The organism is Amycolatopsis sp. NBC_00438 (assembly GCF_036026695.1).
Lineage (GTDB): Bacteria > Actinomycetota > Actinomycetes > Mycobacteriales > Pseudonocardiaceae > Amycolatopsis.
The window spans coordinates 10,349,105-10,405,161 of record NZ_CP107923.1; the positions used below are offsets into that span (position 1 = coordinate 10,349,105).

Here is a 56,057-nt window from a genome sequence, read left to right on the forward strand (position 1 = left end):
GTGGTGCCCCTTTCCGGCGGCACTCCGTCCGTCCTGGCGACCTCGGCGCTGGGCCTGGACTTCGTGTTCTGCAACAACGCCGCGGTGGCCGCGGACGGCACGATCTACTTCACGGACTCGTCACGCCGCTTCGGCATCGACAACTGGCGCGACGACCTGATCGAGCAGACCGCGGGCGGCCGCCTGCTGCGCCGCACCCCGGACGGCGCGATCGACCTGGTCCTGGACGGCCTCCAGTTCGCCAACGGCGTCGCGCTGGCGCCGGACGAGTCGTTCGTGGCGGTCGCGGAGACGGGGGCCTGCCGGGTTTCCCGTGTCCGGCTGGCCGACGGCCGCGCCGACGTCCTCGTCGACGACCTGCCGGGCTTCCCGGACAACATCTCGACGGGCACGGACGGCCTGATCTGGATCACGCAGGCGTCCCCGAAGGTGGCGGCGTTGGACGTGGTCCGCCGGCTGCCGGCGTTCGTGCGCGCGGGCGTCCGGCGGTTGCCGACGTCGCTGCAGCCGAGCCCCGGGCGCGAGGTGGGCGTCCTGGGCGTCGCGGCGGACGGCACGGTGGTGCACGAGTTCCGGGGCGAGATCGACGGCTTCCACATGCTGGTGGGCGTCCGCGAGTGGCGCGGCCGGCTGTACTTCGGCTCCCTGGAAGAGTCGAAGATCGCGATCACCCGGCTCTGACCCGTACCCGAAGGGTCGGCTCACGTACCTGAACAGTCGGCTCGCGTACCTGGAGGGTCGGCTCACGAACCGACTGTCTGGGTACGCGGGCCGACTGTCTGGGCACGTGAGCCGACTGTCTGGGTACGTGAGCCGACCGTCAGCGGCCGGTCCAGCGGGGTTCGCGGCCCGCCGACCAGGCCGCGTAGAACTCCTTGTGGTCCTTCGCCGTCATCAACAGCGCCTGGGTCATCGCTTCCAGCTCGATCGCGCTGCCCAGGTCCATGTCCAGCTCGCGGGTCAGCAGCACCTTGGTCGTCGCGTACGCCAACGCCGGGCCGTCCGCGAGGCGGCGGGCCAACGCCGTCGCGGCGGCGGGCAGCTCGTCGTCCTCGACCACCTGGGTGGCCAAGCCGATCTCGGCGGCACGGGAGGACGACACCTTGTCACCCAGGATCAGCAGTTCCGTCGCGCGGCCCAAGCCCACTAGGCGCGGCAGCAGGTACGCCGAGCCCATGTCCGCGCCGGCCAGGCCGACCTTGGTGAACAGGAACGCGAACTTCGCCGACCGCGCCAGCAGCCGGAAGTCGCTGGCCAGCGCGATCACCGAACCCGCGCCCGCCGCGACGCCGTTGACCGCCGCGATCACCGGCAGCGGGCACTCGCGCAGGGCCTTCACGACCGCGCCCGTCATGCGCGTGAACTCCAGCAGTTCCGCCGTCTCGAACTTCTGCAGCTCGCCGATGATCTCCTCGACGTCGCCGCCGGAGCAGAACCCGCGCCCGCGCCCGGTGATCACCAGCACCCGGACGTCTTCGTGCTGCGGCAGCTCGATGATCAGGTCACGCAGGTCGGCGTAGACGTCGAACGTCAGCGCGTTCAGCTTCTCCGGCCGGTCGAGCGTCACGGTGGCGACGCCGTCGGCCACCGTGAACTCGAAGTGCTCCCACTCCTTCGTGAGCGGTGCGGTCGCGCGGAACGGGCTCATGACTGGATTCCTCCGCCGTCGAGTACGAGGGTCTGGCCGTTGATCGCGGCGGCCTCGGGGGCCGCCAGGAAGGACACCGCGAACGCCACTTCGCCCGGTTCCAGCAGCCGGCCCAGCGGGGACGCCGCCGCCAACGCCGCCTCGGCCTCCTCGGACGCACGCCCGGTGCGCTCCTGGATCCGCGCCACCGACGTCGCCGTCATGTCGGTGCGGACGAACGCCGGGCACACCGCGTTCGCCGTGACGCCGGTGCCCGCCAGCTCCGCCGCGACCGCCCGCATCAGGCCGGCCGCCGCGTGCTTCGACGCCGTGTAGCCGGCGGTGTAGCGGTAGCCGACGTGCGACGCCGTCGACGCCACCGTGACGATCCGGCCGCGGTCGCGCTCGCGCATCCCCGGCAGCACCGCGCGGGTGCACAGGAAAGCCCCGGTCGCGTTGACGTCGATCTGCCGGCGCCAATCGTCCAAAGTGGTCCGGGAAACCGGGGCGCTGGAAGAGATCCCGGCGTTGTTCACCAGCACGTCCACCGGGCCCGCCGCCGCGAAGTACTCCGAGACGGCGTTCTCGTCGGTGACGTCGCAGTCCGCGCGGCCGGGCGCCAGCACGGTGTCACCCGCGGCGCGGAACCGCGCGGCGATCGCGGCGCCGATGCCGCGGGTGCCGCCGGTGACCACGACCAGCCGGCTCACGGGCGGGCCGCCAGCGCGCGCCGGTCGAGCTTGCCGTTGGCGGTGCGGGGGAGTTCGGTCACGAAGACCACCTCACGAGGGTATTTGTGCTTGGCCAAATGTGCCTTGGCGTGGTCCTTCAGCTCGTCCGCGGCCACCGACGCGCCCGGCGCCAGCACGACGTACGCGCGCGGCAGCACCAGGCCGCCAACCTCGTGGCCGACGACCGCGCAGTCCATCACCGCCCCGTGGCCGAGCAGGCAGTCCTCGATCTCGCCGGGCGCGACGAACACCCCGCCGACCTTGAGCAGCGCGTCCGCGCGGCCGTGGTGCTTGAAGAACCCGCCGGACCGGCTGAACAGGTCACCGGAGGTCAGGGTGTCGCCGTCGAACGTCTTCGCGGACTTCTCCGCGTCGCCGAAGTACTCCAGCGCGATCGTCGGCCCGGTGACCCGCAGCGGCCCGATTTCGCCGTCCGGCAAGGGATTCCCGAGTTCGTCGACGACCTGTGCGGTGTAGCCGGGGACCTCGGTCCCGAGCGTGCCGACCCGAATCGAGCCGGGCCGGTTCGACAGGTAGATGTGGTACGCCTCCGACGATCCGATGCCGTCCACCACCGGCACGCCGAACGCCGCGTCCCACTTCCGGTGCAGCTCCGCGGGCAGCGCCTCGCCCGCCGACGTCGTCATCCGCAGGCAGCTCAGGTCCTGTGACGCCGCGGCCGGGTGCGCGATCATCGCGCTCATCATGGTCGGCACGTTCACCAGCACGCTCGGCCGGTACCGCGCGATCAGCTCGAACATCAGGTCCGCCGTGCTGCGTTCGGGGAACGCGATCCCGGCCGCGCCGACGCCGAACGGGAACAGTGCCACCAGATCGCGTGCGTAGCCGAAGAACAGCTTGGGCACAGCCAAAATCCGGTCGTCCTCACGCAGCCCGAGCACCTGCACGGCGTACCGCTCGAAGCTCTCTCTCGCGCTCCGCAAGGGATGCACGCACGCCTTGGGTGCGCCCGTGCTGCCGGTGGTGAACTTCCAGATCCCGACGTCGTCCAGCGTGGTCGGCGCGGCTTCGAGTTCGTCGGACGCGGCGTCGAGCAGTGTCCGGAATGGACGCTCGCCCGGCCGTAGCTCGCTCTCGGGAACGCCGGTGACCAGCAGGTTCCGCGCACCCGCCTCGCGGAGTGCGGGCAGCGTGACGGCGTCCGCGATGACCGCGACGGCCTCGGTGTACCCCAGGTAGTACGCGTAGTCCTTGGGTTGCAGGAAGGGATAGACCTCCGCGGTGACCGCGCCGATCTTCTGGGCGCCGTACCAGGTGGCGACGAACTCCTCGCCGTCGCTCAGGGCGAGCAGCACCCGCTGTCCACTTCGGACACCCGCGTCGCGCAGCACGTTCCCGGCGCGGTTGACCAGCTTCGCCAGCGCCGCGTAACCGACCTCCCGCGAGCCGACGAACAACGCGGTCCGGTCCGTTGACGCGTGCCGGTCGACGAAGTAGGACGCGAGGTTGAACGGCTCAGGCACGGGCCAGCTCCCGGATCGCTTCCACCAGCAGATCGGTCAGGACCGAGAAGGTCTCTTCGCCTTCCGAAGCCGTCGCCTCGGCGGGTTTGCCGCAGTAGGCGTCGGACATCCCCATCGCGACGAAGCCACCGTCGGGAGGTGCCGACGCCAGGCTGACCGGCACATGCGGCAGCTCCCGCATGACGACCTGGTCGACCAGTTCGGGCCGGTCGGCCAGCACCAGCGACGTCTCGTACCGCCCGGCGTGGCATTCGCCCGACTGGAACTCCTCGGTGAGGCGCTGCGCGTGCCGCCGCCGGACCAGGTCGAGCAGCGCGACGTGCCCGTCGTAGGCGAAGTTGAGCGTCTCCACCGCGCGCCGCAGGGTGACCAGGTGCGCGGGCTCGAAGTGGTTGTTGACCAGCAGGATCCGCGGCAGTCGCTGGCCGATCAGCGCGGCGCCGACGTCCACCAGCAGCGCGTGCAGCGTCTCCTCGCCGATGTGGATGCCGCCGGCGAACCCGGCCGCGAACCGCGTCACGCCGTACGGGATCTCCGGGAGGATCAGCACCTGGACGTCGTCGTCGGCGGCCAGCCGGGACGCCGCGCGCTCGCACATCCCGCGCGAGATCAGCGGGTCGGTGCCCAGCGGCGCGTGCGGGCCGTGCGGCTCGATCGCGCCCAGCGGGAGCAGCAGCACGGGGACGCGGTCACCCGAAACCAGGGCGTCGACCTGCCGCGAGCTGAGGTCCGCGAAGTACGTCACGCAAATCAAGCTACACCGCAGCGGCCTGAGGTGTATAGAGTTGCGCCCGTGCCCGTCGATGCCTTCGAAGCCAGCCCCCAGGAGCTGGTCGTGACGTTGCTGGGCAGCTACGTGCACCCGCGCGAGACGCGCCGGGTGTGGTCGGGCGGCCTGGTCGCGGTGCTCGCCGAGCTGGGCTTTTCCGACGGCGCGGCCCGGATCGCGCTCACCCGCCTGGTGCGGCGCGGCCTGCTCACGCGCCACCGCGAAGGCCGCACGGTGCACTACTCGCTGACCCGCCGCGCGGTCGCCCTGCTCGCCGACGGCGACCACCGGATCTTCTCCCTCGGCCGCCGCGAGCGCGCCGCGGGCGAGTGGACGGTGCTGTGGCAGAGCATCCCCGAGACCCGCCGCCAGGCGCGCGAACGGCTGGTGCGGCGGCTGCGGTTCCTCGGCTTCGGGCCGTACGCGGACGGCACCTGGATCGCCCCGCACGACCGCGAGGCCGAGGTGCTCGCGCTGCTCGGCGAGCTGGACGTCACCGAGCACGCCGGGCTGCTGCTCGGCCGGCCGTCCGCCGCGCTCGACGTCCGCCGGTTCGCCGGCCGGGCCTGGGACCTCGACGAGCTGGCCGCGCGCTACACGGCGTTCGTCGGGCAGTTCGGCCGCTACCCCGGCGAAGACCTGGCCGACCGGACCGCCTTCGACGTCCGCACGCGGCTGGTGCACACCTTCCGCGCGTTCCCGTCGCTCGACCCGGAACTGCCCGCCGAACTGGTGCCCGCACCGGATCACCGGGCGGCCGCGGTCGAGTTGTTCCACGATCTGTACACCGCGCTGGCCCCCGCGGCCCAGCGCCACTTCGACGAGGTGACCCGAGGATGACCGACATCGACGCCAAGACGCAGGAAGCCCTGAGCTACACCTCGTACCTGGCCCTGGACGAGGTGCTGGGTGCCCAGCGGCCGCGTTCGGAGGAGCACGACGAGCTGCTGTTCATCGTGATCCACCAGGTGTACGAACTGTGGTTCAAGCAGATGCTGCACGAAGCGACGTACCTGCAGGAGTGCCTCGAAGCGGGCACGACCGCGCACGCGATCCGCACCGTGCGGCGGATCCTGTCGATCCTCAAGGTCGCCGTCGCGCAGATCGACGTCCTGGAGACCATGACGCCCAGCCAGTTCACCAGCTTCCGCGCCCGGCTGGACGCCTCCAGCGGCTTCCAGTCGGCCCAGTTCCGGGAGCTGGAAGCGGTGCTCGGGCGTCGCGACGAGCGGGTGTTCGCGCACTACCCCGAGGGCGGCGAGCAGCGCAAGGGCATCGCCGACGCGATGGCGCGGCCGTCGTTGTTCGACTCTTTTCTCGCGTACCTCAAGACTTCTGGCTACCCGGTCGAGTGTGATCGAGACGTCACTCGACCGGTGGAGCCCTCCCCGGCCCTGCAGGAGATATTGCTGGACATGTACCGCGACGACGGCGGCCCGTCGGTCGTCGCCGAATGTCTGGTGGATCTCGATGAAGGGATGCAGGAGTGGCGCTACCGGCACGTGAAGATGGTCGAACGCACCATCGGCGACAAGACCGGGACAGGAGGATCGTCCGGCGCGACTTACCTGCGTACCACGCTTTTCCAGCCGATGTTCCCGGATCTCTGGGCAGTACGGAGCCGATTGTGACCTCGCTCGACGACATCCGCGCGGACTCGAACGCCCTGGCCGCGCACTACACGCGGTTCTCGGTGCGGGAACGCCTTCTGCTCTCCGGGCATTCGCACCAGGCCTGGCCCGACGTCGCCGAGGAAGGGCTCCTCGAGTCCTTCGCCGACGCCGCCCGGGACGTCGACCTGAAGTGGGAGCGCGCGTTCGCGAAGGCCGACGAGCTGCGCGCGGGCTTCCGCCTGCTGCTCGGCGACCCGCACGGCGAGTACGCGCTCGGCGCGAGCACCCACGACCTGGTGCTGCGGTTCCTGTCCGCGATGGAGCTGCCGCGAAGACCACGGCTGGTCACCACCGAAGGCGAGTTCCACACGCTGCGCCGTCAGCTCGCGCGCCTCGAAGAGGAGGGCGTCGAGGTCGTGCGGGTGCCGGTCGAGCCGGTGACGACGCTGGCCGAGCGCGTCGCCGCCGAGGTCGACGACCACACGGCCGCGGTGCTCGTGTCGGCCGTGCTGTTCGAGACGTCCCGGCTGGTCCCGGGCCTCGCGCACCTCGCCGACGTCTGCCGCGACCGCTCGATCGAGCTGGTCGTCGACGCCTACCACGCGCTCGGCGTGGTGCCGTTCCCGTTGCACGACCTGGGCCTGACCAACGCCTGGGTGCTCGGCGGCGGTTACAAGTACCTGCAGCTGGGCGAGGGCAACTGCTTCCTGCGGCTGCCCGCGCACGCCCAGGAGCTGCGGCCGGTGATCACCGGCTGGTACGCCGAGTTCGGCGCGCTCGCCGACGAACGGCGGCCCGGCGGCGTCGCCTACGCCATGGGCGGCGACCGCTTCGCCGGCGCCACCTACGACCCGGCGAGCCACTACCGCGGCGCCCGCGTCCAGCGGTTCTTCGCCGAGCAGGGCCTCACGCCGGAGTTCCTCCGCGAGGTGTCGCAGCACCAGGTGGGGCTGCTCGCCGACGTCTTCGACAAGCTCTCGCTGCCCGAGGACGTCGTCACCCGCGACCGCGAGACGCCGCTCGGCATGCTCGGCGGCTTCCTCTCGCTGCGCTGCGCCGACGCCGGCGCGCTGCAGGCCGCGCTCGCCGCGCAAGGCGTCCGCACCGACAGCCGCGGGCCGTACCTGCGCTTCGGCCCGGCGCCCTACCTGTCGGACACGCAGCTGGAGACGGCGATGGGCGCGCTCGGCGCGGTGGTGCGCGGCTGATCTCCGGGTTACCAGTCCGTATCGCGGGACCTGTACTGGTCCGGCGCGCGGCGGCGATCTAGGTTGGTGCCGGGAACCCGTGGGCGGACGACCTCCGCGCTCGGTCCCGCCAACCATCGAAGCGCGTCCCGGCCACGAACCGGGCGCGGGAGACAAAGGAGTCACCACCGTGACCGAAGGAGTGTTCGCCCGGAGCTCCGGGCACGAACAGGTCGTGTACTGCCACGACGAAGCCAGTGGCCTGAAGGCCATCATCGGCATCTACTCCACGGCGCTCGGCCCCGCCTTGGGCGGGACGCGCTTCCACCCCTACGCCACCGAAACCGACGCGCTCGACGACGTGCTCGCGCTGTCCAAGGGCATGGCGTACAAGAACGCGCTGGCCGGGCTCGACCTCGGCGGCGGCAAGGCCGTCATCATCGGCGACCCGAAGACGCTCAAGTCCGAAGCGCTGCTGCGCGCGTACGGGCGTTTCGTGCAGTCCCTGGGCGGCCGCTACATCACCGCTTGCGACGTGGGCACGTTCGTGCACGACATGGACGTCGTGGCCCGCGAATCCCGCTTCGTCACCGGCCGTTCGCCCGAGGACGGCGGCGCCGGCGACTCGTCCGTGCTGACCGCGTTCGGCGTCTTCCAGGGCATGCGCGCCTCGGCCGAGCACCTCTGGGGCAGCCCGGACCTGGCCGGCAAGCGCGTCGGCGTGGCCGGCGTCGGCAAGGTCGGGCACATCCTCGTCGGGCACCTGGTCGAGGCCGGGGCGCAGGTGACCATCACCGACGTCTACGCGCCGGCGATCGAGCGCACCCTTTCGCTGTACCCGGACGTCAAGGCGGTGTCCGATGTGGACACTCTGCTGCGCGCCGAGCTGGACGTCTTCGCGCCGTGTGCGCTGGGTGGCGTGCTGAACGACGACACCGTGCCGGTGCTGGGCGCGCGCATCGTGTGCGGCGCGGCGAACAACCAGCTCGCGCACGCGGGCGTCGACAAGCAGCTCGCCGACCGCGGTGTGCTCTACGCGCCGGACTACCTGGTCAACGCGGGCGGCGTGATCCAGGTCGACGACGAGCGCCACGGGTTCGACTTCGCCCGCGCCAAGCGCAAGACCACGGCGATCTTCGACACGACGAAGGCCGTGTTCGCGCTGGCCGACGCCGACGGCGTGCCCCCGGCGACGGCGGCCGACCGGCTCGCCGAGCGGCGGATGGCGGAGGTCGGCCGGCTGCGGTCCATCATGACCGTGTGAGCCTTTCCTCTCTGTTCGAAGCGGTGGGCGTGCGGGGTTTCCTGCACGCCCACCGGCTCGGTTCCGCCTCCGAGGTCTGCCATGACGCCGACGCGCCGGTCGTCCTGGCGTCCGTGGTGAAGGTGGCGCTGGCGTACGAGTTCGCCCGCCAGGTCGCGGCGGGCCTGCTCGACCCGGCGGACCGCGTCCGGGCCACCGCCGCCGATCGCCTGGGCGGCAGCGGGACATCGGGCTTCGCCGACGACGTCGAGTACAGCCTGCGCGACGCGGCCCTGCTGGCCCTGTCGGTGTCCGACAACACGGCGGCGGACCTGCTGTTCGACCGCGTCGGCGTGGAGAATGTCCGGTCGCTGCTGGCGGAGCTGGGCCTGACCCGCACGACGATCATCGGCGCCCCGCGCGACCTGCTGCGCACGATCATCGAGGACACCGACGCGGGACGTCCGTTGCGTGCCCTGGACCCGCTTTCCACGACCGCGAGCACGCCCCGGGAGATGACCGCGTTGCTGGCGGCGATCTGGAGCGATCCCGGCGCCGGCGCCCAGGTCCTCGAGCGGATGACCGCGCAGGTCAGCTGGCACCGCCTGACCGCGGGCTTCCCGGCCGACGTCGCGGTGGCGGCCAAGACGGGCACGATGCCGGGCATCCGCAACGAGATCGGCATCGCGACGTACCCGGACGGGACGGCGTACGCGATCGCGGTGTTCACGGTGGGCGGCGCGGAAACGCTGCGGCGCCCGGACATCGACCGCGCGATCGGCGACGCGGCCCGCGCGGCGGTGGATCAGCTGCGCTCGTGAGTGTTTAGGGCGGTTAGAACCGCCCTAACCACTCACGACGTGGTTGGTCAGCTGCGCTCGTAGAAGACGTCCCACGGCCGGGCCCCGCTCGGATCCGGGGGCACGATCCGCGAAACGCCGTCGTCCCGCAGCACTCCCGCGGCGATCTCGGCCAGCGTCGCGGCCTGGGGGTGCGGGCTCGACGACGGCCACGCGAACGCCATCCGCGCGTCCAGCCGGTCCTTCAGCGGCCGCCACACCACCCGCGGCTCCTTGCGCGCGCCCGGTTCGAACGCGACGCCGTGGCCGGCCAGGACCAGGCCCAGCGCGAACTCCGGGTTGCGCGCGTGCCGGACGGCCGCCGGGCGGAAGCCGTGCTCCCAGCACGTGCGCAGCAGGGCGTCGTAACTTCCCGGCGCCGCCGCGCGCGGGGCGTGCACCAGTCCCTCGCCCGCCAGGTCGGCCAGTGCCAGAGACGAAGAGCGGGCCAGCGGCGAGTCGCGGGGGAGGACCACGCCCAGCGGCGTGTCGATCGCGGGGCCGAGGTCGAGCCCGACGACGTCGACCGGCAGCTGCAGCAACCCCGCGTCGAGTTCGCGGTCGGCCAGCAGCCGGGCCTGCTCGGCCGTGGTCAGCTCCTGCAGATCCAGCCGGATGCCGGGGCACCGCTCGGCGAACGCCGTGAGGATCGCCGCCAGCACCCGGCCGGGCAGCTCGGGTGGCACGCCCGCGCGCAGGGCGTCCATCTCGCCGCGCTCGGCCTTCGCGACCAGCGCCGTCATCCGGTCCCAGCGGGCGAGGAGGTCCCGGGCCTCGGTCCGCAGCACCTCGCCGGCCTCGGTCAGCGTGACGCGGCGGCCGCGGTCGAACAGGTTCGCGCCCAGCTCGGCTTCGAGGCGTTTGATCCGCTGGCTCAGCGGCGGCTGCGCGATGCCGAGCCGGTCGGCGGCGTGGCCGAAGTGCAGTTCCTCGGCGACGACGAGGAAGTACCGCAGCGAACGGAGGTGGTCCACGCTGCGATGATAGCTGTTTACATATCGACATGCCGACGGATCGATCTTGGACAGCCACGCCGGATCCGTGATCGGCTGGCCGTCATGGACAAAGGACTCAGCAGACGCGGGCTGTTCGGCGCGGGCGCGGCGGCGGCCACGATCCTCGCCGGGGTCTCGGCGGCTTCGGCGGCCACCGAGAGGACGTCGCAGATGACGGTGCGGTGGTGGGGGAACAACAGCTGGGAGATCCGCGTGCCGGGCTCGACCGGCACGAAGACGATCCTGATCGACCCGTGGCTGACCCGGTTCAAGACCGGCACGTACACCCCGGCGGGCGCGGACCCGAAGACCCCGCTGTCGGTGGACAAGGCGCTGATCGACGGCTACCTCGACCGCGGCGAGCTGCGCGCGGACCACATCCTCGTCACCCACGGCCACTACGACCACCTCACCGACGTTCCCTACCTGGCGAAACGCACCGGAGCGACGGTCTTCGGCACCGAGACCCATTTGAGTCTCATGGCCGCCCTCGGCGCCCCGGAGGACCAACTTGCGATCGCGTACGGCGGCGAGGACCTGACCTTCGACGGCTACTCGATCCGGATCCTGCGCTCCCTGCACTCGGCGACGGGCGAGCGGGCGCGGGTGCCGTTCCCCGGCTCGCGCCCGCTGTCCCGGCGTGACAAGCCGAAGGTCATCGAAGACCTGTACGAGGGCGGCACACTGGCCTACCAGGTGACCGGCGGCGGGGCGAGCGTCCTGGACTTCGGCGGCTCGAACTACGTCGAGTCCGAACTGGCCGGCCTGCGCCCGGACGTCGTCCTGGTGCCGGTGGGCGGCGCGAAGGTGACGCAGTACGTGCCCCGCCTGCTGCGCACCCTGGGCAATCCGCGCTACGTCGCCGCCACGCACTGGGACGACTTCGACCTCCCGCTGGGCCAGGCGAAAGACCCCAACGGCGGCCTGGAGATCCTGCGCAAGGCGGTGACGGCGGCGAGTCCGGCCAGCGAGTTCGTCGTGCTGGACCACCTGGGCTCGTTCACGCCGTGAGCCGGTCCCCGAAGACGTGCCGCCGGAGGTACGGGTTGCGGAAGGCGCCCCGCGGGTCGAGCTCGTCGGCCAGCGCGCGGAACCGGGGCAGCTCCGGGTAGTGCTCGGCGGGCCACCGGTCGCCGGGGAACAGCTTGGCCCAGTGCGGCCGGGCGCCGAACGGGGCCAGCCGTTCCCGGATCAGCGGCAGCACCGCCGCGACGGCGTCCGGCTTCGGCTGCCAGGTGAAGTGGATGCCGACGCGGTCGCCGCCGTGGCACGGGCTCAGCCACAGGTCGTCGCCGGCGACCGTGCGGATTTCGGACACGTGCAGGGCCGTGGCCAGCTGCTCGCCGAGCGCGCGGATCTCGGTCAGCGCGGCGACGGCGTCCGCGCGGGGCACGAAGAACTCCGACTGCAGCTCTTCACCGACGCTGGGCACGGAGTCCAGCCGGAAGTGCGGCAGCCGGTGGTGCCAGGGGCCCGGCACACCCCAGCCGGTGAAGTTCCCGCCCGGCGGTGACGGCACCGGCGTCGCGCCGGGGAAGCCGGGCGGCGCGAGCGCGTTCGCGCCCGGTTCGACGCGGCGTTTGAGCAGGACCAGGCCCGCGGTATCCCCGACCCAGGGCGTGAACAGGCTGACGCTGTACCCGGCGGCCTGCAGTTCGTCGAAGCCGTCGAGCACCGAGGACCACGGGATCGTGAACCCGTCCTGCCGCACCGAGAAGGACGGCACGAGGTCGAGGGTCACCCGGGTGACGACGCCGAGCGCGCCGAGGTTGACGACCAGGCCGGAGAAGACTTCCGGGTCCCGTTCCCGGGTGTAGTGGCGCAGCGTGCCGTCGGCGGTGACCAGCTCGAGGCCGGAGACCGCCGCCGAGAGGTTCCGGACCCGTTCGCCGGAACCGTGGGTGGCGGTGGCGACGCTGCCGGCGACCGTGCAGTGCGGCAGCGACGCGAGGTTCTCCAGGGCGAACCCGGCCTCGTCCACGGCTCCGGCGAAATCGCCGTACCGGGCCGCCGCGCCGACGGTCACCGTGGCCGCGCCGGCGTCGATTTCGGTGGGGATGTCGAGGCCCGCCGGATCGACCAGGACGCCGCCGGGGAAGTCGGCGATGTCGGTGAAGGAGTGCCGGGTCCCCAGCGCCTTGACCCGCGGCGCGTCCGCCACCAGCTGCCGGAGCTCCGCGACGCTCGACGGCCGGGCGATCCGGTCCGCGGCGAAGACGTGGTTGCCCGCCCAGTTCTTCATTTCCGCACGGTAGCGAGGGCGCGTGCGGGCCGGTGCCGCTCGAGCCGAAGACACGGGAAAACCCCTGAACACGACGAAGGCCCCCACCGCGGGCGATGGGGGCCTTGGACCGGGAGATCAGGGGAGATCTCAGCCGCTCTTGCGGCGGAACGTCCGCTTGTTCGCCGCCGGGCCGTGGGCGTGCTGGTTCTTGCCGCCGCCGCTCTCGTTCGACGCCCCGGAGCGCGCGTGCGCCTGCTTGCGCTCCAGTGCCTCGCGGAACTTGCGCTTGACGTCGTCCTCCTCCTCGCCGCCGGGCGAGGGACTCGGTTCACTCATGCTTACCTCCGGAACTGACGACGTGTGACCACTCCAGCCTGGCAGTGGCGGAGGCCCTTGGCGAGTCGATTACGTCACGCCGTCACCGTTTGGGCGTCGGTACTCCGCCGAACTGCACCGACTTGCGGGTCAGGGGACGGCCGCAATGGTCGCACAGGAGCATCGGCCGCAGCCGGTTGCCGCATTCGACGTGGTGCAGCGTGATGTCCGGCTCCTGGCCGGTGACCTCGAACCCGCGCGACCACTCGGCGATGAACGCCAGCGCCGGGAAGAACGCCAGGCCCTTCGCCGTCATCCGGTAGTCACGCGCGTCCGTGCGGGTCTTCGCGACGCCCGTCCGCAGCACCCCGACCTCGACGAGCTTGCTCAGCCGGCCCGAGAGCACGCTCGGCCCGATGCCCAGCTCGCGCTCGAACTCCGAGAAGTGCCGCGCGCCGAGCAGCGCCGACACCAGGAGCCCGGTCGACCAGCGGTCCCCGAGCAGCTCCATCGTGTCCGGGAAAAACATCAGCGGGTCGCCGGCCAGGCCTTCGGCGTCCTTGCGGCGGAAGCGCTTGGACGCCGTCGCGGCGGCGACGCCGGTGCTGTCGAGGCGTTCGGCGCGGACGTCGCGGGCGTCGACCCGGCGGCCGCAGGCGCCGCAGCCGAGGGGCGCTGATGTAGCCAGCTCGCAGTCGAGGTGGATCAGCGTCGGCAGCACCTCGCGGCGGCCGTCGACCCACTCGCGTTCCCAGGCCCAGATCGAAATCAGCAGCGGCCACAGCTCCAGGCCGCGCTCGGTGAGCCGGTACTCGTGCCGGGTCCGGCGGGCGTCCCGGTACGGCACGCGCACGAGCATGCCCGCGTCCACCATGTCCCGCAGGCGCCCGGAAAGCGCGGTCGGGGAGATGCCCAGGCGCAGGCGCAGCTCTTCGTAGCGGCGGAAGCGCAGGAAGAGGCTCTGCAGGATGAGCAGCGTCCACTGGTCACCGACCAGCTCTAGTGCCCTGCGGAGCGGATCGCCCGCGGGCCTGACGCGTTGTGACAACTGAGGCTCCGCCTCAGGCCGGGGGCTCCGCCACCCGGAACCCCCCAAAGACGGGTGTGCAGTCGCTTCCGTCACGCGATCCCCCTTGTTACATCGGCGCCCAGCGTACACCTGGCTACAGGAAAAGAAGCCTATTGACACCTGGCTACACAAATCATAGTCTCGTCCTCATCAGCCAGCGCGGTGAGCCCGACAGCCAGGGAGAAGCCCGATGACCAGCACCTCCGAACAGCCGCTGATGGTGGCCCGGACGGCGGACGGCGACGAGGCCAACCCCTACCTGCTGGGCGTCTACGCCCCGGTCGGCACCGAGATCGACGCGGAAGACCTGCAGGTCATCGGCGAGATCCCGAAGGACCTCAACGGCGTCTACCTGCGCAACGGCCCCAACCCGCGGTTCGCCCCGGAAGGCCGCTACCACTGGTTCGACGGCGACGGCATGATCCACGCCGTCCACCTGGAGAACGGCAAGGCCCGCTACCGCAACCGCTGGGTCCGCACCAAGGCCTTCGAGGCCGAGTCCGAGGCCGGCAAGGGCCTCTGGACCGGCGTCATGGAGAACCCGAAGGGCAACCCGTTCGGCAACGGCCACGGCCTGGGGCTGAAGGACAACGCCAACACCGACGTCGTCTTCCACCGCGGCCGCATCCTCGCCACCTGGTACCTGTGCGGCTCGCCGTACGGCGTCGACCCGCTCTCCCTGGAGACGCTGGGCGCCGAGGACTTCCTCGGCACGCTGGTCGGCGACATGATGGCCCACCCCAAGGTGGACGAGGCCACCGGCGAGCTGTTCTGGTTCGACTACGGCCCGCGCCCGCCCTACCTGCGCTACGGCGTCATCAGCGCGGACGGCCAGGTCGTCAAGACCACCGAGATCGAGCTGCCGGGCCCGCGGCTGCCGCACGACATGGCCATCACCGAGCACTACGCGGTGCTGATGGACCTGCCGCTGGTGCAGGACCTCCAGGCCGCGAAGCAGGGCCGCCACAAACTGCACTTCGACCGCTCGATGCCGAGCCGGTTCGGAGTGATGCCACGCTACGGGGAAGGTAGCCAGATCCGCTGGTTCGAAGCCGGCCCGTGCTACATCTACCACGTCGTCAACGCCTGGGAAGAAGGCGACGAAGTCGTCCTCGACGTCTGCCGCGTGAGCAAGCCGCAGCCCCGGGCCGACGCGCACACGCCGCTGGCGAAGATGCTCTCCTACCTGCGGCTCGACGCCCAGCTGCACCGCTACCGGTTCGACATGCGGACCGGCGCGTGCTCCGAGACGCCGCTCGACGACGCCAACACCGAGTTCCCGACCGTCGACGCCCGGGGTGTCGGCGCGCGGAACCGGTACTCCTACACGGTGCACATCTCGCCCGAGTCGACGCTGAAGTTCGACGGGCTCGTGCGCTATGACAATCTTGCCGGCTCCAAGACCGAATACCGGTTCGGTCCCGGTCGGTGGGGCAGTGAGGCGCCCTTCGCACCCCGCGATGGCGCATCCGTCGATTCGGCGGACGGTTATCTGGTGACGTTCGTGCAGGACGAGCGTGAGGGACGCTCCGAACTGGACATCTTCGACGCCGCCGATCTCGCTGCCGGACCCGTGGCCAGGGTCCTGCTTCCCCAGCGGGTGCCACTCGGATTCCACGCGACGTGGGTCCGGGCGGACCAGCTGGACAGCCTCCGCGCATGAGGTGCCATCGAGAGGGTCGTGCCCGGGATCTCCGGGCACGGGGATGGTGGAGCGCGGAGACGATCGACCGGCTCGTGAAGGAGCGGGTCAGTGCCGACCCGGAGGGTCTCGCGCTGGTCGATCCACCGAACACCACCGCACTGGTCGGACGCGACCCGGTGCGGTGGACCTGGAACCGGCTCGACGAACGTGTCGACGTCCTGGCCGCGTTCCTGCTCGCCAGAGGGGTGCGAGCAGGAGACGTCGTGGCCGTGCAGCTGCCGAACTGCTCGGCCCTGGTCCAGGCGTTCCTCGCGATCGTGCGGATCGGCGCGATCGTCACCCCGTTCCCGGTGTCCTACCGGGAGCACGAGATGGGCCCGATGTGCCGGCGCACCGGGGCCGTCGGGGTGATCACCGCATCCAGATACGGCGAGCACGAGCTCGCCGGGGCGGCCCTTGGGCTGGGCGTTGCGGCGCCGTCGGTCCGGTTCGTCGTCGCCCGGGGGGGACGACGAACCGGCCGGCGCGCTGGCCTGGCCCGAGGAACCACTGTCCACAGCGGACAAGTCCGCTGTGGACGAATATCTGTCCACCCTGGACACCGACGTGAACGACTGCGTGACGATCTGCTGGACGTCCGGTACCGAAGCCGAGCCCAAGGCGGTCCCGCGCTGTCACGGCGACTGGCTCGCCACCGCGGGCGGCTGCGCGCAGGCCGCCGGCCTCACGAGCGACGACGTCCTGCTGTCGCCGTTCCCGATGACGAACATGGCCGGCATCGGCGGGATGTTCCTGCCGTGGCTGCAGACCGGCGCGGTGTTCGTGCCGCACCACCCGTTCGACCTGCCCGTGTTCCTGGGGCAGCTCGCGGCCGAGCGCGTCACGTACACGCTCGCGCCGCCCGCGTTGCTGACCATTTTGCTGCACAACGAGAAGATCCTGTCCGGAGTGGACATCTCCGCCCTGCGGAAGATCGGTTCCGGTTCGGCGCCGCTCTCGCCGTGGCTGGTCCGCACCTGGGCCGAGCGGTACGGGATCGACATCATCAACTTCTTCGGCTCCAACGAGGGCACCGCGCTGCTGTCCGGCCCGATCGACCTGCCGGACCCGGACCAGCGCGCGAGCTTCTTCCCGAACTACGCCTCCGACGTCACCTGGTCGACTCCGGTCGCCGGCCGGACGTCGGTGCGGCTGCACGACCCGGTGACCGGTGCGCACGTGACCGGACCCGGGCGCCCCGGCGTGCTGCACATCGCCGGGCCGACGGTGTTTGCTGGCTACCTGACGTCGATGGGGGAACCGCTCGACACGTCGGCCTTCGACGACGACGGGCACTTCCGCACCGGTGACGTCTTCGAGATCGCCGGTGAACGCGGCGAGTTCCTGCGCTACGTCGACCGTGCGAAGGACCTGGTCATCCGGGGCGGGATGAACATCTCGCCCGCCGAGGTCGAGGGCCTGCTGGCCGGGCACCCGGACGTCGCCGACGTCGGCGTGGTCGGCGTGCCCGACGAGGTGATGGGCGAACGCGTCTGCGCGGTCGTCGTGCCGGGGGAGCGCAAGCCGTCGCTCGAGGACCTGGTGGCCTACCTGCGCGAGCGGAAGGTCGCCGCGTTCAAGCTGCCGGAACGCCTGGAGTACGCGGACGCCTTGCCCCGCAACCCGGTGGGGAAGATCCTGAAACGGCAGCTGCGGGAGAGTCTGGAGTGAGGCCATGACGGTGTTCGTGCTGGGCGGGGCGCAGACCGACTTCGCGCGCAACTTCGCGAAGGAGGGGCGCGGGATCCTCGAGATGTTCGCCGAAGTCGTGCCCGCGGCTCTCGCGGACGCGGGGGTGTCGGCGGCGGACGTCGGTGTCGCGCACGTCGGCAACCTCGCCGCGGAGCTGTTCACCGGGCAGGCCCAGCTCGGCGGCCTGCTGGTGGCGGCCGTCCCGGAGCTGGACGGCGTGCCCAGCACCCGGCACGAAGCCGCGTGCGCGTCCGGCAGCACGGCGGTGCTCGCCGCCTGCGCGGACCTCGAATCCGGCCGGTACGACCTCGCGCTGGTCGTCGGCGTCGAGCTGATGCGCAACACCGACGGGCAGCGCGCGGCCGAGTACCTCGGGTCCGCCGCGTGGGCCGGGCACGAAGCCGTCAACGCGAAGTTCCCGTGGCCCGCGCTGTTCGCCGACGTCGCCACCGCGTACGACGCACGCTACGGCCTCGACTCGGCGCACCTCGGGCAGTTCGCCGAACACGCTTTCGCCCGTGCGGCGAAGAATTCGCTCGCCCAGGCCCGCGACTGGCAGTTCCCGGCCGGCGCGTTCGGGCCGGACGACGAGCTGAACCCGGTCATCGAAGGCAGCTTGCGCAAGCAGGACTGCGGCCGGATCACCGACGGCGCCGCGGCGGTCCTGCTGGCCTCCCCGGCGTTCGCCCAGCGCCTGGGCGGCGACTTCCCGCGCATCGCCGGGTTCGGCCACCGCACGGCGCACATCGGGCTCACCGAGAAGCTCGCCACCGGCGGCGAGTACCTGTTCCCGCAGCTGCGCGGCGCCGTCGTCGACGCCTACCGGCGCGCGGACGTGCCCGGCCCGGACGCGCTCGACGTCGTCGAACTGCACGACTGCTTCACGATCACCGGGCTCGTCGCGCTGGAGCACCTCGGCGTCGCCCCGCCGGGCGGCGGCGGCCGGTTCATCGCCGACGGCGGCCTCGACACGGCCGGGATCAACCCGAGCGGCGGCCTGCTCGGGCTCGGCCACCCGGTCGGCGCCACCGGCGTCCGGATGCTGCACGACGCGGCGCGCCAGGTGACCGGAACCGCGGGCGAGACCCAGGTCGACGGCGCGCGGACGGCGTTGACGCTCAACGTCGGCGGGTCGTTCACCACGGTCGTCACGACCATCGTGACCCGATGACGGCTTCGGTGCTGCTGACCGTGCGGACACCGCGCGGCAAGGCGTCCCCACGCGGCGGCCTGGCTTCGGTGCCGCCGCTGGAACTGGTCACCACGCTTCTGGACGCCCTGGTCGCGCGCGGTCTCGATCCCTCGGTCGTCGGCCAGGTGATCCTGGGCTGCGCGTCCCAGACCGGCGAGCAGGGCGCGAACCTGGCGCGCACGGCGGTGCTGGCGGCGGACTGGCCGGTGTCGGTAGCCGGGATGACGGTCAACCGGTTCTGCTCGTCCGGGCTCGACGCCGTCGCTCTGGGCGCCGCGCTGATCCGCGCGGGCGAGGCGGAAGTCGTGGTGGCGGGCGGGGTCGAGTCCGTCTCGCGGGTCCCGATGTTCACCGACGGAGGTCCACTGTGGACCGAAGAACGGTTCGGCGCGGGCAACATGGGTATCGCGGCCGACCTGGTGGCGGCCGACGAAGGCTTCAGCCGCGACGAACTCGACGCCTACGGCCTGCGGACGCAGCAGCTCGCCGCGGCGGCCTGGAAAGACGGCCGGTACGACGCGTCGCTCGTCCCGGTCGCCGGGCTGGCGCACGACGAGCACGTCCGGCCCGCGACGTCCGCCGAAGCCCTGGCCGAGCTGCCGTCGTCGTTCGGCGGGCTGCACACGCGCGGGACGTCGCCCTCGCTGGCCGACGCCGCCGGGCTGGTCCTGCTGGCTTCACCCGCGGCCGCGTCGCGGCTGGGGCTCGCGCCGCGAGCGAACGTCCTGGGTGCGGTGACCGCGGGCAGCGACCCGATCCGGATGCTGCTGTCCGGGCAGCTGGCCGTCTCGCGGCTGCTGGAGCGGCACGGCGTGCGTCCGTCCGAAGTGGACGTCGTCGAGTTCGCCGAGGCGTTCGCCGCGCTGTGCATGAAGATCCGGCGCGACCTCGGTTTCGGGAACGACGTCTTCAACGTCAATGGCGGCACGATCGCGATGGGCCACGCTTTCGGGGCCACCGGGGCGATCCTGCTGGCCGGCTGCGTCGACGAGCTGACCCGACGCGGCGGGCGCTACGGTGTCACGGCGGTCAGTGGAGCCGCGGGATCGGGAACGGCGGTACTCGTGGAGCGTGCGGCATGAGGCTTTCGGTGTCACTGGGGCTCTGGCAGGACCGCCCGCCGGTGGAGGCCCTGGAGACCGCACGCGCGGCGGAGGCCGCCGGGTACGCCGAAATCTGGATCGGCGAGATGGCGACGTGGGACGCGTTCGCCCTCGGCATCGCGATCGGCGCCGGTACCTCCCTTGCGCTGACCTTCGGCCCGCTCGCCGTGACGGTGCGGGACCCGGCGACGATCGCGATGGGCGTCGCGTCGGTCGCGACCCTGACCGGCCGCGAGACCCGCGTCGCGCTCGGGACGTCCAGCGACGTCGTGGTGCGCGGCTGGCACGGCCGCTCCCGCGACCACGCGGCGACGGCCCTCGAAGAGTCCGCGGTGGCCGTCCGGCAGCTCCTCGACGGCGACAAGTCCACTGTGGACGGGAAGATCGTCGGCTCCCGGGGCTACCGGCTGCGGCTGCCCGCGCCGAAGTCGCCGTTGACGATCGCGGCGTTCGGCCCGCGCGCGCTGGACGTCGCGGCGCGGCACGCCGACCGGATGGTGATCAACCTGGTCAGCCCGGCGGCCGCGGCGTCGCTGGTGCAAGGCCTGCGCTCGGCGTGCGAGCGCGCGGGGACCACGCCGCCGCCGGTGGCCGCGTGGGTGGTCGGCGCGGTGGATCCGTCGGAGGCCGCGATCGAGCAGCTTCGCCGCGGGGTCGTGGGGTACCTCGCCGCGCCGGGTTACGCGGACATGTTCCGCGCGGAGGGCTTCGGCGACCTGGTCGAGTTCGCGCGGACCCGCCCGCACCCGCGTGAGCTGCTCGCGGCGGTGCCGGTCGAGGCGATCGCGGCGGTCGGCCTGCTCGGCTCGCGCGACGACATCACGCGGAAGATCGCCGACTTCGCCGCGGCGGGCGTCGACGAACTGGCGATCGTCCCGGCGACGTCGGACGACGATCCCGGCGGCGCCCGGACCCTCGCCGGCATCTTTTCGGCCGCCGGTGTCGATCCGGCGTGACGCCGTTCGACGCGTAGTCATGACCGAGCCGACGAACACCAAGAACCTCGACCGGTACGGGTCCGCGCCGCTGGAGTGGAGCCGGGCCCGCGACATCCTCGTCGCCGACACCCCGACCGCGGACCTGACCTTTTTCGTGTCGACCGTGCGCCCCGACGGGCGGCCGCACTCCGCCGGCGTCGGCGCCGTGTGGGTCGAGGACGCCCTGTACTTCAAGGCCGGGCCGGGCACCCGCCGGGCGCGGAACCTGGCGGAGAACCCGGCGTGCACCGTTGCGGTGCGCCTGCGCGGCATGGACCTCATCCTGGAAGGCGAGGCCGGCCGCGTGACCGACTCCGCCACCGTCGAGCGTGTGGCGGTGGTCTACCGCGAGGGCGGCTGGCCCGCCACGGCGGAAGGCGCCACCCTCACCGCGCCGTACAGCGCGCCCAGCGCGGGAGCCCCGCCTTGGCACCTGTACCGGCTCGCCCTGCACCGGGCCATCGGCGTGGCCTCCGCCGAACCGCACGGCGCCACCCGCTGGGACTTCGCAACCTGACCATTCGCCCACCCGCCGAGTTCGCACTTTCTCTATGAAAGTGCGAACTCCTCACGTGGATTTCACATCGCGGGGGCGCGGGAGGGCCGGTGCTCGGCCACGGCCTCCGGGCGGCGGGGTACCGGGATCCGCACCAGCATCCGGGTGCGCCGGGCCGTGAGCAGGCCCAGGGCGAGAGAGCCGGCCAGGACCAGGGCCGACCGGGCCGAAGCCGCGTCGAAGACCAAAGCCCCGAAGTGGCTCAGGACGAAACCCGCGTCCAGCGCCCAGGCGACCACGAGCACGCCGAGGGCGGCCGGGAACGTCGTCCAGCGGGCCGTCGCCAGCACCACCAGACCCAGCGTGACCAGCGCGAACCACGGACTCGGCCCGGCCAGGTGCGCCGCGATCACGGCCGCCACCGCGGCCACGCACCCGAACGGGAACCCGAAACCACCTGTCATGCCGTCAGTGCACCGCCGCCGGTGGCCGACGACCGGGCTCAGGACGCGTTCCCTACGCCCCGGCCACCCGTTCTTGACGCCTTATTGACCCGTCACGCGCACGATCGCGTCGGCGACCTCCGGCCAGACCGCGCGCGGCAGGTTGTGGCCCATGCCCGGGATGACCACCAGCTCCGCGCCCGGGATCGCCTCCGCCGTCGCCTTGCCGCCGCTCACGTCGATCAGCGGGTCGGCGTCGCCGTGGATGACCAGCGCCGGCAGCTCGACAGAACGCAGCCCGGACGTCCGGTCGCCCGACGCCATCACCGCCGCCGCGTGGCGCAGGGTGCCCTCCGGGTGGCGGGCGCGGTCGAACTGCATCGTCGCCTTGGCCAGCAGGAACGCCTCGTCGTCCGGGTACCCGGGGGAGCCGAGCCGCCGGTAGCCCTCGACGCTGTCGGAGAGGGCCTGCTCGCGGGTCGTGGCCGGCGGCCGCGTCAGTACCGCCAGCGCCCACGGCTCGGCCTGCCCGACCGCCGGATCGCCGGTGGTCGACATGATCGACGTGACGCTCAGCAGCCGGTCCGGGTGGTCGATCGCCAGCTGCTGCACGATCATCCCGCCCATCGACGCGCCGACGACGTGGGCTCGCGCGATGCCGAGCGCGTCGAACAGCCCGACGGCGTCGTCGGCCAGGTCGGCCAGCAGGTACGGCGCCGTCGAGGGATCACCGGCGAAGAGCGCGCCCAGGTCCGGCGGCGGCAGCTGGTCGAAGTACGTCGAGAGCCCGACGTCCCGGTTGTCGTAGCGCACCACGAAAAACCCGCGGTTCGCGAGGAGTTCGCAGAAAGCGTCTTCCCAGGTGATCATCTGGGCACCCAGGCCCATCACCAGGACCAGGGGCGGAGCCGCCGGATCGCCGAAGGTGTCGTACTCGAGCTCGAGACCGTTGGCCTGTGCGCGTGCCATGCCCCGATCTTGCCCCAGACTTGCGTCGCTGGCACCGGGCCGGTCCGTGCGGTTACCGTAACGCCCCATGCCGACCTCATCCTCGGGCACCGGAGAGCGTCCCCGGTCGCGGGCCGCAGCCGGACTGCCGGCGATCACGGCCGAAAAGGTCGTCGACGCGGCCACGCGGCTGACCGCCGACGTCGGTCTCGACAACTGGACGCTGCGGCAGCTTGCCCGCGCCGTCGACGCCTACCCGGCGGTGATCTACCACCACGTCGGCGACCGGGACGCGGTGGTCAACGCCGTCGTCGACCGGGTCGTCGGCCTGCTGGTGCTGCCGGATCCGCAGCTGCCGTGGCAGCAGTGGTTCACCGACCTGCTCGCCGGGCTGCGCTCGGTGCTGCGGACCTACCCGGGCTGCGCGCGCCGGCTCGCGCTGTTCGGCCCGTCGGTCGACGCGGCCACCCTCAGCATCGACGCCGGGGTCGGCGTGCTGCTGACCGCCGGTTTCGGCAGCGAGAGCGTGCTCGCCTACAACCTGATGTTGATGACGGCCTGCCAGTTCGTCGCCATGGAGGACGACCGCGAGGGCGCGCTGGCGCTGCGGATCGACAACACCGAGACCTACGCGACCTACCGGGAGCGCACCGACCTGCCCGGCATGGCCGAGCTCGGGTCGGCGATGCACGACCTGATGGGCGACCCCGACCTCGCGGCGAACTACTACGCGCAGCTCTACGACTACGCCGTCCAACGCTGCCTCGACGGGCTCGCCCACCGGCTCGAAGAGCTGCGTGACCAGGGCTCCACGGGTTGACAGCGACTTGACAGTGCCCCGGCGTACCGTGAGCGTGCGTCGGTGGTCCGTCCATCGACCCGAAGCCCCCGGCGCCCTCCTCCCCCTCGTGGCGCCGGGGGCTTCGGTCTGTCCGTCAGCGGTTACCGGTCGCCCTGCCGCGGCGCCGGCGGCACCTGCTGGATGGCCGGGAAGATCTCGCCGACCAGCGTGACCAGCGATTTCGACAGCAGCAGGTGCACCTGCTCGCGGGTCAGCGAACCGCGCACGAGCCATTCCCGCCCGGCCGACTTCACCATTCCGCCGAACGCGCGCACGAGCGCGTTCAGCTCGGGCCCGTGTTCGCTCTGGCTGGACAGTCCGACGGCTTCGAGCACCCGATCGGCCGATTCCCGGTCGGCTTCTTCGAGAATGCGCTCCACTTCGAGGTCCCGGCCGATGCCTTCGGGGGCGATCGCGGCCAGCCACATCCGCTCCTGGCTGGTGACCATGTCGAGGAACCAGTCGATCGCGACGTCGGCCCGCAGTTCGAGCGGCCCTTCGGGCAGGATCTCGATGGCCAGCCGCGGCACGGTCAGCGCCCGGCGGATGATTTCCAGGTACAGCTCGCGCTTGGTGCCGAAGTAGTGGTTGATCAGCCCGCGCGCCACGCCCGCCGCGGCCGCGATGTCCGAAGTGGACACTTCCGAGTAGGGACGGTCACCGAACAGCCGCGCCGCGCAAGCGAAGATCTGTTCCTTCCGTTCGTCCGGTTCCAGTCTTCGCCATCGCGGCGCCGGCTCGGTGTTCATGCGTCCTATCGTCGCATGTCGCCTTGCGCCAGGCAGGTCAGTCCGCCGTGCCGCCGGACGGGGGACCACGATCGGGGCATGCCTAGTCCGGCAACGCGATGGGCGCGATGTCGGCGAATCCGTCACCCGGGCCGGGGTTCGCGGGATGCGTCTCGCCGCCCAGGTGGTGCAGCACGCCCCAGACCGCGTTGAGCGCCGTCTGCACCGCGCCTTCGGCCCAGCCCGCCGTCCACGAGACGTCGTCGCCCGCGAGGAACAGGCCGCGGTAGCGCGCCGGGAGCGAGTCCTGCACGAAGTGCGTGAACAGCCGGTGCTGGTAGCGGTAGTGGCCGGGCAGGTTGGCCTTGAACGCGCCCATGAAGTGCGGTTCGGCCTCCCACGACACGGTGACCGGGTCGCCGATGAGGTGCCGCCGGACGTCGACGCCCGGGTAGATCTCCCGCAGCGACTGCAGCATCACCTCGACGCGCTCGCCGACGGTCAGGGGCAGCCACTTCAGCGAGTCGTCGGCCCACGTGTAGGACAGGCAGATCACGGCGGGGGAGTCCGGGTCGTCGCCGAGCAGGTAGGTGCCGCGCGGCATCCGGTCGGTGAGCGTCATGCTCATCGTGTCACGGCCGGTCACCGGATCGGGGTCCAGCCAGAACGGCCGGTCCACCGGCACGAACACCTTCGACGACTCCATGTAGTGCGTCCGCTCGATCGCCGTCCAGTGGTCGATCGGGAACAGCGCTTCGTCGCATTCGATCTTCGACAGCAGCATCCAGCTCTGCGCGGTGAACACGGCCGCGGGGAACGTCCGGATGTGGCCCTCGGCGTCGGTCACCGTGATGTTGTTCGGCGCCGTGCGGTGCAGCCGCGTGACGCCGGGGTGCGGCCGCCCGCCGTGCAGCGTGCTGAGGCTCGTCCCGGCGGGCCAGAACGCCATTTCGGCCGGCGCGTGCTCCCACAGCCGCTGGGGCAGCTGCTGGCTGCCGCCGGCGATGCTGCGGTGCTCGTCGTCGGCACCGGTATAGACCACTCGGAGGATCTCCAGGATGGAGTTCGGGAAGTCGGTGTCCCAGCCGCCGGTGCCGAAGCCGACCTGGCCGAAGATCTCGCGGTTGCGGAAGGACGCGAACGCGGGCGAGTCGCAGAGGAAACCGTAGAACGTCTGGTTGTCCAGCTTCGGCACGAGCTCGTTCCACAGCCGCTTGATCGTCTTCGCGTCGCGGTCGCGGATCGCCGTCTGCATCTCGGCGAACGACGCGTGCTCGGCCAGGGTCCGGTCCCACGCGGCGGCGACCTCGCCGAACACCGCGGGCAGGTCGGCCGGCGTCCGCGCGTAATGGCTCTGGCCCTTGAGGTCGACGACGGTGCTCGGCGTCTCCGGCGCGAGGGGGTTCGGGAACGGCGTCGTTTCCAGGCCGACCTTGTCGATGTAGTGGAAGAGCGCGGTCGACGCGGGCGGGAAGCGCATCGCGCCCATCTCCGCGACGACGTCGTCCGGGCAGCCCGGGAAGCGCACGGTGCGCAGCCGGCCGCCGATTTCGGCGATCTCGTAGACGACCGGGCGCAGGCCGAGCTTCATCAGCTCGTACGCCGTGACGATGCCGGAGAGGCCGCCGCCGATCACGGCGACGTCGGTGCCGTGCCGCTCGGGCGGCACCGAGCCCAGCCCGGCCGGGTGGGCGAGGTAGTCGTCGTAGGCGAACGGGAAGTCGGGGCCGAACATCGTGATCGGGCGACCCGCCGGCTCGTCGTGGTGGATCGCGGTCGGGACAGCGGAGGTCATGCGGTGGTTCCCCGGTACAGTTCGGGCCGTCGGTCGGCCAGGTGGGTGTTCTCCAGCCGGGACGCGGCGAGCGCGTCCCGGGTGACGTCGGCGTGGATCAGCCCGGGTCCGGCGCCCGCGCGGGCCAGCACTTCGCCGGTCGGCGCGACGACGCAGGACCGGCCGCAGTAGGTCAGCTCCCGCTCGGCGTCGCAGCGGTTGGCGTAGGCGAGGAACAGCTGGCTTTCGTAGGCCCGCGCGGGCACCAGCGTGTCGGCGACCAGCTCGTACGGGCTCATCAGCGCGGTGGGCACGACCAGCAGCTCGGTGCCGGCCAGCGCGTGCGCCCGGACCATTTCCGGGAACTCGACGTCGTAGCAGATCAGCAGCCCGATCCGGACGCCGTCGAGGTCGGCCTGCACCACCGCTTCTTCGCCCGGCGCGAACCAGTTCTTGTCGATCTCGCCGAAGAGGTGTGTCTTGCGGTAGTTTGCGAGCCGCCGTCCGGTGCTGTCGATCAGCTGGACGCTGTTGAAGACGTCCTCGCCGGCGGATTCCGGGTAGCCGTACGCCAGCGCGACGCCGGTTTCCCGGGCCAGCGCGGACATCCGGGCCGCGGTCGGCCCGTCGGCCGGCTCGGCGAGTTCGCGGGTGCGCGCGCCGATGTGGTAGCCGGTGGTGATCATCTCGGCCGCGACGACGAGGTCGGCGCCGGACGCCGCGACGGCGCCGGGCAGCTCGGCGAACGGGCCCTGGTGGACGGCGACCCTCATGACAGCCGCGACTTCCGGATGCCGTAACCGAAGTAGATCACCAGGCCCAGCAGCATCCAGGCGCCGAAGACGACCCAGGTGGCGCCGTCGAGGCTGAACATCATGTACCCGCAGCACAGCACGCCGAGCAGCGGCGTGACCGGCGAGAACGGCACGCGGAACGCGCGCGGCGTGTCCGGCTGCCGCCGTCGCAGCAGCAGGACGGCGACGTTGACCAGGCCGAACGCGAAGAGCGTGCCGATGCTGGTGGCGTCGGCCAGCTTGCCCAGCGGGATGAACGCGGCGAGCACGGCCACGAAGCCGGAGACGACCAGCGTGTTGATCCGCGGCGCGCCGGTCTTGGCGTCCACTGTGGACAGCGACTTCGGGACGAGGCCGTCGCGGGACATCGCGAACAGGATGCGCGTCTGCCCGTAGAGGACGGTCAGCACGACGCTGGAGATCGCCACGATCGCGCCGACGGCCAGCAGCGCCGCCCACACTTTGTTGTCCGACACCGCCGAAAGCACGTGCGAGAGCGCGGCTTCCTGGCCGTCGAACTGCTGCCACGGCAGCGCGCCGACGGCGGCCACCGCGACCAGGCAGTACAGCACCGTGACGATGCCGAGCGAGAGCAGGATCGCCCGCGGCAGGTCGCGCTGCGGGTTCTTCGCCTCCTCGCCGGCCGTTGACGCGGCGTCGAAGCCGATGTAGGAGAAGAACAGCTTCGCGCCACCGGCGCTCATCCCGGCCAGCCCGAGCGGCAGGAACGGCGAGAAGTTCTTCGCCTGCACGGCGGTGAACGCGATGACGCAGAACAGCACCAGGGTGGCGATCTTGACCGCGACCATGATCGTGTTGGCCCGGGCGCTTTCCTTCGCGCCCGACAGCAGCAGCACCATCGCGAGCAGCACGACGACGATGGCCGGCACGTTGACGATCCCGCCCGAGCCGGGCGGCTGGCTGAGCGCGTCCGGGATGGCGAACCCGAAGACCAGCCGCAGCAGTTCGTTGAGGTACTGGCCCCAGCCGACGGCGACCGACGCCACCGAGACGCCGTACTCGAGGATCAGGCACCAGCCGCAGACCCAGGCGACGAGTTCGCCGAGCGTGGCGTAGGTGTAGGAGTAGGACGAACCGGACAGCGGGATCATGCCGGCGAGCTCGGCGTAGGACAGGGCGGAGAAGAGCGCGGTGATCCCGGCGAGCACGAACGACAGCACGACCGACGGGCCGGCCACCGGGACGGCTTCGCCCAGCACGACGAAGATCCCGCTGCCCAGCGTCGCGCCGATGCTCAGCGTGGTGAGCTGGCCGAGGCCGAGCGACCGCTTCAACGTGCCATGATCACCTTCGGCGATCAGGTCGGCCACCGGTTTCCGCCGCACCGTCGCGGCTCGCAGAGTCATGCCGACGACCGTATCCGCCGTCGCGGAAGCGCAAAACAGGAGAACATTGCGCGTAAAGATGAATCACAGGTGATTCATTGCACAAGACACGTGATTCGTGGCGAATCATTCCATCGGGTGCACGCGGTCACGGTGGGCTGGACGCGGGCAGGAGCAGGGTGAACGTCGGCGGGGACGGCAGGTGCAGGCGCAGCCGGCCGCCCTCGGCTTCGGCGAGGCTGCGGGCCAGGCGCAGGCCGATGCCGTGGCCGCTCGGCGCGCTCGCGAACGGGTCCGTCTCGCCGAGGTCCGGGCCTTCGTCGGCGACGTCGATGGCCAGCGCGTCCCCGGCGTCGCGGGCCACCACGGTGACCGTGCCGCGCCCGTGCGTCACGGCGTTGTCCAGCAGCACACCGAGCACCTGCCGGACCGCGGCGGCGGCCGCGCGGGCCGGCGGCGGGTCCTCCCGGACGATCCGCAGCTTCCGCCCGTGTGGCGCGAGCAGCGCCTCCCCGGCCTGCCGGACCTCGTCGAGCAGGACGTCGAGGGCGAGCTCGGCCCGCGGCGCCCGGCGTTCCCGGCCGAGCGCCAGGAGGTCTTCGATGGTGCGTTCCAGCCGGTCGGCGGACGCGATCCCGGCGCGGATCGCCGCGTACGGGTCGCTCTCCGGTGTCTCCAGCGCGGCTTCGAGCTGCAGCCGCAGCCCGGTCAACGGCGTCCGCAGCTGGTGGGACGCCTCCGCGGAGAACGCGCGCTCGCGCTCCAGCGTCTCGCCGATGCGGGTCGCGGTGGCGTCGAGCGCCTCGCCGACCTGGTCGATCTCCGCGATCCCGGCGCGCGGGCCGCGGGCGGTGAAGTCGCCGTCGCCGAGCCGCTCGGCCACGGCGGCCAGCTCCTCCAGCGGCCGGACCAGCCGCGACGTCGACCGCCGGGCCGTCAGCCAGCTCGCCCCGATCGCCACCACCGCCAGCGCGGCCATGGCGAGCCAGGTCAGCCCGACCCGCAGGTAGAGGTCGGACACCGGCAGCGCGGCGCGGACGACGCCGATCGTGCGCGACCCGTTGACCACCGGGACGGCCAGCACCACTTTGCCGCCTTGCCGGCCGGTGACGACGTCCTCGGTGGCCTTCGCCGCCTGGAGCTCGATCGAGCCGCCGACGGCCGGCCCCTGCCCGGCGAGCAGCCGCCCGTCCGGGGAGTAGACGCCGACCGCGCCTTCGGCCTCGTCCCCCTCCAACGGTGGGACGACCGGCGCCAGCCCGGCGTTCAGCTCGTGGGCGACGGCCAGCGCGGCGGTGTCGGCGGCGCGCTCCAGGTCCGACGTCGTGTCGTCGCGGTAGTACTGCATCACGGCCACGCCCAGCGGGAGCGCGAACAGGACGGTCGCCACCAGCGCGGCCAGCACGGTCAGGGCGATGATCCGGCGGCGCACGGCTACCGCTGCGCCCCGGTCCGCGCGGGATCCTCCAGGCGGTACCCGTGCCCGCGCAGGGTGGCGATCAGCGGGACGGCCGCCCCGGCTCCGGCGGCCGCGGCGAGCTTGCGGCGCACGGCCGCGATGTGCACGTCCAGCGTCTTGGTCGAGCCGTACCAGTGCGCGTCCCAGACCTCGGCCATCAGCGTCTCGCGGCTGACCGCGACGCCGGGCTGCTCGGCCAGCCGGGCCAGCAGGTCGAACTCCTTCGCGCGCAGCACGACCTCGTTCCCGTTGACGCTCGCGCGGCGGCCCGCGACGTCGACGGTGAGGCCGCCGACGGTCACCGGCGGCCGGGCGGTGGCCGGGGCGCCGCGGCGCAGGTGCGCCCGCACCCGGGCCAGCAGCTCGCCCAGCCGGATCGGCTTGGTGAGGTAGTCGTCGGCCCCGGCGTCGAGGCCGACGACGACGTCCATCTCCTCCTGCCGGGCGGTGAGGATGACGAGCACCGTGGCGGGCAGCGCGGCCCGCAGCCGGCGGCAGACCTCGACGCCGTCCAGGTCGGGCAGGCCGAGGTCGAGCAGGACGAGGTCGAACTCGCCGTCGCCGGCCGCCTTCAGCGCGGTGCGGCCGTCGCGCCGCCAGGACACCTGGTAGCCGTGGAGTCGCAGGGTGGATTCGAGCACGCTGCCGATCGCCGCGTCGTCTTCCACCACCAGCAGGTTCGGCATGCCGGAAGCCTAACCGGACGGCCTCAGTTCCACGTCAGGGCTGGTCGGGACGGGTGCCGAAGCCGATCCGGGAGATCCGCCGCGCGGCCGCCGTCACCGACGCGCCGAACCCGGCGGCCCGCGGTCCGGTGAACCGCGTGGTCGGCCCGGTGATCGCGAGCGCGGCGAGCACCCGCCCGTCGCCGTCGTGCACCGGCGCGGCGACGCTCGACGCGCCGGCCTCCGGCTCGCCGTGGCTGGTCTCGGCGTTCCCGGCCGCGGCGGCGTCGAGCACGAGGCCCGCCGCGCCGCACGTCAGCGGCAGCTCGTCGCCCACCCGGCCCACGTGCCGGATGCCCTGCGGGCCCTCCTGCTGGGCGACGCAGACGAGCACCGTCGTGCTGCGGACGTAGAGCCCGGCCGTCTCGCCGCACTCCAGCGCCAGCTCGCGCAGCACCTGGCGGACCGGTTCGGGCAGCTGCCACGCGGTGTTCGCCAGCGTGGCCCAGCGCAGCAGGCCCGGGCCGACGGTGACCCGGCCGTCCGGGCGCGTCCAGAGCAGGCCGCGCTGCTCGCAGGTGGCGACCAGCCGCAGCACGGTGGTCTTGGCCAGGCCGCTCGCCGCGGTGAGGTCCTTGACGGCCCACGTGCGGTGGCGTTCGGTGAACAGCGCGAGCAGGTCGAAGGTGCGCAGCACGCTCCGGACCGCGCCGTCGTCGCTCTGCTGGTCCGTCATCCTGCGACCCCCGTTCGCCTGACGGTCCCAGGCTACCGGCGGCCGGACCCTCGGGCCACGTGCCGCTCGAACGCCGCGATGGTCTCGGCGAGCACCTCCGCGCCCGGCCGGGCCCACAGGCCGGCGTTGAAGACCTCGACCTCGATCGGGCCGGTGTAACCCGCGGCCTCGACGCGGGCGCGCAGGTGCCGGTGGTCGATCGGGCCGTCGCCCGGCAGCGCGCGGCCCAGCAGCGGGTCGGGCAGCGGCACGAGGACGTCGCAGACGTGGAACCCGGCGATCCGGCCGGCGGCCGCGGCGATCGACTCCTCGATCCGCGGGTCCCACCAGACGTGGAACTCGTCCACGATGATGCCGACCTGCTCGGCCGGGTGCTCGACCGCGATCGCCAGCGCCTGGTCCACTGTGGACAGCACGGATCGGTCCGCGCACTGCATCGGGTGCAACGGTTCCAGGCCGAGGCGCACCCCGCGTTCCCCGGCGTAGGGGGCCAGCTCGCCGACGGCGTCCGCGACCCGCTGCCGGGACGCCTTGAGGTCGTTGCCCGCGACCCCGCCGACCACGAGCACGAGGACGCCGGCGCCCAGCGCGGCGGCTTCGTCGATCGCCTCCCGCGTCCGCGCCACACCGTCCACAGGGGAGCCTTCGGGCGTCACGCCGGTGAAGAACCCGCCGCGGCACAGGGAAGAGACCCGGATGCCGTGCTCCTTGAGCAGGCGCGCGGCTTCGTCGACGCCGGTCTCCGCGACCTTGTCGCGCCACAGCCCGATCCAGCCGACGCCCGCTTCCGCGCACCCGGCGACGGCTTCGGGCAGCGACCAGGCCTTGGTGGTGATCTGGTTGAGGCTGAGCCGCTCGTCCATCACGCCACCCCGGCGGCCAGCAGCAGCGGCCGCATCCGGGCCACGGCCAGGTCGGGATCGGCCAGCACCCCGGCGTCGTCGGCGAGGCGCAGCAGCGTGGCGAGGTGCGTGATCGTGCGCGCCGACTCCTGGCCGGCGATCATCCGGAAGTGCTCCTGGTGGCCGTTGAGGTAGGCGAGGAAGACGACGCCGGTCTTGTAGTGCCGGGTCGGCGCGCGGAAGATCTCGCGGCCCAGCGGCACGGTCGGGTCCAGCAGCGCGCGGAACCCGGCGGCGTCGCCGTCGTCGAGACGGGCGAGCGCGGCCCCGGCGACCGGCGCGATCGGGTCGAAGATCCCGAGCAGGGCTTCGCTGTGCCCGTGCTCGTCGCCCGCGATGAGGTCGGGGTAGTGGAAGTCGTCGCCGGTGTAGCACCGGACGCCGGCCGGCAGCGCCCGGCGGAACTCCGTCTCGACGGCGGCGTCGAGCACCGAGACCTTCACCCCGGCCACGGTCCCGGCGTACTCGGCGCAGAGCGCGCCCAGTTCCCGGGCCGCGTCCCGGACGTCGTCGTGGCCCCAGTAACCGGCCAGCGCCGGGTCGAACTGCTCGCCCAGCCAGTGCAGCAAGACCGGCCCGCTCGCCTCGGACAGCAGCTTGCCGTACGCCGCATGGTAGTCGTCCGGCCCGGACGCCGCCGCGGCGAGCGCCCGGCTGGCCATCACGACCGGCACCGCGCCCGCCCCGCCGACCAGGTCGAGCTGCTCACGCCAGGCGTCCACAATGGACGCGACGGTGGCCGGGCCGGCGGCCAGCTGGTCCGTGCCGACGCCGGCGACCCAGGGCCGCCCGCCCGCGGCCGCGCCGGTGCGCGTGACCAGTTCGCGGGTGGTTGACCAGTCCAGGCCCATGCCGCGCTGCGCGGTGTCCATCGCGTCGGCGACGCCGAGCCCGCAGGCCCAGAGGTGCTCCCGGAAGGCCAGCGTCGTGTCCCAGTCCACGCGGTAGGGCTCGTCGGCCAGCGCGTCCGCCACGACGTGCGCGGCGGCGTAGGCGATCCGAGAGGCAGGAGGTGCCGACGGCGGCTCGGGCGGCCGCGGCCCGCCCGGCGACCACGTCGTGAGCTCGCCGCCGGGGGTGGGGAGCACGAGCACGGGGACCTCCGGAGTAGTCAGAAAGCGCTTTCTCGCCGACTACGGTAGGGCCTGCGCCGGGGCACGACAAGGCCCCGTCCGGTCGGTGCCCGGGGTGCGTGGCGGTCTCCTGCAGTGCGACTTCGCCGGTCCGGCCGCCCCAGTCGCGCGCGGTTTGCGGGCGCGTGGCGGGTTTCTCGCTGGACGAATTCGGCGGCTCGGCCGGCCCGTCCGTCGGGCGCTCGGAGCGTGTGGTGCTTTCGCGCGGCCCGGCTTCGCCGGTGCTATCGCCTCGTTCGGTCGGCGCCTGAGTGCGCGCGGTGCTTCTCGGTGCGCGATTACGGCGGCCCGGCCGGACTCTCGGGTCGGAGGTTGGGGCGTGGTGCTTTCGCGTTGTCCGGTTTCGGCGGCCTCTCGGGCAGAACTCGGGGACGCGGTGCAATCGCGCCGTGTGGCTTCGGTGGCCTGCCTGGTCGGGGCTCGGGGGAGCGGCGCGTTCGTGCGGTGCGGTTCGGCGGCCCGCCAGGTCGGGGCTCGGGGCGCGGTGCTTCCTTGTAGCGTCTCGGCGCCCTGCCCGGTCGGCGCTCGGGGGCGCGGCGCGTTCGTGCGGTGCAGTGCGGTGCGGTGCGGTGGCCTGCCTGGTCGGGGCTTGAGGGCGCGGCGCGTTCGTGCGGTGCGTCTCGGCGCCCCTGCCCGGTGATCGCCCAGGGTGCGGTGTTTCTCGCTGCTCGGCTTCGGTGGCTCGGCAAGACCTGTCGGTCAGCGCTTGGGTCGTCCGGTGCTCTCGCGCAGGACTACCTCGCCGGCCAGCCGGATCGTTCGAGGGCGGCTTGCGCTGCCGCCCTTGATCGCGAGGTCCATTGCCCGCTCGCCCAGCTGCTCCAGTGGCAGCCGGACGGTCGTGAGCGCCGGGGCGAGGTCGCGGACCACCGGGATGTCGTCGAAGCCGGCGAGCGAGATGTCGCCGGGTACGGCCAAGCCGGCCTCGCGCAACGCCGTCATCGCGCCGATCGCCATCACGTCCGTGACGGCGAAGATGCAGGTGGGCAGCTTGCGCTTGCGGGTGGCGAGCAGCTGCTTGGTCGCCTCGTAACCGCCGTCGCGGGTGAACGCGGCTTCGACGACGTCGTCTTCGCGCAGGTCTATGCCGTGCGCGGCGAGCCCGTCGGTGAAGCCGGCGAGGCGGTCGACGACCGTGCTCAGCCGTCGGGGCCCGGCGAGCACGGCGAACCTCTTGTGCCCGAGGCCGGCGAGCGACTTCGCCAGCTCGGCGGCGCCGCCCTTGTTGTCCGGCTGCACGGTGTCGATCTTGAGCCCGCGGTGGCGGCTGACCGCCGCGACCTGGCCGCCGCCCCGGCGGTAGGGCTCCAGCTCCGCGGCCATCGCGCGCTCCCACGCCCGGTCCTCGAACGCCGAGCCGATCAGCAGGATGGCCGCGGCCCGCTGCGCTCGCAGCGTCGAGACGTAGGCGACCTCGCGGTCCGGGTCGCGGAACGTGCCGGCCAGCATCACCAGCAGCCCGTTGTCCGTGGCCACCCGCATCACCCCGCTCGCGATGGCGGCGAAGTAGGGGTCGCCGACGTCGTGGCAGATCACGCCGACCGTCCGGTGCGTGCCCCCGGCGAGGGCCTGCGCGTGGGCGTTCGGGGCGTAGGCCAGCTCGGCCGCGGCCGCGGAGACCCGCTCCCGCAGGTCGGCGCGGACGGACGCGGTGCCGTTGAGCACCCGCGACGCCGTCGCGAGCGAGACGTTCGCGCTGCGTGCCACGTCTTCGAGCGTCACGTGCGGCCGGGCCTTCATGGATCCTCCAAGATCGGTCTCGGGCGTGCGGCCCGCATACCTTGCTCGCCGGCCGTGGGGTGCCGGCCGCGTGGTGCCGGCCCGGAGGCGACGGGAACGCAATCTACTGGGGAGGAGTGCGGGAACGGAGAGGGTAAGCCCGCTCCGGTTCGCCCAGGTGGTCCGGGTGGTGGTCACGGCGCCGGTGGCCGCCAAAAGTTACCCCGATCGTGTGAAACGGGGGTGCGGAAGATCGAGGGCCGGTCGTGTGTTGCCACCAAGGGAGACCAGGACGTGGTGAGTTCGTCACGCCCTGAAGATCGTCGATCATGAGAGGAAGGCCCCATGCTGTTCGGTGACGAGCACGTCCGCCGCTACGAGGAGACCGACGGCGAGGTCGGCCACGAGTGGCGGGACGGCGTCCCGGCGCTGGTGCTGACCACCACCGGCCGCAAGACCGGCCAGGAGCGCAAGTTCGCCCTGATCTACCAGGAGGTCGACGGCAACGCCGTGATCGTCGCTTCCAAGGGCGGCGCGCCGAACCACCCCGGCTGGTACTTCAACCTCCTCGAACACCCCGAGGTCGGCGTCCAGGTGAAGGCCGACAAGTACCAGGCCCGCGCCCGCACGTCGTCCGGCGAGGAGCGCGCGAAGCTGTGGGAGAAGCTCGCCGCCGTCTGGCCGGACTACAACGAGTACGCCAAGAAGACCGACCGCGAGATCCCCGTGGTGGTGCTCGAGCGGCTGTGATCTGCGCCGCGTTCCGGGGGTGACCGGGGCGATCCGGCCGGTCGTCGGCTACGAATTACCTTCATGACCGACCGCTGGACCGCCCTCGACCTCGAGGGTGAGCTGCTCACCCGACGCCAGATGATCGCCTACGGCCGGCGCTTCGCCCGCGCCGGCCGGGGCGCCTGGTACAGCTTCGCGATCGAGGTGGTCTGGCAGTTCCTCGTCCAGTCCACCCGGTTCCGGGTGCGGGGCTCTCGGAACATCCCGAAGACCGGCGGGGTGCTGGTGGCGTCCAACCACCTGTCGTTCGCCGACCCGACCACGCTCACCGCGTTCTGCCTCGCCGCCGGCCGGGTGCCGCGGTACCTGGCGAAAGCCTCCCTCTGGAACCTCCCGGTCGTGCGTTCGGTGATGCGCTCCGGGCGGCACATCCCGGTCTACCGCGGCGCCGCCACGGCGTCGGAGGCCTTCCGCGACGCGGTCGCGTCCGTGAAGGCCGGCGAGTGCGTCGCGATCTTCCCGGAGGCGACGTTCTCGAAGGACCCCGCCGGCTGGCCGATGCGCGGCAAGACCGGCGTCGCCCGGATCGCCCTCGAGACCGGCGCGCCGGTGATCCCGGTGGCCAACTGGGGCACGCACCGGCTGCTGCCCGCTACCGCGTGGTTCCCCCGCGGCCTGCCGCGCAAGACCGTCGACCTGGTCGCCGGCCCGCCGGTCGACCTCTCGGACCTCGCCGGCCGCGAGCTGACCCGCGAGGTGCTCGAAGAAGCGACGGCGCGCATCATGGCGGCCGTGACGGACCTGCTCGTGACGCTCCGGGGCGAGCGCCCGCCGGTCGCCGCCTGAGGCCCGGGTCACCCCGCCGCGAGGGGCGCGGGAGGGTAGTTTCGGGTGCATGAGTGCACAACACTTCGATGTCGTCGTGCTGGGGGCCGGGGTAGGTGGCTACGTCGCGGCGATCCGCGCGTCCCAGCTGGGTCTGAGCGCCGCCGTGGTCGAGGAGAAGTACTGGGGCGGGGTCTGCCTGAACGTCGGGTGCATCCCGTCGAAGGCGCTGCTGCGCAACGCCGAACTGGCGCACGTGGTGACGCAGGAGGCGAAGGCGTTCGGCATCTCGTCCGACAGCCCGATCCGCGTCGACTACACGGCCGCCTACGAGCGCAGCCGCAAGGTCGCCGACGGGCGCGTCAAGGGCGTGCACTTCCTGATGAAGAAGAACAAGATCACCGAGTTCGACGGGCACGGCACGTTCGTCGATGACCACACCCTCGAGGTGAACGGCTCGCGGGTGGCCTTCGACCACTGCGTCATCGCGACGGGCGCGACGACGAAGCTGCTGCCGGGCACCTCGCGCAGCTCGCGGGTCGTGACGTACGAAGAGCAGATCCTCGCCAGTGAGCTGCCGTCGAGCATCATCATCGCCGGGGCCGGCGCGATCGGCGTCGAGTTCGCCTACGTGCTGCACAACTACGGGGTCGACGTCACGATCGTCGAGTTCCTCGACCGGATGGTCCCGCTGGAGGACGCCGAGGTCTCGGCGGAGCTCGCCAAGCGTTACCGCAAGCTCGGCATCAAGGTGCTGACGTCGACCCGCGTCGAGTCGATCGACGAGTCGGACGCGTCGGTGCACGTGACCGTGTCGTCGGAGAAGGACGGCAAGCAGGTCCTGGAAGCGGACAAGGTCCTGCAGGCGATCGGGTTCCAGCCGCGGGTCGAGGGTTACGGCCTGGAGAAGACGGGTGTCGCCCTGACCGAGCGCGGCGCCATCGCCATCGACGGCCGGGGCCGCACGAACGTCGACCACATCTTCGCGATCGGCGACGTGACGGCGAAGCTGATGCTCGCGCACGCGTCCGAGTCGATGGGTGTCGTGGCGGCGGAGACGATCGCGGGCGCGGAGACGATGGAACTCGACTTCCCGATGATCCCGCGCGCGACGTACTGCCAGCCGCAGATCGCGAGCTTCGGCTGGACGGAAGAACAGGCCCGCGACAAGGGCTACGACGTGAAGGTGGCGAAGTTTCCCTTCACCGCGAACGGCAAGGCCCAGGGCCTTGGCGACGCGGGCGGGTTCGTCAAGCTGATCAGCGACGCGAAGTACGGCGAGCTGATCGGCGGCCACCTCATCGGGCCGGACGTCACGGAGCTGCTTCCGGAGCTGACGTTGGCGCAGCAGTGGGATCTGACGGTGCACGAGGTCTCCCGGAACGTCCACGCGCACCCGACGCTGGGTGAAGCGGTGAAGGAAGCCCTGCACGGCCTCGCGGGGCACATGATCAACATGTAGCCCGCGGCCGGCCCTGACCCGGTAAGGCGGGTCAGGGCTCGATCTCAGAGCACGTGGGACGCGATCAAGTGACCCAGCTGACGGATGTCCGAACTGCCCTTGAACTCCAGACGGACCTTGCCGAGTCCGCTGAACCACAGGTCGAGTTCGGCGTCGAGGTCGAAAGTGCCCGCCGTTTCGATCGAGAACGCCTGGATCTTGCTGTAGGGCAAGGATGTGAAGTCCTTCTTCTTGCCCGTGACGCCTTGGACGTTCACCGCGATCAGCCGCTTGTCGGTGAACACGACGAAGTCGCGGACGGCCTTGAAGCAGGCCATCACCTGTTCGCCCTGGATGATGATCGGCTGAACCGTCGGCGTGATGTCCTGGGGGTTGCACGGGGCGAGCTTGAAGACCGTGTTCTTGGAGAAATCAATCATTCTCCAGACTGTAGCGGGATCGCCACTTCGAACCGGAGTTCCGGGCGCGCCCACGCGATCTTCGGGGTTTCGGCGGGATCGTGCCGGTGTGGCGCGCGCCCATGCGGAGGTAGAACGGCAGCGCCGGTGGGTGCGAAACGACCCGCACCGCCGGGATGTCTCGCGCCCGGGCTTCGGCGAGCATGTGCGCGACCAGGCGGCTGCCGAGGCCGAGGCCCTGGGCGGCGTCCGCCACGAAGAGGATGTCGAGTTCCGGTGGCTCTTCGAGGAGTGCGTAGAAGCCCAGCACCTCGTCGCCGGTCATGGCGGCGAAGGTCGGGTGGGCTTCGATGTAGGCGGGCGTGACCGTGTAGCCGTCCAGGATGGACGCGTACTCGCCCTGGTATGCGGACGACGCGTGCATCAACGCGGTCAGGGACGCTGCTGGGGATCCGGTGGCCCGGACGATGTCGACCATGTTCCGAAGGCTACGAACCGGGTCCGACAGTTTCGGTGGGGTCTGGAGGTAGCGGACCTCGATCGGTTCCGGAACCTTTTGCAGCACAACGAAATACTCGTCGAGATTCTCGATCGGGTGAACGGCCCGGAGCTGCCGAGGACTGGGTGATCAAGGCGGTCGCGGACCGGTGCGGAAATTTTCCCGCTGAGGAAAGTACGCGACGAAGCGCGTGTACTTTTCTGCGCGCAAAGCCGCCGCCGAATTCATCGTCGTGCCGCTTCCGACGTCACGCCGAAACCGCCCGGGATGCCGTGGGAGGTGGCCGGCGGGTTCACCGCGGGGACCCAGACCGCGTCGATCGCCCTGGAAGCGTTGCGGGTCAAGGAAGGCGAGACGCTGCTCGTGCACGGCACCGCCGCCGTGCAGCTCGCGCGGCTCGGGGCGTGCTCGGCGGTGATCGGAACGGCGAGTGAGGCGAACCAGAACTACGTCCGCGAGCTGGGCGCGACCGTCGTCGTCTACCGCGATGGCCTGAAGCTGCGGGTCGAGGCGCCGCGCCGCGGGGGATCGACGTCGGCGCTCGTCTCGAAGTCCGGACGCTCGGCCGCGCGTCTCACCGAGGCCGCGGCGGGCCATCGCGAAATCGGGACCGGGCACGGCCGGGGAAAAATCGTTCTCACGTTTCCCTGACCGTTCCACCATGTGGACGGCTGGACGTTCCCGACTTTGGTCGGTGGACCGGTGATCGGTCACTCCTTAGATTCTCCCCATTACACCCGGTCGGGTGTCATTCGGTCGAGTGGCCGAGTACCACAGGGAGAAATCGATGGTGAGATTCAGCCGGGTCGCCGCGCACGCGGTTCCGCTGACGGTCGGCGCCTTGCTGTTGTCGACGGGGGTCGCCGTGGCCCAGCCGTCCACGGTGGACGCCGCGACCGCGCGCACCGAAGCGGGCATCAGCGCGCTGCAGAGCATCAAGAAGAGCCTGACCCCGGCCGAGCGCAAGCAATCGAGTCAACTGGTCGTCGAGAAGCGGTTGCGCGCCGATCGCTCACTGGCCGCGAAGCTGCCGGAATACCGCTCCGGCGTCGGCGTGAGCGGCGCCGGCACCGTCTCGGTCGACATCGCCACCCGCGACCAGGCCGTCGCGAACGCCGTCCAGGCCGCGGGCGGCACCGTGCGCTACGCCGCGGCCGGCGCCGTGCGCGCCGACCTGCCGCTGTCCGCTCTGGACGCGATCTCCGGCCGCGCGGACGTCACCGAGGTCAAGCCCGCCGCCCAGGCCACCACCTGGAGCGAGCCGGGCAACCGCGACCTGCGCGAGGCGCTCGCCGCGAAGGCCCCGGCCGCGACCCAGGTGTCCGAAGGGGACAAAGCGCACGGCACCGATACCGCCCGGACCACCTACGGCGTCAGCGGCACCGGCGTGAAGGTCTGCGTGCTCTCCGACGGCGTCGACTCGCTGGCGAAGTCCCAGACCGCCGGCGAGCTGCCTGCCGTGGACGTCCTGTCCGGTCAGAAGGGCAGCGGCGACGAGGGCACCGCGATGCTCGAAATCGTCCACGACCTCGCGCCCAACGCCACCCTCGGCTTCGCGACGGCGTTCACCAGCGAAGCCAGCTTCGCCGCGAACATCCGCGCGTTGCGCACCACGAGCCACTGCCAGATCATCGTCGACGACGTCTCCTACTTCGACGAGTCGCCGTTCCAGGACACCCAGGTCGCGCAGGCCGTCAACGACGTCACCGCGGCCGGCGTCCTGTACTTCTCCTCGGCCGGCAACTCGGGCAACGCGACCGACGGCACCAGCGGCTACTACGAGGGCGACTTCCGCGCTTCCTCGACGAAGATCACCGGCGTCACCGGCACGCCGCACGACTTCGACCCCAGTAGCACCACGCAGAACTTCGACGCGCTTTCGGCGGGCTCGCTCGGCAAGCCGGTGACGCTGTTCTGGTCCGACCCGTGGGGCCGCTCCGCCAACGACTACGACCTGTTCATCCTGAACTCCGCGGGCAGCGTCGTGGCCTCCAGCGAAAACGGCCAGTCCGGCTCGCAGAACCCGTACGAGATCGCGAACGTGCCGGCCACCGGCTCCGGTTACAAGGTCGCCGTCGTGAAGTACAGCGGCGCCGACCGGTTCATCGCGCTCAACGTGATCCGCGGCCGGTTCGTCGCCTCGGGCTCGCTCAAGGCGTTCAGCACCAACGGCGTCACGAACGGCCACTCGTCCGCGGCCAGCGCGTTCAGCGTGGCGGCGGCCCCGGCGGCGGGCGCGTTCACCCGGCCGCTGGAGACCGGCGACCCGGCGAACCCGGCCGGCCCGTACCCCGGCGTGTTCACCGCGTCGAGCAAGTGGGAGCGGTTCTCCTCCGACGGCAAGCGGCACCTGTTCTACAACGCCGACGGCACCGCGATCACCGCGGGCAACGTGTCCTCGACCGGCGGCACGACGCGCAACAAGCCGGACATCACGGCGGCCGACGGCGTCTCGACCTCGGTGACCGGCTTCCAGCCGTTCTTCGGGACGTCGGCGGCGGCCCCGCACGCGGCGGCCATCGCGGCGCTGCTGCTGTCGGGCAAGCCGACGGCGACCCCGGCGCAGATCCGCACCGCGCTGGTGTCGTCCGCGATCGACCTGGGCACGCCCGGGTTCGACACGGTGACCGGCAACGGCCTGATCATGACGGGCCCGGCGCTGGCCGCGCTCGGGGTCCAGCCGAAGTAGTTCCTCCTCGCGAAGAGGGCCCGGCACTCGCCGGGCCCTCTTTCGTTAGGGTCGGCGGCATGGTGAAGACGGCGGTGGTGACCGGGGCCGGATCGGGCATCGGGCGGGCGGTGGCGCGGGCGCTGCTCGACGAGGGCTTCGAGGTCGCGCTCGCCGGGCGGCGGGCCGACGCGCTGGCCGAGACGGCGGAAGGGCGCGAAACCGCGCTCGTCGTGCCCACCGACGTCGCCGACGAAGACTCCGTCCAAGCCCTGTTCGACGCCGTCCGCGACCGCTGGGGACGGCTCGACCTGCTGGTCAACAACGCCGGGATCGGCGCCGCGGGTACCGTCGCCGACCTGAGCGTTGCGGACTGGAAGCGCACCGTCGACGTCAACCTCACCGGGATGTTCCTCTGCGCCCAGCAGGCCGTGCTGCTGATGAAGGAGCAGGACCCGCGCGGCGGCCGGATCGTCAACAACGGCTCGATCTCCGCGCACGTGCCGCGGCCCGCGAGCGTCGCCTACACCGCGACGAAGCACGCCGTCACCGGCCTGACCAGGTCGATCTCGCTCGACGGCCGGGCCTGGAACGTCGCCTGCGGGCAGATCGACATCGGCAACGCCGCCACCGAGATGACCGAACGGATGGCGGCCGGCATCCCGCAGCCCGACGGGCGGGTCGTCGCGGAACCGACGTTCGACGTCCGGCACGTCGCCGACGCGGTCCTCTACATGGCCGGGCTGCCGCTCGACACCAACGTCCAGTTCCTGACGATCACCGCGACGACCATGCCGTTCATCGGCCGGGGATGACGATCAGGCGGTCGTGCCACGGGTGCGCGGTCCCGAGCGCGTCCGCGAGCCACCGTCGCTGAGCGGCGTCCAGGACGGGCAGCACGGCGGTGAAGTCCTGCTCGTCCTTCGGACGGGGGCGACCGGACTTGGAGAACAGCTGCACTTCCGTTGCCAGGTAAGGGATTCCGTCGGCGAACAGGCGGCCCAGCTCGGCGACCGGGCGCCGCAGGCCGGGGTTCCGGCGAGAGAACCACTCGCCGTCCGCTGATTCGTCGAGCATCGTCGTGCGCCCGGAAGGCGTGCCCCACGGCCAGTTCGATCGCGTAGCCACCCGCGATCCACCACGGGGCCCGGACCCGCGAGAACAGGGTGACCACTTCGGACAGTGGCGCCGGGTCCCAGGTCACGGCGCCGCGATCCCGGCCAGTACCGGTCCCGTGAAGGGCGTCGTCACGACGTCGTGCACGCGGTCGCCCCAGACCGCGTGGCCGTGCCCGGACCACAGCGGCGCCACCGGGAGGTCGCGCAGCAGCTGGTTCTCCGCCAGCCGGTACAGCTCGCCCGCCTCGTCTCCCGTCGCCGCCGCGTCGGCGAGAGCCAGGTTCTGCCGGAAGTTCTCGTCCCGGTAACCCGACGCCTCGGCCAGGGCCGACAACAGCTCGTACGGGCTCGGCGTCGCGAGCTTGACGTCCAGGGTGGACGGGCCGTCGAGCTGCCCGGCCGGGCGGGCTTGCGCCGTCACCGAAACGTCCAGGGCCTTGTGCAGGCCGACCACCAGGGTGCGGGTCCACCCTTCGGCACCCGGTCCGAAGTAGACGGTCGCGCCGCCGGGGAACGAGGCTTGCTTCAGCAGTGCCTTGCCTGCCGCCGCGTCGAAGGTGCACGGGCGGCAGGTGCCCGTGCGCTCGCCCGGCGCGTCTGCCGGGGGTAGCAGGGCCTTGGCCGGGTCGACCTGGTGGGCCAGTGGCCCGGCCTCCAGCGCGGCGCGGTCGACGCCGAGCGCGAAGCCGTGGCGGACCGTCGCGTCGGTGAACCTCGGATCGGTCACCGGGAACGTGAGGTAGCCGGCCTGCGGCAGGGCCCACGTCGCGTGCCGGTCGCCGAACTCGTGGATGGCCTCGTGCTTCTCGCCGGGGACCTCGGTCGCCAGGTCGAGCGTGCCCGCCTTGACCGCGTCGTACTGGGCGGACGGCTCCCCGACCCGCAGCTCGATCGTCGCGGCGCCGCCTTCGCCGACGCGTTTCAGCGTCCCGCCGGAGCCGGGTTTCCACGGCCCGTCGAGCCGGTACGGGCCGTTGCCGACCGGCGCCTTCGCGAAGCCGTTCCAGTCGTGGGACGCGAGCACCGACGCGGGCAGCGGCACCAGGCCCGGTGCCGAGAGCAACGCCGGGACCTGGCCGGACGGGCGGTCGAGCGTCAAGGTGAGGACGAGTCCCGAGGCCTTGATCTCCCGGGCGCGCACCAGCTTCGTGAGCACCGGCGAAGCCACCCAGTGTGCGGCGGCGATCGCCCTCCAGGTGTCCACATAGGACTGCGCGGTGACCGGGGTGCCGTCGTGGAACGTCGAGGGCCGCAGGCGCACCGTCCAGTGCACCCGGTCGGCGCTCTCGATCGACTCGGCCGCGCGCGGCGTGACCTTCCCGGTCGCCGCGTCGTAGTCGGCGAGCGGGGTCCACAGGGCGCCGGTCACCAGCCGGCCCGCCTGGTCGGAGAGGTCGGCCGGCAGCAGCGTCGCGGGCTCCCGGATGCCGACGGACAGGACACCGGGGGCGGGGCCGGGGTCGGAGCACCCCGTGACGGCGAGGGCCAGGACGGCCAGCAGGGCGAGCAAGCGCATGGGCCAGTCCTACCAGTCGGAAGGCAACCAAAGGCGGTTGTGTCCGGTTGATCTCCGTCGTACGGTTCGGCTGATCACGCCTTTTGGGAGGTTTTGTGCGCACCTGGCTACGGTCGTGCTTCGCCGCCGTCACCGTCAGTGCCACGCTGGTCGCGACCGGGTTGCCGGCCGCCGCCTGCGGCGAGGACGACAAACCCGCGGTCCCGGCCGCGCGGACGGCGGGTGACCCGGGGGCGATCAAGAACGTCAAGTCCGTCGGCAACGTGCCCGACGCCGCCGGCGCCATCTCGATCAACTTCCTCGACTACGGCCGCCGCGACGTCATGGTCGTCTCCGGCGAGTTCGGCCTGAAGGTCTACGACCTGACGAAGAACCCCGCCGCGCCGAAGCTGGTCGGGCAGGTCAGCCTGCCGGGCCTGTGGGAGACCGAGGACACCGAGGTCGACCCGGCCCGCAAGCTGGTGTTCCTGTCCCGGGACCCGCGCGCGTTCGGCGGCACCACGCAGACCGGCGAGTCCGGCATCTACGTCGTCGACGTCGCGAAGCCCGAAGCGCCGAAGATCATCAGCTACGTGAAGGCGCCCGCCGGGCACACCACCAGCTGCGTCGACGGCTGCCGCTACCTGTGGACGGGTGGCCCGTCGAAGGCCGCCGACCAGCCCGCGGAGTGGGGCGGCCGGCCGATCTGGGTCACCGACATCCGCGACCCGAAGCACCCGAAGATGGACCCGCAGCCGATCGAGCTCGCCCGCAACGACGGCAAGACCGACTACGTGCACGACGTCCAGGTGGACGACAACGGCGTGGCCTGGGTGTCCGGGCGCGGTGGCGTGCGTGGTTACTGGACGTCCGGCGTGCACCGCGACCCGCTGTCGAACAAGATCCGCCGCGCGACGGCGCACGAGCCGATCCCGTACGCCGGCGGCGGCATCGCCGAGACCGCGGCGCCGTCCCGGTTCATGCACAACAGCTTCCACCCGGCCGGGCACCGGGTCGGCGACGGCGCCTGGCGCGGTCAGGACCTGATCTACGCGACGGAGGAGAACTTCGTCGACGGCTGCGCGGGCGACGGCGTGCTGACGATCTCGTCGCTGGCCGGTTCCTACCACGGCGAAGGCTGGCGTTCGACGCCCGAGCAGCCCTTCCGGCTGCAGAGCGTCGGCACCTGGGGCGTCAACGGCCAGGAGGGCAGCGACCCGGCGTCCGACGACTGCTCCGCGCACTACTTCGACGTCCGCGGGAAGGTGCTCGCGCAGTCGTTCTACTCGCAGGGCACACGGTTCCTGGACGTGAGCGACCCGACGAACCCGCGGCAGATCGCGTACTACCGGCCGGCGGACGCGAGTGCGTGGGCTCCCTACTGGCACGGGAAGTACGTCTACGTCGCGGACAACGCGCGCGGCGTGGACGTGCTGCAGCTGACCAAGTAGCCCAACCGAAGCAGGCCACCGAAAGTCCGTGAAGGCCTCCTTACCGGCCATAAGAGCCGGTAAGGAGGCCTTCACGGCTTTCAGGAGGTGCGGAGCCAGACTGCGGTGTCGGTCGGCAGGGAGCCGTCCACCGGGCCGCTCGCCAGCAGGACCTCGCCCGCCGGCAGGGGTACCGGCGACGCCGAGAAGTTCAGCGCGAACGTGAAGCCCGGCTCGCGCGTGAACGCCAGCACGCCGTCACCCAGCGACAGCCACTCCAGCGTGCCCGCGCCGAGGGCCGCCTGCTCTTCCCGGATGCGCAGGCCGTCGCGGTAGAGCGACAGCATCGACGTCGGGTCCGCGGCCTCGGCGGCGGCCGTGAACGACGACCACTCCGCGGGCTGCGGGAGCCACGCGTCCCCGGAACCGAAGCCGAACGGCGGCTCGTCACCCGACCACGGGATCGGGACGCGGCAGCCGTCGCGGCCGGGGTCGGTGCCGTTCGTACGGGCCCACACCGGGTCCTGGCGCAGGTTGTCGGGGATGTCGCGGATCTCCCAGAGCCCGAGTTCTTCGCCCTGGTAGACGTACAGCCCGCCCGGCAGGGCCAGCGTCAGCAGCGCCGCCGCGCGGGCCCGGCGGGTGCCCAGCTCCCGGTCCACCGGCAGCTCGTGCAGCCGGTTCGCGAAGCTGAAGCCCGTGTCGCCCTGCCGGCCGTAGCGCGTGACGTGCCGGGTGACGTCGTGGTTCGACAGCACCCACGCGGCCGGCGCGCCGACCTCGTCGTGCGCCCGCAGCGTGCGGGTGATGACGTCGCGGAAGCGCCCGGCGTCCCACGGGCAGACCAGGAAGTCGAAGTTGAACGCCGAGTGCAGCTCGCCCGAGCGCAGGTAGCGCGCCGCGCGGGACATGTCCGGCAGCCACATCTCGCCGACCAGCACGCGCTCGCCCGCGTAGCTGTCGGCGATCTTGCGCCACGACCGGTAGATTTCGTGCAGGCCCTCCATGTCGGAGAACGGCGTCTCGTCGCCCTCTTCGACGTCCGGCAGCCGCGGGTCCTTGACCAGCCCGTCGGCGACGTCGATGCGGAAGCCGTCGACCCCGCGGTCGAACCAGAAGCGCAGCACGTCCTCGAACTCCTGGCGGATGTCCGGGTTCTCCCAGTTGAAGTCCGGCTGGCGCGAGCTGTAGAGGTGCAGGAACCACTCGCCGTCCGGCACGCGCGTCCAGGCGGATCCGCCGAAACGGGACTTCCAGTTGTTGGGCGGCTCGGCGCCGTCCGGGCCGCGGCCGGGCCGGAACCAGAACCGCTGCCGCTCCGGCGAACCCGGGCCCGCGGCGAGCGCGGCCTGGAACCAGCGGTGCTCGTCGGAGCAGTGGTTCGGCACGATGTCGATGATCACCCGGATGTCCCGGGCGTGGGCCTCGGCGAGCAGCTCCTCGGCTTCGGCGAGCGTGCCGAACAGCGGTTCGATGTCGCGGAAGTCGGCGACGTCGTAGCCGCCGTCGTCCATCGGCGAGGGGTACCAGGGGGTGAACCAGATCGCGTCGATCCCCAGCTCGGCCAGGTGGTCCAGGCGCGAACGGACGCCGGCGAGGTCGCCGATGCCGTCGCCGTTGCCGTCCGCGAAGCTGCGGATGTAGACCTGGTAGATCGCCGCGCTACGCCACCAGCCGGTCTTGTCGGTCACGGAAGTGCCCTCCTAGTAGTCGTGGAAACCCCGGGCGCGGCTTCAGCCCTTGACGGCGCCGGCGGTCAGCCCGGCGAGGATCTGCCGCTGGAACGCCAGGAACAGCGCCACCATCGGCAGGCTGGCCAGCACCATCCCGGCGACGAGCACGTTGAGCGGCATGTCGATCGCCACCCGTTGCAGCATCACCGAGAGGGTCTGCTTTTCGGTGTCCGGGAACACCAGCAGGGGCCAGATGAAGTCCTTCCACGCGGTGACCACCGCGAGGATCGACACCACGGCCAGGATCGGCCGCGAGATCGGCAGGATGATCCGCCACAGCGTGCGCACCGGCCCGGCGCCGTCGATGCGGGCCGCTTCGATCAGCTCGTCCGGGATCTGGTCGAAGAACCGCTTCAGCAGGTAGATGTTGAACGCGTTCGCCGCCGCGGGCAGCCAGACCGCGGTCGGCGAGTTGATCAGGTTGAGGTGCAGCAGCGGCAGGTCCGTCACCGTCACGTACGTCGGCACCAGCAGGGCCGTGGCCGGCAGCATCAGCGTCGCCAGCATCAGGCCCAGCACGACGTTGCCGAACTTCGGGCGCAGCTTCGACAGCGCGAACGCGGCCGGCACGTCGATGGCCAGCTGCGCCAGCCACGCGCCGCCGGCGACGATCAGCGTGTTGAGGAAGTACTTGCCCAGGCTCAGCTGGTCCCACGCCTCGCCGAAGGTCTCCGGGTGCCACTCGTGCGGGATGAGCGTAGCCGGGGTCTGCGCCAGTTCCTGCGGTGACTTCATCGCCCCGGTGATCACCCAGTACAGCGGGAACATGAAGGCCAGGACGAACACCGCGAGCGTGCAGGCGAAGATCACGCCGTAGACGGCCTTGCCGCGCCGGCTGCGCAACGCGCCGGGGGAGACGAGGGTCCTCATGACTGGTCCGCCTTCCGCGTCAGCCGGACGTACCACGCCGAGAACACGCCCAGCGCGATGAACAGCAGCAGGCTCATCGCACTCGCCGAGCCGAAGTCGTTGTAGACGAAGGCGTACCGGTAGAGCAGCAGGAGCACGGTGACCGTCGAGTCGTCCGGCCCGCCGCCGGTCATCACGTACGGCTCGGTGAACACCTGCATCGTCGCGACGATCTGCAGCAGCAGGAGCACCAGCAGCACGAACCGGGTCTGCGGGAACGTGACGTGCCGCAGCCGCTGCCACATCCCGGCGCCGTCGAGCTCCGCGGCTTCGTACAGCTCGCCGGGGATCGTGCCGAGCGCGGCCAGGTAGATCAGCGTGGTGCTGCCCATGTTGGCCCAGGTGGAGACGAAGACCAGCGACAGCATCGCGGTGGTGGAGGAGTCGAGCCACTGGCCGCCGGGCAGGCCCACCGCGCCGAGCGCGGAGTTGAACAGACCGGGACCCGGGTCGTAGAACCACTTCCACATCAGCGCCGTGACCACCGGCGGCAGCATCACCGGCAGGTACACCGCGAGCCGGAAGAACGCCTTGGCGTGCCGGATCTCGTTCAGCAGCACCGCGGTGAGGAACGGGACGGCGAACCCGAAGACCAGCGCGAGCCCGGTGAACAGGAGCGTGTTGCGCCAGGCGACGCCGAACAGCGGGTCGTCGAACAGGCGGCTGAAGTTGTCGAACCCGACCCACGTGGGCGCGTTGACGAAGTCGACCTGCTGGAAGCTCAGCAGCACGCCCCGCACGATCGGGTACCAGGAGAACATCGCGAACACCAGCAGCGCGGCGCAGAGCAGGCCGTACGCGGTGAGGTTCTCCTTCAGCTTGCGGCGCAACCGGACGCGGCGGCGCTCGGCCGGGGACGCGGCCGGGCGCCTGGCCCGCGACGAAGACGTCGCGGGCCAGGCGAGGAGGCTACTTGACCTGGGCGAGGACACCGTTGACCTTCGACGAAGCGGACGACAGCTGCTGGTCGATGTTCGCGTTCTGGTCCGTGAGCACCGCCTGCATGACGCTGTCGAGGGCGGCGTAGACCTGTTGCGCGTTGGGCGGCTCGATGCTGCCCTTGATCTTGCTGGTCGTGTCCACGTAGGACTGGTAGTTCGTGGCCGGGACGTTGGCGAACTTCGCCTTCAGCGCCAGCTGCTGGTCACGCACCGCGCCCTGCCAGACGTCCGGGGTCGGCTCGGCGGGCAGGCCGACCGGCTGCTTGCCGTCGACGTACTGCTGGATGTGCTTCTCGAAGCGGTCCGGGTTGAGGTACTTCCACTGGATCCACTCGAGGCCGGCCTTGATCTTCTCCGGCGACGCCTTCGGGTTCAGCATGTAGCCTTCGCCGCCGAGCAGGGTGCCCTGCCCGCCGGGCATGCCCGCGACGCCGTAGTCCTCGTACTTGCCGTTGAACTGCTTGACCAGCGTCGGGATGTTGTCCGGGGCGGCCATGTACATGCCGAGCTGGCCGGCGCCCATCATCCGCTGCACGTCCGTGGCTTCCAGCAGCTGCTTGGCGCCCATGGAGTTGTCGGTCCAGCGCATGTCGTGCAGGTACTGCAGGGCCTGCTTGCCCTTCTCGTTGTCGAAGTCGGCGACCCACTTGTCGCCGTCCTTGCGGGCGATGTCGCCGCCCATCGAGTACAGCCAGCTGGTCATGTGCCAGCCGCCCTGGTTGTTCTTGCTGTAGTCGGCGTACCCGACGGTGCCGTTGCCCAGCGCGGAGATCTTCTTCGCGTCTTCGCGGACTTCGTCCCAGGTCGTCGGCGGCTTGTTCGGGTCGAGCCCGGCCTTCTGGAACAGCGGGCGGCTGTAGACCAGGCCCATCGTGTAGTTCATCGTCGGCAGGCCGTAGAGCTTGCCGCTCGCGTCACGGAAGTTGTCCAGCAGTTCCGGCTTGAGGTCGCCGATGTGCGGGACGCTCTTCGACGCTTCCGTGATGTCCGCGGCTTGATGCCGCGCGATGATCTGCGCCGGGTCGGTGAAGTAGACGTAGTAGACGTCTTCGAGCTGGCCGCCGGCGAGCTTCGCGGAGAACGTCTTCGGGTCCATGAACCCCTCGTGGGGCTCGATCTGGATGTTCGGGTGGGACGCCTCGAACTCCTTGACGTCGGCGTCGAAGACACCGCGCTCGAACGGCTGGCTGGTGGGCGGCTGGCCGGTGACCGTGATCTTCACCTTGCCCCCGGGCGCGGCGGCGTTGCCGTCGTCACCGCAGGCGGCCACCCCCAGCGCGAGGCCGCCTGCGGCCAGCAGGCAGAACATCCGGCGGGGCAAGGATCGGGACCAGGGACTGCTCATCTCAAGCCTCTTCTCGGGTCGCGACGGCTGTCACGTGATTGCGGTCACTCTAAAGTGTGAGACCGGATCGACGCAATAAGCCGACGAGACTTTGCAAGTTACGAACAGGCTGCGAACGCGCCGGCGAGGAGACGCGGGTGGAATGGGTACCGCCGAACGCTCCAGCGCGCCCCGGGCGCGCGAAAAGGCGCGACGGCCCGGAAGCCGTCGCGCCTGGGGGTGACGCGGGGTCAGGCGATGCGGCGCGCGGTCGAGCCGCGCACCACCAGTTCCGGCGCGAACAGCAGCTCCTCGGCCGCCACCTCGCCGCCGTTGATGCGCTTGACCAGCAGCTCGACCACCGCGCGGCCCATCGCCTCGATCGGCTGGCGGGTGGTCGTCAGGGGCGGGTCGGTGCAGTTCATCAGGGCCGAGTCGTCGTAGCCGACCACCGAGACGTCGTCGGGCACCGACAGGCCCTGCCGGCGGGCCGCGCGGACCGCGCCCAGGGCCAGCAGGTCGCTCGCGCACAACACCGCGGTCGCGCCGCGCGGGTAGAGCCGGGCCGCCGCGGCGTGGCCGCCTTCGATGGAGAACATGCCGTGCTCGACCAGTTCGTCGAGCACCGGCAGGCCGAGCTTCGCCGCGTACGCCTGGAACGCCTCCAGCTTGCGCTTCGACGGCACGTGGTCGGTCGGTCCGAGCACCAGCCCGATCTTCTCGTGCCCGAGCGAGCTGAGGTGCCCGACGACCTGCTCGACGGCGACCGCGTCGTCGCACGACACCTGGGGCAGCCCGAGGTGGTCGACGGCCGCGTTGATCAGCACCGTCGGGAGCCGCCGCTCGACCAGGTGGTGGTAGTGCGAGTGCACCGCGTCGGACTGCGCGTAGAGCCCGCCGGCGAACACGACGCCCGACACCTGCTGCTGCAGGAGCAGTTCGACGTACTCCGCCTCCGACACCCCGCCCGCGGTCCGGGTACAAAGGACGGGGGTGAAGCCCTGCTGCGCGAGCGCGTTGCCCATGATCTCGGCCAGGGCCGGGAAAATCGGGTTCTGCAGTTCGGGGAGCACGAGCCCGACCAGGCGGGCGCGCTCGCCGCGCAGCTGGGTGGGCCGCTCGTAACCCATCACGTCCAGCGCGGTGAGCACGGCGGCGCGGGTGCTGGCGGACACCCCCGACCGCCCGTTGAGCACCCGGCTGACCGTGGCTTCACTGACCCCGACCTGGCGGGCGACTTCGGCAAGACGACGCGTCATGAGTGAAACTTTACAGCAACTGCGCGCAAAAGTAAGACAAGCCCGTCCCGGTGTCAGGAGCCGGGACGGGCTTGTCTTCAGTCCGGAGTTACGAAGCCGCCACCTCGAACTCGGACACCTGACCGGCGGGCCAGCCGGTGTTGCCGGTGAACGTCAGCCGCACGAAGCGCTGCGACGTCGCCGTGAACGACGCCGACGCCGTGTTGCCCGACGCCGGGTCGAACGCGTAACCGCGCGAGCCGACCAGCGTCGTGTACGAGCCGCCGTCCGTGCTGCCCGCGATCGTCACCGTCTGGGTGCGCGCGCCCCACGCCGACGACGGCGGCAGCTTGAGCGTCACCTTGTTGATCGACGCCGCCGCGCCCAGGTCGACGGTCAGCGTCTGCGGGAACGCGTTGTTCGCGCTCTCCCAGTACGAGTCCGCGTTGCCGTCGTTGGCGTTGCCCGGCGGGAACCCGCCCTGCGACGACGACGAGCTGATCGCCTTGCCCCGCGCGATGTTGCTGCCCGACTGCGGCGGCTGCGGCGGGCCCGAGTTCGGCGCGGGCCAGCTCGAGCAGTCGCTCCACGTGCCGGTCCAGCCGCTGTTGCCCGAGCCGCCGAAGGTCATCTTCGGGATCGACGTCGGGTACGGGCAGTTGTACGTGCCGGTGACGCCGACGCCGGACGCGCTCAGGTTGCTGATCGTCGCGGTCCCCTGCGTCTGCGACTGCGCCACGAAGGTGCCCGCGCCCTGCACCGAGACGCCGTCGATCGTGACGCCCTGGATCTGCTTGCCCTGCCCGTTGCCGTCGATGAACTGGATCGCCTCGTACGGGCTCTGGATCGCGGTGAACCCGGTGACTCGGATCGTCACGCCGGTGATCGCCTGGTCACGCGCGTCGAACCACAGCGCGCCGACGCCGAACTGCCAGTTCGGGTCGAGTGCCCCGGCCCGCAGCGCGGTGTTGTTCGACAGCGTCACCGTGCCGCCGAGCGGCACCGAGTTGAACCGGTTCGCCACCAGGTAGCCACCGCCGAGCGCGTTGGTGTCCTGCACCAGGTTGCCGCTGACGGTGTTGTTCGACCCGCCGTAGAGCGCGATGCCGTTGGCCAGGTTCGGCTGCACGACCGTGTTGTTCGCGATCGTGTTGCCGGAGTCGGCCTGGCCGTTGGACCAGAGCGCGAGGCCGTCGTCGCCGTTGTTGCGCAGGTAGTTGTTGCGCAACGACGAGTTCGTGACGGCGCCGTCGAAGTTCACGCCGTCGGCCTGGGTGTCCTGGATGCGGTTGTTCTCGATGGTGAGGTTCGACGACGCGCCGTTCATCAGCCACAGCCCGCACTTGGTGTTCTGGATCCAGAGACCCGACACGACCGAGCCGGTGCCGAGAACGCCGTGGAACGCGTTGTCCGGGCTGCCGTCGTTGCGCTCGGTCACGTCACCGAACACCGCGAAGTCGTACAGCTTGATGTTCCCGGACGCGCCGCCGTTGTTGAAGATGTTGTTGCCGTGCAACACCGTGTACCACGGCCCGGCGCCGCGGACGGTGGTCTGGTCGATCTGCAGTGCCGACCCGATCTCGAACCGGCCGGACGGCACGAACAGCTCCTTGCCCTGCGAGCGCGCCGCCGACAGGCCGTTGCGGAACGCCTGGGTGTCGTCGGAGGAGTCGTTCGCCGTGGCGCCGTAATCGGCTACCGAGAGGGCATTCGCCGGCTTCGCGCCCGCGCCGCCGACCTGCTCGAAGTCGGCCAGATCGATGGTCGCCTGGCCGACGTCACCGGAGTCGGCCTGGACGCGGACCTTCGTGCCGGCCGCCGCGTTCTGGCCGAAGAGCAACCGGGCGTCGTCGAAGAAGTGGTGCGTCTTCGAGCCCGAGATGAACCCGGTGTCCACATAGGAGTACCGGGACGTCACGGACAGCCCGCTGCCGAGCTTGGCCCCGCCGACGTACACCGAAAGCCGCCCGGACGAGCCGTCCGGGATGTTGTAGTGGACGTTGATCGAGTTGGCCGCCGCCGGCAGCGTGAACTCGACGTACTGGCCGGACCCGATCCGGACGGCCTGCCGCCCGGACGCTTCCGAAGCGATGCTGGCCTGGGTGTAGTCGGGGCCGACGGCCGAGCCGGTGGTCGCCGAGCACTCGGCCTCGACCGTCCGGAACGGCACGCTCGCGCCGCCGGACGCCGTCGTCGGGCAGGTCGCCGCGGCCGCGGGAGTGCCGCCCGTAACCAGCACGGTCAGGCCGGACGCGGCGAGGGTCGCGGCCAGCAGCGCCGCGCGGCGCCGTGGTGTGGGGGACATCGTCGTCACCTTTCTGCGGGTTCTAGGACGCGTACGCTTCGAGTTCGGACAGCTGTCCCGCCGGCCAGCCGGTGTTGCCGGTGAAGGTCAGCCGCAGGGTGCGCGCGGACGTCGCCGGGAAGGTGATGGTCGCGGTGTTGCCGGTCGCCGGGTTGAAGGTGTAGCCCGCCGCGGCTTTGACGCCGTCGACCGCGATCGTCTGCGTGCGCGTGCCCCACGCCGAGGACGGCGGCAGCTTCAGGACCAGCCGCGACACCGAAACCGTGGCGCCGAAGTCGACGGTCAGCGACTGCGGGAACGCGTTGTTCGCGCTCTCCCAGTACGAGTTCGCGTCGCCGTCGACCGCGTTGCCCGGCGGGAAGCCGCCCTGCGACGCAGACGCGCTGATCGCCTTGTGCAGCGCCAGGTTCCCGGTCGGCGGGGTCGTCGTCGTGGTGGTGGTCGGCGGGGTCGTGGGTGTGGTCGGGGTCGTCGGTGTGGTCGTGCCGCCGTTGTCCGAGCCGTACACCGGCGTCGGCCACGAGCCGCAGAACGTCGTGCTCCAGCCGGAGTTGCCGCCCTGGTCGACCAGGCCGGTCAGCGCGTCCGGGCCCATGCAGTTGTAGACGCCCGCGCGGCCGATCCCGGTCGCGACGACGTTCTTCACCGTGCCGGTCGGCTTGGCCTGCAGCTGCCAGGCGAAGGTCCCCGCGCCGGTGATGCGCACGTTGGTGAAGTGCACGTCCGTGGTCTGGCTGTCGATGAACTGGATGGCCTCGTAGTTGTTGTCCAGCAGGTCGAGGTCGGTGACGTCGACGCGGCCGGTGATGGCGCCGTCGCGGCCGTCGAACCACAGGGCGCCGACGCCGAACTGCCAGTTCGAGTCGAGCACGCCGGTGCGGATCGCGGTGTTGCGCGCGACGGTCGTCGTCCCGGCGAGGGGCACCGCGCTGAACCGGTTGGCGATGTGGATGCCGCCGCCCTGGTCCTGGGTGTCGGCCACGACGTTGTCGGACACGGTGTTGTCGCGCCCGCCGTAGATCGCGATGTTGTTGGCCAGGATCGGCAGCAGCACGGTGTTGAAGGAGAAGGTGTTGTTGTGGTCGGCGTCGTGCTCGGACCACATGGCCAGGCCGTCGTCGCCGGTGTTGCGCAGGAAGTTGTTCGTCACGGTGACGTTGCTGATGCCCTGGTGCAGGTTCAGCCCGTCGGCGGTCTGGTCGAGGATCCGGTTGCCGGACACGGTGAGCCCGTCGAACGGTCCGTCGAGCCACAGCCCGACCTTCGTGTGCTGCAGCCACAGGTTCTGCACGACCGAGCCGCCGCCCAGCGCGCCGCCGATGGCGTTGGACTGGTCGCAGTCGACGCGGGCGTCGACCTGGCCGATGATCGCGAAGTCGTACAGCTTGACCGCGCTGCTCGTGCCCGGGACCGCGCTGTTGCCGGGATACGTCGACGTGCCGCAGCTGGCCGGTTCGCCCTTGCCGAAAATGCCGGCGCGCGGGCCGGTCAGCACGGAGTACCACGGGCCGGCGCCGCGGATGGTCACCTGGTCGACGGTGATGTGGTGGCCGAGGGTGAAGGTCCCGGACGGGATCCAGACCTCTTTGCCTTGACTGCGAGCGGCGGCGACGGCGGCGTCGAACGCGCCCGCGTCGTCGCTGGTGTCGCCCGCGGTGGCGCCGTAGTCGGTGACGGACACCGAGTTCGCGGGCTTGGCCGCGGCCGCGCCGACCTGCTCGAAGTCGGCCAGGTCGATCGTCGAGGTCGTGATGTCGCCCGCGTCGACCTGCAGCTTGATCTTGGTGCCGGCCGGGTAGTTCGTGCCCAGCAGCGCGCGGGTCTCGTCGTAGAAGTGGTGCGCGTGGCCGTCACCCGGGGTGTTGGTGAACGGGTACGAGCCGTAGTACCAGGCGTACTTCGACGTCAGCGCGACGTCGCGGTTGTGGGAACCGTTGACGTACAACGAGATCGAGCCGCTCGTGCCCGTGCCGTTCCCGGAGTCCGGGAGGCTGAACCGGAAGTCGATCGAGTTGGCCGGCGCGGTGAGCGTGAATTCGACGTACTTGCCTTGACCGCCCAGCGTCACGGCTTTGCGGCCGGACGCCTCGCCGGCGAGGGTGCCGGCGTTGCGGTCGGGGCCGATGACCGCGCCGTTGGTCGCGGCGGACTCGGCTTCCTGTTCGAGGAACGGCACGGTCGCGCCGCGCCCGGCGGCGAGCGCCGAATTCGCGGGGGCCGCGGCCAGGGTGACGACGGTCAGGCCGGTCGCG

At 71.5% G+C, this 56,057-nt stretch carries 52 protein-coding genes and 1 pseudogene (2 of these 53 running past the window's edge); 22 read left to right on the forward strand and 31 right to left on the reverse strand.

Annotated features, from left to right (window positions below; translation table 11 throughout):
* Positions 1–681, forward strand: partial view of an SMP-30/gluconolactonase/LRE family protein gene (locus tag OG494_RS47960; RefSeq protein ID WP_328450492.1) — the 3' portion only. Its footprint begins 231 nt before the window's first position; 681 of the gene's 912 nt are visible here — the last part of the coding sequence; the start codon falls outside the window, past its left edge; the stop codon is at positions 679–681.
* A 139-nt stretch (positions 682–820) separates the two neighbouring features.
* Here OG494_RS47960 and OG494_RS47965 read toward each other — a convergent pair whose 3' ends face one another.
* Genes OG494_RS47965 through OG494_RS47980 form a run of 4 tightly spaced genes read right to left on the reverse strand, consistent with a single transcriptional unit; the run spans position 821 to position 4,587 of the window.
* The gene (locus OG494_RS47965) at positions 821–1,648 is read right to left on the reverse strand and encodes an enoyl-CoA hydratase family protein (protein WP_328450493.1); all 828 of its coding nucleotides are present in this window, start codon (positions 1,646–1,648) and stop codon (positions 821–823) included.
* A complete protein-coding gene (locus OG494_RS47970; RefSeq protein WP_328450495.1) occupies positions 1,645–2,337 on the reverse strand; it encodes an SDR family NAD(P)-dependent oxidoreductase in 693 nt (230 codons plus the stop codon). The genes OG494_RS47965 and OG494_RS47970 overlap by 4 nt, the downstream gene beginning before the upstream one ends.
* Entirely contained in the window at positions 2,334–3,842 is a 1,509-nt protein-coding gene (locus OG494_RS47975; protein ID WP_328450497.1) for a benzoate-CoA ligase family protein, read from the reverse strand. Before OG494_RS47975 ends, OG494_RS47970 begins: the two co-directional genes overlap by 4 nt.
* Entirely contained in the window at positions 3,835–4,587 is a 753-nt protein-coding gene (locus OG494_RS47980) for a creatininase family protein (RefSeq protein WP_328450499.1), read from the reverse strand. Before OG494_RS47980 ends, OG494_RS47975 begins: the two co-directional genes overlap by 8 nt.
* A gap of 48 nt (positions 4,588–4,635) precedes the next feature.
* On the opposite strand from OG494_RS47980, the gene OG494_RS47985 reads away from it, so the two are divergent.
* From OG494_RS47985 to OG494_RS48005, 5 genes are all read left to right on the forward strand, one after another.
* Positions 4,636–5,451: a PaaX family transcriptional regulator gene (locus OG494_RS47985; RefSeq protein ID WP_328450501.1), complete on the forward strand. Its 816-nt coding sequence runs from the start codon at positions 4,636–4,638 to the stop codon at positions 5,449–5,451.
* Positions 5,448–6,242 carry a tryptophan 2,3-dioxygenase gene (locus tag OG494_RS47990; protein ID WP_328450503.1) on the forward strand — a complete coding sequence of 265 codons (795 nt, stop codon included), beginning with the start codon at positions 5,448–5,450 and terminating at the stop codon, positions 6,240–6,242. Before OG494_RS47985 ends, OG494_RS47990 begins: the two co-directional genes overlap by 4 nt.
* Positions 6,239–7,432 carry a kynureninase gene (locus OG494_RS47995; RefSeq protein WP_328450505.1) on the forward strand — a complete coding sequence of 398 codons (1,194 nt, stop codon included), beginning with the start codon at positions 6,239–6,241 and terminating at the stop codon, positions 7,430–7,432. The genes OG494_RS47990 and OG494_RS47995 overlap by 4 nt, the downstream gene beginning before the upstream one ends.
* A gap of 169 nt (positions 7,433–7,601) precedes the next feature.
* Positions 7,602–8,675, forward strand: a complete 1,074-nt coding sequence (locus OG494_RS48000) for a Glu/Leu/Phe/Val dehydrogenase dimerization domain-containing protein (RefSeq protein ID WP_328450507.1) — start codon at positions 7,602–7,604, stop codon at positions 8,673–8,675.
* On the forward strand, positions 8,672–9,475 hold the full coding sequence (locus tag OG494_RS48005; protein ID WP_328450509.1) for a serine hydrolase: 804 nt from the start codon (positions 8,672–8,674) through the stop codon (positions 9,473–9,475). The genes OG494_RS48000 and OG494_RS48005 overlap by 4 nt, the downstream gene beginning before the upstream one ends.
* Before the next feature lie 47 nt (positions 9,476–9,522).
* Here OG494_RS48005 and OG494_RS48010 read toward each other — a convergent pair whose 3' ends face one another.
* Entirely contained in the window at positions 9,523–10,467 is a 945-nt protein-coding gene (locus OG494_RS48010; RefSeq protein ID WP_328450511.1) for a LysR substrate-binding domain-containing protein, read from the reverse strand.
* A gap of 84 nt (positions 10,468–10,551) precedes the next feature.
* On the opposite strand from OG494_RS48010, the gene OG494_RS48015 reads away from it, so the two are divergent.
* Complete coding sequence (locus OG494_RS48015; protein ID WP_328450512.1) at positions 10,552–11,499, forward strand: MBL fold metallo-hydrolase; 948 nt, start codon at positions 10,552–10,554, stop codon at positions 11,497–11,499.
* Here OG494_RS48015 and OG494_RS48020 read toward each other — a convergent pair.
* From OG494_RS48020 to OG494_RS48030, 3 genes are all read right to left on the reverse strand, one after another.
* Complete coding sequence (locus tag OG494_RS48020) at positions 11,489–12,730, reverse strand: FAD-binding protein (protein ID WP_328450514.1); 1,242 nt, start codon at positions 12,728–12,730, stop codon at positions 11,489–11,491. The genes OG494_RS48015 and OG494_RS48020 overlap by 11 nt on opposite strands.
* A gap of 129 nt (positions 12,731–12,859) precedes the next feature.
* A complete protein-coding gene (locus tag OG494_RS48025) occupies positions 12,860–13,048 on the reverse strand; it encodes a DUF5302 domain-containing protein (protein ID WP_328450516.1) in 189 nt (62 codons plus the stop codon).
* A gap of 82 nt (positions 13,049–13,130) precedes the next feature.
* Entirely contained in the window at positions 13,131–14,123 is a 993-nt protein-coding gene (locus OG494_RS48030) for a winged helix-turn-helix transcriptional regulator (protein WP_442874538.1), read from the reverse strand.
* Positions 14,124–14,286: 163 nt separating this feature from the next.
* On the opposite strand from OG494_RS48030, the gene OG494_RS48035 reads away from it, so the two are divergent.
* From OG494_RS48035 to OG494_RS48065, 7 genes and pseudogenes are all read left to right on the forward strand, one after another.
* The gene (locus OG494_RS48035; protein ID WP_328450520.1) at positions 14,287–15,759 is read left to right on the forward strand and encodes a carotenoid oxygenase family protein; all 1,473 of its coding nucleotides are present in this window, start codon (positions 14,287–14,289) and stop codon (positions 15,757–15,759) included.
* Positions 15,756–16,109 (forward strand): annotated as a pseudogene (locus tag OG494_RS48040) (AMP-binding protein); the annotation flags it as partial. The gene OG494_RS48035 and the pseudogene OG494_RS48040, both read left to right, overlap by 4 nt.
* Positions 16,110–16,197: 88 nt before the next feature.
* Entirely contained in the window at positions 16,198–17,451 is a 1,254-nt protein-coding gene (locus OG494_RS48045; protein WP_328450522.1) for an ANL family adenylate-forming protein, read from the forward strand.
* A 4-nt stretch (positions 17,452–17,455) separates the two neighbouring features.
* The gene (locus OG494_RS48050) at positions 17,456–18,643 is read left to right on the forward strand and encodes an acetyl-CoA acetyltransferase (RefSeq protein ID WP_328450524.1); all 1,188 of its coding nucleotides are present in this window, start codon (positions 17,456–17,458) and stop codon (positions 18,641–18,643) included.
* Positions 18,640–19,746, forward strand: coding sequence for a thiolase family protein (locus OG494_RS48055; RefSeq protein WP_328450526.1), 1,107 nt, complete (start codon positions 18,640–18,642; stop codon positions 19,744–19,746). The genes OG494_RS48050 and OG494_RS48055 overlap by 4 nt, the downstream gene beginning before the upstream one ends.
* Positions 19,743–20,723, forward strand: coding sequence for an LLM class F420-dependent oxidoreductase (locus OG494_RS48060; protein WP_328450529.1), 981 nt, complete (start codon positions 19,743–19,745; stop codon positions 20,721–20,723). Before OG494_RS48055 ends, OG494_RS48060 begins: the two co-directional genes overlap by 4 nt.
* A gap of 19 nt (positions 20,724–20,742) precedes the next feature.
* A complete protein-coding gene (locus tag OG494_RS48065) occupies positions 20,743–21,261 on the forward strand; it encodes a pyridoxamine 5'-phosphate oxidase family protein (protein WP_328450531.1) in 519 nt (172 codons plus the stop codon).
* Between the two features lie 62 nt (positions 21,262–21,323).
* On the opposite strand, the gene OG494_RS48070 is transcribed toward OG494_RS48065, so the two are convergent.
* Both OG494_RS48070 and OG494_RS48075 read right to left on the reverse strand, forming a co-directional pair.
* Positions 21,324–21,704 (reverse strand): hypothetical protein, encoded by a 381-nt coding sequence (locus OG494_RS48070; RefSeq protein WP_328450533.1) that lies wholly within the window; start codon positions 21,702–21,704, stop codon positions 21,324–21,326.
* 81 nt (positions 21,705–21,785) lie between these two features.
* Positions 21,786–22,652, reverse strand: a complete 867-nt coding sequence (locus OG494_RS48075; RefSeq protein WP_328450535.1) for an alpha/beta fold hydrolase — start codon at positions 22,650–22,652, stop codon at positions 21,786–21,788.
* A gap of 67 nt (positions 22,653–22,719) precedes the next feature.
* Between OG494_RS48075 and OG494_RS48080 the strand changes: the two genes are divergently transcribed.
* Positions 22,720–23,451: a TetR/AcrR family transcriptional regulator gene (locus tag OG494_RS48080; RefSeq protein WP_328450537.1), complete on the forward strand. Its 732-nt coding sequence runs from the start codon at positions 22,720–22,722 to the stop codon at positions 23,449–23,451.
* Between the two features lie 122 nt (positions 23,452–23,573).
* Here the strand turns inward: OG494_RS48080 and OG494_RS48085 are convergent, their stop codons facing one another.
* From OG494_RS48085 to OG494_RS48130, 10 genes are all read right to left on the reverse strand, one after another.
* The gene (locus OG494_RS48085; protein ID WP_328450539.1) at positions 23,574–24,221 is read right to left on the reverse strand and encodes a TetR/AcrR family transcriptional regulator; all 648 of its coding nucleotides are present in this window, start codon (positions 24,219–24,221) and stop codon (positions 23,574–23,576) included.
* A gap of 82 nt (positions 24,222–24,303) precedes the next feature.
* On the reverse strand, positions 24,304–25,995 hold the full coding sequence (locus OG494_RS48090) for a flavin monoamine oxidase family protein (protein WP_328450541.1): 1,692 nt from the start codon (positions 25,993–25,995) through the stop codon (positions 24,304–24,306).
* Positions 25,992–26,747 (reverse strand): carbon-nitrogen hydrolase family protein, encoded by a 756-nt coding sequence (locus OG494_RS48095; protein ID WP_328450543.1) that lies wholly within the window; start codon positions 26,745–26,747, stop codon positions 25,992–25,994. Before OG494_RS48095 ends, OG494_RS48090 begins: the two co-directional genes overlap by 4 nt.
* Positions 26,744–28,135: an amino acid permease gene (locus tag OG494_RS48100; protein ID WP_328450545.1), complete on the reverse strand. Its 1,392-nt coding sequence runs from the start codon at positions 28,133–28,135 to the stop codon at positions 26,744–26,746. Before OG494_RS48100 ends, OG494_RS48095 begins: the two co-directional genes overlap by 4 nt.
* 127 nt (positions 28,136–28,262) lie before the next feature.
* Positions 28,263–29,546 carry a sensor histidine kinase gene (locus OG494_RS48105; protein ID WP_328450547.1) on the reverse strand — a complete coding sequence of 428 codons (1,284 nt, stop codon included), beginning with the start codon at positions 29,544–29,546 and terminating at the stop codon, positions 28,263–28,265.
* Positions 29,547–29,548: 2 nt separating this feature from the next.
* Positions 29,549–30,259 carry a response regulator transcription factor gene (locus OG494_RS48110; RefSeq protein ID WP_328450549.1) on the reverse strand — a complete coding sequence of 237 codons (711 nt, stop codon included), beginning with the start codon at positions 30,257–30,259 and terminating at the stop codon, positions 29,549–29,551.
* Positions 30,260–30,293: 34 nt separating this feature from the next.
* Entirely contained in the window at positions 30,294–30,974 is a 681-nt protein-coding gene (locus tag OG494_RS48115; protein WP_328450551.1) for an IclR family transcriptional regulator, read from the reverse strand.
* A 32-nt stretch (positions 30,975–31,006) separates the two neighbouring features.
* Positions 31,007–31,837: a sugar phosphate isomerase/epimerase family protein gene (locus OG494_RS48120; protein ID WP_328450553.1), complete on the reverse strand. Its 831-nt coding sequence runs from the start codon at positions 31,835–31,837 to the stop codon at positions 31,007–31,009.
* Positions 31,837–32,970 (reverse strand): dihydrodipicolinate synthase family protein, encoded by a 1,134-nt coding sequence (locus OG494_RS48125; RefSeq protein WP_328450555.1) that lies wholly within the window; start codon positions 32,968–32,970, stop codon positions 31,837–31,839. Before OG494_RS48125 ends, OG494_RS48120 begins: the two co-directional genes overlap by 1 nt.
* Before the next feature lie 738 nt (positions 32,971–33,708).
* On the reverse strand, positions 33,709–34,749 hold the full coding sequence (locus tag OG494_RS48130; protein WP_328450556.1) for a LacI family DNA-binding transcriptional regulator: 1,041 nt from the start codon (positions 34,747–34,749) through the stop codon (positions 33,709–33,711).
* A gap of 324 nt (positions 34,750–35,073) precedes the next feature.
* Between OG494_RS48130 and OG494_RS48135 the strand changes: the two genes are divergently transcribed.
* From OG494_RS48135 to lpdA, 3 genes are all read left to right on the forward strand, one after another.
* On the forward strand, positions 35,074–35,478 hold the full coding sequence (locus tag OG494_RS48135) for a nitroreductase family deazaflavin-dependent oxidoreductase (protein WP_328450557.1): 405 nt from the start codon (positions 35,074–35,076) through the stop codon (positions 35,476–35,478).
* Between the two features lie 63 nt (positions 35,479–35,541).
* Positions 35,542–36,306 (forward strand): lysophospholipid acyltransferase family protein, encoded by a 765-nt coding sequence (locus tag OG494_RS48140; protein ID WP_328450559.1) that lies wholly within the window; start codon positions 35,542–35,544, stop codon positions 36,304–36,306.
* Between the two features lie 49 nt (positions 36,307–36,355).
* Positions 36,356–37,747, forward strand: a complete 1,392-nt coding sequence (gene lpdA / locus OG494_RS48145; RefSeq protein WP_328450561.1) for a dihydrolipoyl dehydrogenase — start codon at positions 36,356–36,358, stop codon at positions 37,745–37,747.
* A gap of 44 nt (positions 37,748–37,791) precedes the next feature.
* Here lpdA and OG494_RS48150 read toward each other — a convergent pair whose 3' ends face one another.
* Positions 37,792–38,166 carry a PH domain-containing protein gene (locus OG494_RS48150; RefSeq protein ID WP_328450563.1) on the reverse strand — a complete coding sequence of 125 codons (375 nt, stop codon included), beginning with the start codon at positions 38,164–38,166 and terminating at the stop codon, positions 37,792–37,794.
* Complete coding sequence (locus OG494_RS48155) at positions 38,159–38,623, reverse strand: GNAT family N-acetyltransferase (RefSeq protein ID WP_328450565.1); 465 nt, start codon at positions 38,621–38,623, stop codon at positions 38,159–38,161. The genes OG494_RS48150 and OG494_RS48155 overlap by 8 nt, the downstream gene beginning before the upstream one ends.
* Before the next feature lie 288 nt (positions 38,624–38,911).
* Between OG494_RS48155 and OG494_RS48160 the strand changes: the two genes are divergently transcribed.
* The 3 genes from OG494_RS48160 (at position 38,912) to OG494_RS48170 (ending at position 42,127) form a co-directional block, all read left to right on the forward strand.
* A complete protein-coding gene (locus tag OG494_RS48160; RefSeq protein WP_328450567.1) occupies positions 38,912–39,295 on the forward strand; it encodes a hypothetical protein in 384 nt (127 codons plus the stop codon).
* Between the two features lie 136 nt (positions 39,296–39,431).
* A complete protein-coding gene (locus OG494_RS48165; RefSeq protein ID WP_328450569.1) occupies positions 39,432–41,333 on the forward strand; it encodes a S8 family serine peptidase in 1,902 nt (633 codons plus the stop codon).
* Between the two features lie 59 nt (positions 41,334–41,392).
* Positions 41,393–42,127: an SDR family oxidoreductase gene (locus OG494_RS48170; protein WP_328450571.1), complete on the forward strand. Its 735-nt coding sequence runs from the start codon at positions 41,393–41,395 to the stop codon at positions 42,125–42,127.
* Here OG494_RS48170 and OG494_RS48175 read toward each other — a convergent pair.
* A complete protein-coding gene (locus tag OG494_RS48175; RefSeq protein WP_328450573.1) occupies positions 42,111–42,440 on the reverse strand; it encodes a hypothetical protein in 330 nt (109 codons plus the stop codon). The genes OG494_RS48170 and OG494_RS48175 overlap by 17 nt on opposite strands.
* Positions 42,441–42,512: 72 nt before the next feature.
* Positions 42,513–43,946, reverse strand: a complete 1,434-nt coding sequence (locus tag OG494_RS48180; RefSeq protein WP_328450575.1) for a peptide ABC transporter substrate-binding protein — start codon at positions 43,944–43,946, stop codon at positions 42,513–42,515.
* A 95-nt stretch (positions 43,947–44,041) separates the two neighbouring features.
* Here OG494_RS48180 and OG494_RS48185 point away from each other — a divergent pair, with 95 nt between their 5' ends.
* Positions 44,042–45,376 carry an LVIVD repeat-containing protein gene (locus OG494_RS48185; RefSeq protein WP_328450577.1) on the forward strand — a complete coding sequence of 445 codons (1,335 nt, stop codon included), beginning with the start codon at positions 44,042–44,044 and terminating at the stop codon, positions 45,374–45,376.
* 80 nt (positions 45,377–45,456) lie between these two features.
* On the opposite strand, the gene OG494_RS48190 is transcribed toward OG494_RS48185, so the two are convergent.
* The 7 genes from OG494_RS48190 to OG494_RS48220 form a co-directional block, all read right to left on the reverse strand.
* The gene (locus tag OG494_RS48190; RefSeq protein ID WP_328450579.1) at positions 45,457–47,046 is read right to left on the reverse strand and encodes a glycoside hydrolase family 13 protein; all 1,590 of its coding nucleotides are present in this window, start codon (positions 47,044–47,046) and stop codon (positions 45,457–45,459) included.
* Between the two features lie 42 nt (positions 47,047–47,088).
* Positions 47,089–47,958, reverse strand: coding sequence for a carbohydrate ABC transporter permease (locus tag OG494_RS48195; protein WP_328450581.1), 870 nt, complete (start codon positions 47,956–47,958; stop codon positions 47,089–47,091).
* Positions 47,955–48,929 (reverse strand): carbohydrate ABC transporter permease, encoded by a 975-nt coding sequence (locus OG494_RS48200; RefSeq protein ID WP_247055648.1) that lies wholly within the window; start codon positions 48,927–48,929, stop codon positions 47,955–47,957. The genes OG494_RS48195 and OG494_RS48200 overlap by 4 nt, the downstream gene beginning before the upstream one ends.
* A complete protein-coding gene (locus tag OG494_RS48205) occupies positions 48,907–50,283 on the reverse strand; it encodes an ABC transporter substrate-binding protein (protein ID WP_328450584.1) in 1,377 nt (458 codons plus the stop codon). Before OG494_RS48205 ends, OG494_RS48200 begins: the two co-directional genes overlap by 23 nt.
* A gap of 230 nt (positions 50,284–50,513) precedes the next feature.
* Positions 50,514–51,521: a LacI family DNA-binding transcriptional regulator gene (locus OG494_RS48210; RefSeq protein ID WP_247055644.1), complete on the reverse strand. Its 1,008-nt coding sequence runs from the start codon at positions 51,519–51,521 to the stop codon at positions 50,514–50,516.
* An 88-nt stretch (positions 51,522–51,609) separates the two neighbouring features.
* The gene (locus OG494_RS48215) at positions 51,610–53,805 is read right to left on the reverse strand and encodes a discoidin domain-containing protein (protein WP_328450586.1); all 2,196 of its coding nucleotides are present in this window, start codon (positions 53,803–53,805) and stop codon (positions 51,610–51,612) included.
* A 22-nt stretch (positions 53,806–53,827) separates the two neighbouring features.
* Positions 53,828–56,057: the 3' portion of a discoidin domain-containing protein gene (locus OG494_RS48220; protein WP_328450587.1), read on the reverse strand. Its footprint extends 92 nt past the window's final position; 2,230 of the gene's 2,322 nt are visible here — the last part of the coding sequence; its start codon lies off the right edge, out of view; it ends in the stop codon at positions 53,828–53,830.

What these genes read in the sequence shown, in the direction of transcription:
- OG494_RS47965 (WP_328450493.1), bottom strand. Translation starts at nt 1,648, where the DNA reads ATGAGCCCGTTCCGCGCGACCGCACCGCTCACGAAGGAGTGGGAGCAC.
- OG494_RS47990 (WP_328450503.1), top strand. Translation starts at nt 5,448, where the DNA reads ATGACCGACATCGACGCCAAGACGCAGGAAGCCCTGAGCTACACCTCG.
- OG494_RS48015 (WP_328450512.1), top strand. Translation starts at nt 10,552, where the DNA reads ATGGACAAAGGACTCAGCAGACGCGGGCTGTTCGGCGCGGGCGCGGCG.
- OG494_RS48020 (WP_328450514.1), bottom strand. Translation starts at nt 12,730, where the DNA reads ATGAAGAACTGGGCGGGCAACCACGTCTTCGCCGCGGACCGGATCGCC.
- OG494_RS48025 (WP_328450516.1), bottom strand. Translation starts at nt 13,048, where the DNA reads ATGAGTGAACCGAGTCCCTCGCCCGGCGGCGAGGAGGAGGACGACGTC.
- OG494_RS48035 (WP_328450520.1), top strand. Translation starts at nt 14,287, where the DNA reads ATGACCAGCACCTCCGAACAGCCGCTGATGGTGGCCCGGACGGCGGAC.
- OG494_RS48050 (WP_328450524.1), top strand. Translation starts at nt 17,456, where the DNA reads ATGACGGTGTTCGTGCTGGGCGGGGCGCAGACCGACTTCGCGCGCAAC.
- OG494_RS48055 (WP_328450526.1), top strand. Translation starts at nt 18,640, where the DNA reads ATGACGGCTTCGGTGCTGCTGACCGTGCGGACACCGCGCGGCAAGGCG.
- OG494_RS48060 (WP_328450529.1), top strand. Translation starts at nt 19,743, where the DNA reads ATGAGGCTTTCGGTGTCACTGGGGCTCTGGCAGGACCGCCCGCCGGTG.
- OG494_RS48065 (WP_328450531.1), top strand. Translation starts at nt 20,743, where the DNA reads ATGACCGAGCCGACGAACACCAAGAACCTCGACCGGTACGGGTCCGCG.
- OG494_RS48070 (WP_328450533.1), bottom strand. Translation starts at nt 21,704, where the DNA reads ATGACAGGTGGTTTCGGGTTCCCGTTCGGGTGCGTGGCCGCGGTGGCG.
- OG494_RS48075 (WP_328450535.1), bottom strand. Translation starts at nt 22,652, where the DNA reads ATGGCACGCGCACAGGCCAACGGTCTCGAGCTCGAGTACGACACCTTC.
- OG494_RS48080 (WP_328450537.1), top strand. Translation starts at nt 22,720, where the DNA reads ATGCCGACCTCATCCTCGGGCACCGGAGAGCGTCCCCGGTCGCGGGCC.
- OG494_RS48085 (WP_328450539.1), bottom strand. Translation starts at nt 24,221, where the DNA reads ATGAACACCGAGCCGGCGCCGCGATGGCGAAGACTGGAACCGGACGAA.
- OG494_RS48090 (WP_328450541.1), bottom strand. Translation starts at nt 25,995, where the DNA reads ATGACCTCCGCTGTCCCGACCGCGATCCACCACGACGAGCCGGCGGGT.
- OG494_RS48095 (WP_328450543.1), bottom strand. Translation starts at nt 26,747, where the DNA reads ATGAGGGTCGCCGTCCACCAGGGCCCGTTCGCCGAGCTGCCCGGCGCC.
- OG494_RS48100 (WP_328450545.1), bottom strand. Translation starts at nt 28,135, where the DNA reads ATGACTCTGCGAGCCGCGACGGTGCGGCGGAAACCGGTGGCCGACCTG.
- OG494_RS48110 (WP_328450549.1), bottom strand. Translation starts at nt 30,259, where the DNA reads ATGCCGAACCTGCTGGTGGTGGAAGACGACGCGGCGATCGGCAGCGTG.
- OG494_RS48115 (WP_328450551.1), bottom strand. Translation starts at nt 30,974, where the DNA reads ATGACGGACCAGCAGAGCGACGACGGCGCGGTCCGGAGCGTGCTGCGC.
- OG494_RS48120 (WP_328450553.1), bottom strand. Translation starts at nt 31,837, where the DNA reads ATGGACGAGCGGCTCAGCCTCAACCAGATCACCACCAAGGCCTGGTCG.
- OG494_RS48130 (WP_328450556.1), bottom strand. Translation starts at nt 34,749, where the DNA reads ATGAAGGCCCGGCCGCACGTGACGCTCGAAGACGTGGCACGCAGCGCG.
- OG494_RS48135 (WP_328450557.1), top strand. Translation starts at nt 35,074, where the DNA reads ATGCTGTTCGGTGACGAGCACGTCCGCCGCTACGAGGAGACCGACGGC.
- OG494_RS48140 (WP_328450559.1), top strand. Translation starts at nt 35,542, where the DNA reads ATGACCGACCGCTGGACCGCCCTCGACCTCGAGGGTGAGCTGCTCACC.
- lpdA (WP_328450561.1), top strand. Translation starts at nt 36,356, where the DNA reads ATGAGTGCACAACACTTCGATGTCGTCGTGCTGGGGGCCGGGGTAGGT.
- OG494_RS48150 (WP_328450563.1), bottom strand. Translation starts at nt 38,166, where the DNA reads ATGATTGATTTCTCCAAGAACACGGTCTTCAAGCTCGCCCCGTGCAAC.
- OG494_RS48155 (WP_328450565.1), bottom strand. Translation starts at nt 38,623, where the DNA reads ATGGTCGACATCGTCCGGGCCACCGGATCCCCAGCAGCGTCCCTGACC.
- OG494_RS48160 (WP_328450567.1), top strand. Translation starts at nt 38,912, where the DNA reads ATGCCGTGGGAGGTGGCCGGCGGGTTCACCGCGGGGACCCAGACCGCG.
- OG494_RS48165 (WP_328450569.1), top strand. Translation starts at nt 39,432, where the DNA reads ATGGTGAGATTCAGCCGGGTCGCCGCGCACGCGGTTCCGCTGACGGTC.
- OG494_RS48170 (WP_328450571.1), top strand. Translation starts at nt 41,393, where the DNA reads ATGGTGAAGACGGCGGTGGTGACCGGGGCCGGATCGGGCATCGGGCGG.
- OG494_RS48180 (WP_328450575.1), bottom strand. Translation starts at nt 43,946, where the DNA reads ATGCGCTTGCTCGCCCTGCTGGCCGTCCTGGCCCTCGCCGTCACGGGG.
- OG494_RS48195 (WP_328450581.1), bottom strand. Translation starts at nt 47,958, where the DNA reads ATGAGGACCCTCGTCTCCCCCGGCGCGTTGCGCAGCCGGCGCGGCAAG.
- OG494_RS48205 (WP_328450584.1), bottom strand. Translation starts at nt 50,283, where the DNA reads ATGAGCAGTCCCTGGTCCCGATCCTTGCCCCGCCGGATGTTCTGCCTG.
- OG494_RS48210 (WP_247055644.1), bottom strand. Translation starts at nt 51,521, where the DNA reads ATGACGCGTCGTCTTGCCGAAGTCGCCCGCCAGGTCGGGGTCAGTGAA.
- OG494_RS48215 (WP_328450586.1), bottom strand. Translation starts at nt 53,805, where the DNA reads ATGTCCCCCACACCACGGCGCCGCGCGGCGCTGCTGGCCGCGACCCTC.